Source organism: Nitrosospira sp. Nsp2 (assembly GCF_003050965.1).
Lineage (GTDB): Bacteria > Pseudomonadota > Gammaproteobacteria > Burkholderiales > Nitrosomonadaceae > Nitrosospira.
The window spans coordinates 230,686-288,356 of sequence record NZ_QAOU01000003.1 but is presented as its reverse complement, the minus strand read 5'-3'; the positions used below and the strand labels follow the sequence as shown (position 1 = coordinate 288,356).

Genomic DNA, 57,671 nt, shown 5'->3' with positions numbered 1-57,671 from the left:
CCGATAAATTTATCGAATAGATAGTCGAGATCGTGGGGTCCCGGACTGGCTTCGGGATGACCCTGAAAACAAAAGGCGGATTGACCGATCAGTTCAAACCCCTGCAAGCTACCGTCAAATAACGATAGATGGGTAATACGCGCATTCTTAGGCAAGGAACTGCTATCAACCGCAAAACCGTGATTTTGACTGGTGATGAATATCTTTCCGCTATCAACATCCTGCACAGGGTGATTCGCGCCGTGGTGACCGAATTTCATCTTTACGGTACGCGCACCACTGGCCAATCCCAGCAATTGATGTCCCATGCAAACACCAAAAATCGGCAGGTCTTCTTCGAGCAACTTTCTGGTCGCCGTGATGGCGTAATCGCACGGCTCGGGATCACCCGGGCCGTTGGAAAGGAAGATGCCATCGGGCTTCAATGCGATAATCTCATCGGCTGCTGTCTGCGCGGGGAAAACAGTGACCCTGCAATTACGCTGCACCAACTTCCGAAGCATATTGCGCTTGACACCAAAATCCAATGCAACGACATGAAAGCGAGGGTTCTCCTGAGTCTGGTATCCGTGCCCCAGTTTCCATTCGCCTTCATTCCATTCATAACGCTCGGCACAGCTCACCACTTTGGCGAGGTCCATTCCCACCAGGCCGGGAAATGCTTTTGCCTGTTTCAGCGCTTCCGCTTCGTCGGGCGACCCGGCCATAATACAGCCGGCTTGCGCTCCTTTTTCGCGCACAATACGAGTGAGCTTGCGGGTATCGATATCCGCAATTGCGACTACTCCGTGCTGTTTGAGATATTCCGGTAAGGTCTGGGTCTGGCGCCAGTTACTGGAGGCAGGTGGAAGACTTCGAATAACCAGTCCTGCCGCATGTACTCTATCGACGTTGCCGAATTCCACATCATCATCGTTTGTACCCGTATTTCCGATATGGGGATAGGTAAGGGTTATTATTTGGCGGCAATAAGACGGATCAGTGAGAATTTCCTGGTACCCGGTCATGGAGGTGTTAAAGACCACCTCCCCCGTACTGATGCCGTCGGCGCCAATGGATAAGCCACGAAAGACTGTGCCGTCAGCGAGCGCAAGAACGGCATGCGTGGGTTGTGGCACGGAAAGCTCCTGGGGGAATACAGACACGGATTGAAACGGGACAAGATGCCGTCTGTTCCGTTTTCGAAAACCGAAATTATACGTTCAAAAGCGTCCTACTTCAATAAAACCGGGCGATATAGCGACAAGGATCATGGACAGACCAGTTGACGGGAATCAGCTGAAATGACAAACAGGAAGGGAAAATTGATCCCGGCCTACTGAAGGATAGACCGGTGTGAACTTCTTAGCGCAACCCGAGCACGTCCTGCATATCGAACAGCCCATTCTGTTGGTCCGCCAGAAAACGAGCCGCCCGCAGAGCGCCTTCCGCGAACGTTGCACGGCTGCCAGCCTTGTGCGAGATCTCAATCCGCTCGCCCGTACCCGCAAACATCACAGTGTGCTCACCTACAATGTCACCGCCGCGCACAGTGGCAAAACCGATAGCGCCGGTGGGACGCTCACCCGTATGGCCCGCGCGTTCATAGACCGCGACCTTTCCAAGATCTCTACCAAGCGCCTTTGCCACCACCTCCCCCATCTTAAGTGCAGTACCGGACGGGGCATCCACCTTATGGCGATGGTGAGCTTCGATGATCTCAACATCATAACCCTCACTCAACACCCGGGCCGCCATTTCCAGCAGCTTGAGGGTCACATTCACCCCCACGCTCATGTTGGGAGCAAATACGATGGCGGCATCCTTTGATGCGGCCTCAAGTTCTTCTTTTTGCTCGGGCGAAAAGCCGGTGGTCCCAATGACCATTTTGACCCTGTTCGCTCGACAGGCGGCGAGATGCGCCAGCGTTCCTTCAGGACGGGTAAAATCGATCAGCACATCGCTTACGCGAAGCGCGGCAGCCAAATCATCAGTAATATGCACATTCCCTGGGGCGCCTATTAACTCACCCGCGTTTTTCTTAAGGTAGGGGTTCCCCGCACGCTCCAACGCAGCAGTTAAACGCAGATCCTCCGCTCGCGCAATCGCTTCCAGCAATGCACGCCCCATTCGGCCGGAACTTCCGGCAACGGCGATATTCAATGTCTTCATCTGGGCTTAAATAACATCACTTTCAGGACGACGTCCCTACTCTTTTAGTTGGTCCGCTTCATTGGCGCCCCTGTCCGTCGCCTGTGATGGCGCCTGCCTGGGAACTCGTTTTTCCGGCGCCGGCGAAACTGAAGTATCGCTTCTCGGAGGAACGCCGTTCGAACTTGTAATACTGCCGGGGTCGGGACTTTTCTGAACTGGCGTTTCCGCTAAAACCGGAACCCCGCCTGCGTCCTTGCGCTCTTCTTTAACCAAGGGCGTCTCAGGCTCAATCGGCGCTGCGTGCTCGACTACAGGAGGCCGAATAAAAGCAGCTGAAGTTTTGAAACTGCCATCAATGCGTATCAGGTTGTCTTCGTCAAAAAACACGGTCAGGCGTCGCTGCTCAACCAGTCTACCTTCCTGTTCCAGGCGATACACGTAATCCCAGCGGTTGTTGTGAAATGCGTCGTTAATCATCGGCGAGCCCAGAGCAAAACGCACTTGTGACCTCGTCATTCCCGGCTTCAGTTTGTCGACCATTTCCTGGGTGATAACATTGCCCTGCTGGATTTCTATTTTATAGAGCAGGGATGGAACAGACGAACATCCGGCGAGCAATATCGCAACGACCAGCGTGAGTAGTATTGCGCGCATGCGGCAGCGTAGTGTTTCCAAAGCAAACCCAACGTTATATGATACAGCAAATAACCTATTGGATGACATCGCTATGAGCAAGCCAAACAATCTTAAAACCATGGGCTTGAAGGCCACGTTACCACGGCTCAGAATCCTGAGCTTGTTTGAGAGCAGCCCCGTCCGCCATCTCTCCGCAGAGGATGTTTATCGAACACTGATCAGTGAAGGCGAAGATATTGGTCTTGCCACTGTCTACAGGGTGCTCACCCAGTTCGAGCAGGCCGGATTGCTCGAGCGCCACCATTTTGAAGGCGGCAAAGCCGTGTTTGAGCTTTCCAGCAGCACGCATCATGACCACTTGGTGTGCTTGCAGTGCGGCAGGGTCGAAGAATTTTATGACGCCGAAATCGAGAAACGGCAAATAAAAATCGCCAAGGATCGGGGATTTGCCTTGCACGAGCACTCGCTTTCGCTTTACGCGGACTGCATCAAGCCCGCGTGCCCGTATCGAAAAACGGAAGAAGGCCCGGGTAGTGGGAAAAGTTGATTTTATACGCCGCGCCCGTATTTGACCGTGAGTCGTCAGCAGCAACTGACCCTGTTGAACGGGTAGATAGTCGATGTAGATCGCAGGATGGCGCTACGAAAATGCGCACCATCATTGTACTGAACGTGCTGTTCTCGTCTAGTCGTGCGTCAGTTGATAAATCCCCCGCCCCGACTCTTCACCTGCTACCACACTCTTGTCATGTTCGAGCCAGGGATCTCTCATAAATCCTCCATCTGTCCTGTCGGGGGGACACAGTGGGATTAGGAACCGACGCCGCGACCGGGCAAGGGCCGGATGCGGGACACTTATTCGGCAACTCTCCTGTCAAGGGGTTGACCAATGATTGCCTAACCGCTACTGTTCAGTGTTTCACTTAATATTTTGCTGCACCCTACATTGGAAATGAAGAAAGCATGAGCACGGAATTAACGGGCGCTGAAATCACGGTGCGTTGTTTGCAGAAGGAAGGGGTCGATTATATTTTCGGCTACCCAGGCGGCGCCGTGCTGTTTATTTATGACGAATTGTTCAAGCAGGACAAGGTCAAGCACGTCCTCGTGCGGCATGAGCAAGCGGCAGTGCACGCAGCGGACGGCTACGCCCGATCCAGTAACAAGGTTGGCGTGGCCTTGGTGACCTCGGGCCCTGGCGTCACTAATGCTGTTACTGGTATCGCTACCGCCTACATGGATTCCATCCCGCTCGTCATCATCAGCGGACAGGTGCCAACCCATGCCATCGGCTTGGATGCGTTTCAGGAGGTTGACACGGTGGGTATCACCCGCCCTTGCGTCAAACACAACTTTCTGGTGAAGAACATTGATGAGCTGGCAACCACCATCAAGAAAGCATTCTACATTGCGTCAACTGGACGCCCCGGGCCCGTGCTCGTGGATATCCCCAAGGATGTAAGTCAGCAGAAAGCAGCGTTTCTTTATCCGGACAGCGTCTCCATGCGCTCCTATAATCCCGTCACCCGCGGGCATGCGGGGCAGATAAGAAAAGCCGTACAACTGATACTCGAAGCGAAACGTCCGATGATGTACACGGGCGGGGGCGTCATCCTTAGCGATGCTGCGGGGAGGCTCACCGATCTCGTGCAGATGCTCGGCTTTCCCTGCACAAATACATTAATGGGTTTGGGCGGCTATCCCGCAACTGACAAGCAGTTTGTCGGAATGCTGGGAATGCATGGCACATACGAAGCCAATATGGCGATGCAACACTGCGACGTGCTCGTCGCCATCGGTGCCCGGTTCGATGATCGTGTCATCGGCAATCCGAAGCATTTCTTTAATGAAGATCGCAAGATCATTCACATCGACATCGATCCTTCGTCCATATCCAAGAGGGTCAAAGTCGATGTCCCGATCGTCGGTAACGTCTCGGACGTACTGGATGAATTGATAAAACAGCTCAAGGCGCACAAGGAAAAACCGGACCAGACGGCTCTTGACGCGTGGTGGACTCAGATCAATGCGTGGCGTGCCCGTGATTGCCTCAAATACGACCGTTCAGGTACAGTCACCAAGCCGCAATGGGTGATCGAAAAGCTCTATGAGGTGACAGGGGGCGATGCATTCATCACCTCCGATGTAGGTCAGCATCAGATGTGGGCGGCGCAGTTTTACAAGTTTGACCTGCCCCGCCGCTGGATCAATTCCGGGGGCCTGGGAACGATGGGATTCGGTCTGCCGGCAGCGATGGGCGTTCAGTTTGCGAATCCTGGTAACGTCGTCGCCTGTGTTACAGGTGAGGCCAGCATACAGATGTGCATACAAGAGCTGTCTACGTGCAAGCAGTACAATTTGCCACTCAAGATTATTAATTTGAATAACCGTTATATGGGCATGGTAAGACAGTGGCAGGAATTTTTTCACGGCAATCGTTATGCCGAATCGTATATGGATGCTCTTCCGAATTTCGTCAAGTTGGCCGAGAGTTATGGTCATGTAGGCATGAAAATTGAACACCCGCAAGATGTGGAAGGCGCCCTCAAGGAGGCATTCCAGCTCAAGGACAGATTGGTATTCATGGATTTTATTACCGACCAGACGGAGAACGTGTTCCCCATGGTGCCCGGCGGGAAGGGTCTTTCTGAAATGATCCTGGTATAACAAATGCGCCATATCATTTCTTTGTTAATGGAAAACGAAGCGGGCGCATTGTCTCGTGTCGCGGGGCTCTTCTCTTCCCGCGGATATAATATTGAATCCCTTACCGTCGCGGCCACGGAAGATTCCACTTTGTCCCGCATGACGCTAGTTACCACGGGTTCAGATGATGTGATTGAGCAAATAACCAAGCAACTAAACAAGCTCATCGAGGTCGTCAAAGTGGTGGACTTGAGTGATGGGGATCACATTGAGCGCGAACTGATGCTGATAAAGGTGCGTGCCCTCGACAAGGATCGTGAGGAAATCAAGCGGATGTCGGATATTTTTCGCGGCCGCATCATTGACGTTACCGATAAATCGTACACCATCGAACTGACCGGTACCGGCTCCAAGCTCGACGCATTTCTTCAGGCCCTCGAACGTAGCTCAATTCTGGAGACAGTACGCACCGGCGCCTCCGGCATAGGCCGTGGCGAGCGGATATTGAAGGTCTAGCAGGGGTCGTGCGCGCTGGGAAAAACCCGCTCCCCAGCGCTTCTACTGTCGCTTTCTAATTCTTTTAAGCATAAGGAAACCATGAATATTTATTATGATAAGGACGCCGACTTGTCCCTCATCAGAGACAAGAAAGTCACTATTGTCGGTTATGGCTCGCAGGGACATGCTCACGCCAATAATTTGAACGACTCGGGTGTAACGGTGACTGTTGGGCTGCGCAAGGACGGAGCCTCGTGGAGCAAAGCGCAGGCTGCTGGCCTTAACGTCCAGGAAGTGGCAGAGGCCGTGAAAGGAGCTGACGTAATAATGGTGCTGCTCCCAGATGAGCAAATCGCCGCCGTTTATGCCTCTGAGATCGAGCCCAACCTGAAAAATGGTGCAACGTTGGCGTTCGCTCACGGCTTCAACGTGCATTATGGCCAAGTATCGCCACGGGAGGATCTCGACGTCATCATGATAGCGCCAAAAGGGCCGGGGCATCTGGTGCGCTCAACCTATCTACAAGGGGGTGGCGTACCTTCACTCATTGCCGTGCATCAGAATAAATCGGGCAAGGCGCGCGAGCTTGCACTCTCCTATGCAGCAGCTAACGGCGGAACGCGCGGAGGCGTGATTGAAACTAACTTTCGCGAAGAAACCGAGACCGATCTGTTCGGCGAGCAGGTGGTCCTGTGCGGAGGTTTGACCGCTCTGATTCAGGCTGGCTTTGAAACATTAGTTGAGGCGGGGTATGCGCCCGAAATGGCCTATTTCGAATGTCTTCACGAGGTGAAACTGATTGTTGATCTGATCTATGAAGGCGGGATAGCAAACATGCGCTACTCTATTTCCAACAATGCGGAATATGGCGACATATCGCGCGGTCCGCGCATTGTTACCGAGGCCACCCGGGCAGAAATGCGCAAGATCCTGCACGAAATTCAGATAGGTGAGTATGCGCGCGAATTCATTCTGGAAAATCGGGCAGGTGCGCCGATGCTGAAAGCCAGTCGCCGCCTCGCTTCCGCTCATCAGGTTGAAACAGTCGGCGCCAAGCTGCGAGACATGATGCCCTGGATCAAAAAAAATAAGCTGGTCGATCAGGCGAAAAATTAAAAGAGGCAGGGGCGGCCCGACGCCAACCCGGGCCGCCCGTCCCTGTCCGCTCCTCAAAGCCAGTCTCACCCGTATTACAGTCCCGCCTTCTTTTCTGACGGATTTTTTTGGCTTACTGCAAACGCCGGGCCAGTGCCTTAGTCCGGCGGCCGATTGATTCGCTGGGCGCTTTCTCCGAAGATAACACATACCCGAAGCGTGACCTATTCACTGGGTAACGGGCCCCATGCTCTTGGGCATGGATACAGGGACTGCTGTTTACCATCGACCGATAACCGGTTAACATCAACCGGTCTCCTCCGGGATTGCATGAACGATGCATGATCCTCATCCACGCCTCCTCAAATCCAATCTCCGCCGGCGCGGCATATATCTGCTGCCTAACTTGTTTACCACGGCCGCACTGTTCGCCGGATTCTATGCCATCGTGCAGGCGATGAACGGGCGTTTTGAACATTCCGCGGTTTCCATCTTCATCGCGATGGTGCTGGATGGATTGGACGGGAGGGTGGCTCGTCTGACACACACTCAGAGCGAATTCGGCGCAGAATACGATAGCCTATCCGACATGGTTTCGTTTGGCGCGGCACCCGCGCTGGTGATATACGAATGGGCGTTGAAGGGCATGGGCAAGCTAGGGTGGATCGCGGCTTTCATTTATTGCGTCTGTGCCGCGCTGCGTCTCGCCCGCTTCAATACCAATATCGGCGTCGTGGACAAGCGCTTCTTTCAGGGCCTCCCGAGCCCGGCCGCCGCAGCACTCATTGCGGGCCTGGTGTGGGTGATGCTGGATTTTGAAATAGCCGGTACAGACATCCGCTGGCTTGCGTGGTGCATCACGCTATTCGCGGGTTTGACAATGGTGAGTAACATCCCCTATTACAGCGGCAAGGAAATCAATTTGCGTAAAAGCGTGCCCTTCATCACCGTTCTGCTGCTGGCGCTCTTTTTCTTTGTACTAATTCCAAGTCATCCACCCGTTGTCCTGTTCTGCCTTTTTTTCCTCTATGCGCTCTCCGGCTATTTCTTGCGGATGTGGCGATGGTTCAAGAAGAAAAGAACGACCATCGAGAGCCAATAACCTATGGCGCGACCTTCCACCCAGACCCTGACAGAACGCCCTGAATGGCAAGCCCTCGCAGGCCATTTCCCGTCGGTCAAGAATCTGCATCTGCGTCAGCTCTTCGCCGAGGATCCCCAGCGTGGTGAGCGATTTGTCGCGGAAGCCGCCGGCATCTACCTCGACTACTCCAAGAACCGGATTACCAGCGAAACGCTCCGACTGCTCGTGCACCTTGCCGATGAATGCAGTCTGCGGCAGCGTATAAACGCAATGTTCAGAGGCGAACCGATCAATTCCACTGAGCAGCGTCCCGCTTTGCATATTGCTTTGCGCGCGCCTCAGTCAGAGAGAATTGTTGTTGACGGCGTTAATGTCGTGCCGGAAGTACACAAGGTGCTCGACCGGATGACCGACTTCGCCGTTCGATTACGGGACGGCCAGTGGCGCGGACATACGGGGCAGCGAATTCGCAATATCGTCAATATTGGCATCGGCGGCTCGGACCTCGGTCCGGTGATGGCATACGAAGCACTTCGGCACTACGCGCTCCGCGATATGAACTTCCGCTTTGTGTCCAACGTGGATGGCACCGACTTCGAGGAGGCCACACGGGCGCTCGCTCCGGAAGAAACGCTATTCATCATCTGTTCCAAGACATTCACCACTGCCGAAACATTGGCTAACGCGCATGCAGCTCGTCAATGGATGCTTGATAAGCTTAAAGATGACCAGGCCGTGCGCAAACACTTTGTGGCTGTCTCGACCAATGCGGAGGAAGTATCCAAATTCGGCATCGATACAGCAAATATGTTCGGGTTCTGGGATTGGGTAGGCGGACGCTACTCGCTCGACTCCGCGGTTGGCCTCTCTACCATGATTGCAATCGGGCCCGACAATTTTAGGGCCATGCTGGCAGGTTTTCACGCGATGGACCAGCACTTCCTAACTGCTCCGTTCGACCATAATTTGCCCGTGCTCATGGGATTGCTCGCGATCTGGTACAACAATTTCTTCGGCGCAGCGTCGGTTGCCGTGTTGCCCTATGACCAGTACCTTAAGCGCTTCCCGGCTTATTTGCAGCAACTAACCATGGAAAGTAATGGCAAGCACGTTACGCTCAGTGGCGCTCGTGTTGGCTACGACACCTCACCCGTGATCTGGGGTGAGCCGGGTACGAATGGTCAACACTCTTTTTACCAACTGGTTCATCAGGGTACACGGCTGATTCCGTGCGATTTTATCGGCTTTTGTCGAACTTTGAACCCTCTCGGAAATCATCATGACGTACTGATGGCAAACTTGTTTGCTCAAACCGAAGCGTTGGCTTTCGGAAAGACCGAGGATGAAGTGAAAGCTGAGGGAACGCCCGACTGGTTGTGCCCGCATCGAAGTTTCGAGGGTAACCGCCCAACAAATACAATTCTCGCCGAGCGCCTGACACCCCACAGCCTAGGGGCGATTGTCGCCCTTTACGAGCACAGCGTTTTCACGCAGGGAGCAATCTGGGATATTGACTCGTTTGATCAGTGGGGCGTAGAACTGGGAAAGGCACTGGCTTACCGCATTATCAAAGAGCTCGAGCATCCGGATGTAAATTCGATGAAGCACGACAGTTCTACCAATACGTTACTGCGGCGCTATATCCGGGTTAAGAATACGTGAGCTGAACCAAGCCGTGAGCTTGAACCAGGACGCTCGTGGTTGAAAATCCCGCTGTTATAGCTATAACTACATAAACTACTCAAGTCGTTTGCCGGAAAGCCGAGGAGAATGCGTATCGAGGTTTAGCCTTTCGTAAGATATTTACTGCTTAAATAAGCACTGGGTTTGCTCTACAGGATCACTTCCATGAGAAATCAAACGCAATCTGATCGCATCTGTATCGCTACCCTTCGCAGTCTATCCATAGACGCTGTTGAGAAGGCGCGTTCCGGTCATCCCGGCACACCGATGGGCGCAGCCAGCACCGCATACTGCCTGTGGCAGTACTTTCTTCGCTATGATCCGGATGATCCCGAATGGCCGAACCGTGACCGCTTTGTGCTGTCGGCCGGCCATGCCTCGGCATTGCTCTACAGCCTGCTTTATCTCACAGAGGTAAGGGCCACGGGTCCTCATTACCAAGAGGCTGACAGGCAGGCGGTTACCCTTGATGATCTCAAAAGTTTCCGGCAAGCCGGCAGCCGTTGCACAGGTCATCCGGAATACGGCTGGACGTCTGGCGTGGAAACCACCACGGGACCCCTGGGGCAGGGCGCCGCAGTCAGCGTGGGGATGGCGATAGCCGGATGCTGGCTCGCAGCAACATACAACCGCCCCGGTTTCGACCTGTTTGACCACAACGTTTATTCGCTGTGTAGCGATGGCGACGTAATGGAGGGAATCAGCAGTGAAGCCGCCTCGCTCGCAGGGCACCTCCAGCTGTCCAATTTGTGCTGGGTCTATGACGATAACCGCATCACGATCGAGGGATCGACCGAGCTGACCTTTACCGAGGATGTGGCCGCGCGGTTCACCGGGTATGGATGGAATGTAGCGCGCGTCAGCGATGCCAACGATCTGACGCAACTGACGCGCGCGTACGAGACGTTTCGCGCCACACGTGATCGGCCAACGCTCATTATTGTGCGCAGCCATATCGGCTATGGCTCTCCGCACAAGCAAGATACACGCGAAGCGCATGGCGAACCGTTAGGCCCTGAAGAGGCGCGGCTGGCCAAGGAATTTTACGGTTGCGACCCCGATAAGCAGTTTCACGTTCCGGACGGCGTGAGGGAACATTTCGGAGCGTATTTCGGGAACCGCGGCCGGGCGGCCCATGCCGCCTGGAACCAATTGTTCACGGCCTATGGTTTGCAATACGGGGACCAGGCCGCCGAGATCGAGTGCATGCAAGTGCGTGGTATGCCGCAAGATTGGGATAAGGATTTGCACCCGTTTCCGGCGGATGTAAAGGGACTTGCAACGCGTGAATCATCCGGCAAGGTATTGAACGCCATTGCCCAACACGTAACGTGGCTGCTTGGCGGCGCGGCAGACCTTGCGCCCTCGACCAAAACCGAACTGAAGGGCGCATTTTACGGCGACTTTCAGGCGCCAGTGATCCCTGATAATCCGGAGCGCAGTTATCGCGGCCGCAATCTGCATTTCGGGTTGCGCGAACATGCGATGTGCGCCATTGCTAGCGGGATGAGTTTGTCGAAACTTCGCCCCTACGCCGCCAGTTTTCTTGTGTTTACGGACTACTGCCGCGCCGCGCTCAGACTTAGCGCCATGATGGAAATTCCAATCATCTATATATGGACCCATGATTCGATCAGTCTGGGGGAGGATGGGCCAACGCACCAGCCGGTCGCGCACCTGGCGTCCTTGCGCGCCTCGCCCGGCATGCTTGTATTGCGGCCAGCGGACGCGAACGAGGTGGTTGAAGCATGGCGCATGATCATGCGACAAAAGGAACGCCCGGTCTGCCTGATATTGACACGCCAAGCCGTACCAACGCTCGACCGCAGCAAGTACGCGCCCGCGAGTGGCGTATCCCGGGGCGCATATGTCCTGGCCGATACTCCCCATGGAAAACCGGATGTTCTGCTGCTGGGTACCGGCAGCGAAGTTTCACTTTGTGTCACCGCGTATGAACAGCTACAGTCGGAAGGAATCAATGCGCGGGTAATCAGCATGCCTTCCTGGGAGTTGTTTGAACACCAGAGCCAGGAATACCGCGACAGCGTTCTGCCACCCGATATTCTCGCCCGGGTGGCGGTCGAAGAAGCGTCGATTTTCGGTTGGGAACGCTATGCTGGAAACTCCGGAACGATCCTGGGCATGCGCTGCTTCGGCTTGTCCGCACCCGGGGCAATTGTCGCTGATCATTTCGGATTTACCCCCGAACGCGTCGTTGCGGCGGCGAAGGAACAAATCGCCAGGCACGCCGCGAGATAGTATATGGATATTGCGAGTGCATGCACTCGCAATATCCTTCCGCTGCGCCCACTCAACACATTATGGAAACTGACGATGCCGATCAGCCCTCTTGCGGGAAAACCCGCTCCTGCATCCATGCTGCTGAATGTTCCGCGGGCTGTGACCGCCTATTACACGCTAACCCCCGACGAATCCGAACCAACGCAAAGGGTCAGCTTTGGCACTTCCGGTCACCGTGGCTCCGCAACCGAACACAGCTTTAATGAATGGCACGTCCTCGCTATCACCCAGGCTGTTTGCGAATACCGCGTAAGACAAAACATTGACGGGCCGTTATTTCTAGGGATTGACACGCACGCGCTTTCGGAGCCGGCATATGCCAGCGCCCTTGAAGTGCTGGCCGCCAATGGCGTGGACGTCATGGTCGCAAAAAATGGCGAGTACACCCCCACCCCCGCGGTCTCTCACGCCATAATAAGCTTGAACCGCAGCCAGAAGCACGGGCTAGCCGATGGCATAGTCATTACACCCTCGCATAACCCGCCCGACAGCGGAGGCTACAAATACAATCCGCCGCACGGAGGCCCTGCTGGCACAGATGTGACGGGATGGATCGAATCGCGATCCAACGAGCTTCTCAAGAACAAGCTTGCAGGCGTGAAAAGAATCTCTTTCGAAAATGCGTCGCGTGCGTCAACAACTCACCAGTACGACTTTCTCAACAATTACGTGAATGATCTATCCAACGTAGTCGACATGGATGTGATCCGGGACGTAAACATTCGAGTAGGAGTGGATCCGCTGGGCGGCGCCGGAGTGCATTATTGGGCGGCGATAGCAGAGCGCTACGGACTGAACCTCGTCGTGGAAAACGAAGCGATTGATCCGACGTTCCGCTTCATGACTATTGACTGGGACGGCAAGATTCGCATGGACCCGTCCTCACCCTATGCGATGCAAGGTTTGATTGAGTTGAAGGACCGTTTTGATATTGCCTTTGCCTGCGATACGGATCACGACAGGCATGGCATCGTGACCCCGAGCTCAGGCCTGCTACCGGCTGATCATTATCTTTCTGTAGCTGTACACTACCTCTTTCAGCACCGTCCGGAATGGGATGCACAAGTTGCAGTAGGCAAGACGGTGGTCAGCAGCAGCATGATCGACCGGGTAACCGCCAAGCTCAGACGCAGTCTCTACGAAACACCGGTTGGCTTCAAATGGTTTGTGGCCGGACTGGGCGCGGGTTCGCTCGGTTTTTGCGGAGAAGAAAGCGCTGGAGCCTCGTTTCTTCGCCGTGACGGGAGCGTCTGGACGACTGACAAGGATGGGATCACCGCGGGATTGTTATCGGCCGAAATCACTGCCCGCACGGGTCGCGATCCCGGGGAGATATACCAGGAACTCGAGCGCGAGTTCGGAAAAACCGTTTTTGCGCGCGTGGATGCGGCGGCAACCCCAGCGGAAAAAGAAATTCTGTCCAGATTATCACCGGCGCAAATAAAGGGAACCGAACTGGCGGGTGAAAAGATTGAGAACGTGCTGACGCACGCGCCCGGGAACGGCACTCCCATTGGAGGCGTGAAGGTAATCGCCAAAAAGGGGTGGTTTGCAGCTCGTCCCTCCGGCACTGAGAATATTTATAAGATCTATGCCGAAAGTTCTCTGGGAACGGATCATCTGCACCGGATTCTTCAGGAAGCCCAGGCAATCGTTGGCGATGCGCTCGCCACTTTTGCCGAACGCGAACTCTCCTGACGTACGGGTATTTCCTGCCGATCTGTACTGGTTGAGGTAGCGATCCACCGATATATCGAGTAAAAGGAGGAGGCTGCGATGCACGAGATCAACGACCGCGCTGAACCATCCGACGCGCTGGTGCTGTTTGGCGCGACCGGCGATCTGGCCTACAAGAAAATTTTTCCGGCGCTTTATGCATTGGTGAAAAAGGGTTTCCTCAACGTTCCAGTGGTTGGGGTCGCGTCCTCACCGTGGAGCCTCGAGCAACTTCAGGAGAGGATTACCAAAGCCGTCAACCCATCCGGGCCCGCTGACAACCCGGATGCGCTTAACCACCTTCTTTCCCTGTTACGGTACGTCCGCGGTGATTACAATCACCTCGATACATTCAAGGAGCTCAAGCAGGTTCTTGGAGACGCCAAGCGGCCTGCGCATTACCTTGCCATCCCGCCATCCCTCTTTGAGAACGTAATTAGGGGGCTACACGCCATGGATTTGGCCACCAATGCTCGCGTCATTGTTGAAAAGCCCTTTGGACGAGACTTGGCCTCGGCGGGCGAGCTCAACCGCATCGCGCGATCCGTATTCCCGGAGGAATCGATTTTTCGCATCGATCACTTTCTCGGGAAAGAAGCAATCATGAATATTCTGTATTTCCGATTTGCCAATTCATTCCTTGAGCCGATCTGGAACCGACACTATATTGCCAGCGTCCAGATAACGCTCGCAGAGCATTTCGGAGTAGAGGGACGCGGTTCGTTTTACGAATCTGTCGGCTGTCTCCGGGACGTGATTCAGAACCATTTGTTCCAGATCGTTGCGCTGCTCGCCATGGAACCGCCCCCTTATAGCGGTCTCGGGACCGTGCAGGCGGAAAAAGTTAATATTTTCCGGGTCATGCGTCCGGTAACACCGGACGACTTGGTGCGCGGTCAGTATGAAGGTTATCGTGATGAACCGGGGGTAGCCAAAGATTCGGATGTTGAGACTTTCTGCGCCTTGCGGCTTTTCATCGATTCATGGCGATGGGAGGGCGTGCCGTGGTATTTGCGCTCGGGAAAGTTTCTCGCCGAAACTGCGGCCGAAGTCGTTGTCCAGTTAAAGCCGCCACCGCAAAAACTTTTTGACGACTCGACTTCCGACGTTTGCGAAGCCAATTATTTACGCTTCCGATTGTCTCCCATTTCCGCCGTTGCCATTGCGGCCCGGGTCAAGCTTCCGGGCAAGGAATTTGTCGGCAATCAACGCGAGCTCTGCCTGGTCGAAGAACACTTCGGGCGTGAATCTCCTTACGAGAGGCTCCTTCACGACGCTATGATCGGGGATGGGAGCCTCTTTACACGCGAAGATGCGGTGGATGCAGCCTGGGCTGTAGTCGATCACGTCCTCGCCGAACACCATCCGGTGACACCGTATGAACGAAGCAGTTGGGGGCCGCAGGAGGCGGACGAGCTGATCGCCCCGGATGGCTGCTGGCACAACCCTGATTCGAAAGTCTGATGAAAAACACATCCGTGGTTGCGCGATGCTAAAGCAAAATGATTTCATCGTAAATCCAGCGGCGAAACGCAGGCTTGACGATTTTTTGACGTTTACGCGACGCTTTGCTCACACAGGGCATGCTACCTTAAGCCCAGCAACGTGGTTCGTTTCATCTTTGGCGTCATTTGTTTTTTTCCTTCACGAGGTGCACTTTATGAAAAAATCATTTTTTAGACCGTTGAGCCTAGCGCCCCTTGCTTTGATCATTCCCTTGCTTGCACCGCCTGTGGCTCAGGCGGCGGGGGAGCTTCAGAGTCCCATCGACATTCGCCCGGAAAATTCGGTTTTCAGCGCGTTGCCCCCGTTGCAATTCAATTTCAATTCCGATACCGCGTTGAGCGTGGTCAACACCGGTTCTCCTGATCCGGAAAAATCCCTCAGGGCCAATGTCAGTTCCGGTGCTGGCAAGCTGACGGTTTCCGGCCATGAGTGGGACTTGGCTCAGTTTCACTTTCATACCCCAGCGGAACATACGCTGAAGGGGGTCGCTGCTCCGATGGAAATGCACCTTGTATTCAGCGACCCTTCCAGTAGTAACCTGTTGGTGGTCGGACGCTGGATCAATGAGGGGAGTGCTAACAGTGCGCTCGATCCGATTTTTTCCCATTTGCCCCAAACGACTTCAGACACACTCAATATCGATCACTTCAATCTGAATTCACTCTTGCCGGCCAATCTTGATTCTTTCCGCTACCCAGGCTCACTGACTACCCCCCCATTTTCCGAAAATGTGAGCTGGATAAACTTAGCTCAGCCGCTGGATTTGTCGAAGGCTCAGATTGACGAATTCCGCGCTCTTTTCCCGGAAGGAAATGCGCGCGATGTTCAGGACCTCCATGGACGGTTTGTGCAAACCGATGTGCCTGGGTTCGCCACTGCCGTTCCCGAACCGGAAACGTATGCCATGCTTTTGGCTGGGTTGGGCCTCATAGTCTGGAGCACAAGCAGCCAAACGAGACGACAGTCGAGGCGCATCGCGCAAAATTCCCCGCAGGTCGCCTGAATAAGGTGTAAGCCACCGAAGAGAAGCCCTCTGGATGAGAGGCGCTTCTCTTAAAGAGGTTCTCCCCAACTTGGGGCCGAATGTGCCTGCGCCATGTCAGGCCACGGTTACTATTGCATGAACCTTGGAAAGCCTTTATATTTGTTCCATGGAACATCCCAGCTGTTTTTCTCCTGCCACTTTCCAGTGGTACCGGCAGCAACTTTCAAGGCCGTTGCTGCGCCCCGCGCGCTAACTCTCCTCCCCTGCCCGTCCTAACGTTTTTCCCCCTCGGAATCTGTTTCTGGATTCTGTTTCATAGTTCGAGTATTCTTTCGGAAACGGAGAAAGCCTTTGAAAGAACATTTGATTATTTTTGACACCACGCTTCGCGATGGGGAGCAGAGCCCCGGCGCCTCCATGACAAAAGAGGAGAAGGTGCGGATTGCACGGCAGCTGGAACGCATGCGCGTGGACATAATTGAAGCAGGCTTCCCCGCCGCTTCAAATGGCGACTTCGAGGCGGTTAAGGCTGTGGCTGACTCGATCAGGGACAGCACGGTATGTGGCCTGGCCCGGGCAATAGAAGCGGATATCAAACGCGCCGGCGAGGCTTTGCGGGGGGCCAGTTCAGCACGTATTCATACGTTTATAGCCACCTCGCCAATTCATATGGAGAAGAAACTGCGGATGTCTCCAGACCATGTGGTGGAACAAGCAGTGAAAGCGGTAAAGTGGGCGCGTCAATATACGGATGATGTAGAATTCTCGCCGGAAGATGCCGGCCGCTCCGACATAAGTTTTCTCTGTCGGGTACTCGAGGCGGTCATTAACGCGGGGGCCAGGACCCTGAATATTCCGGATACCGTGGGCTACACGATGCCGGAGCAATTTGGAAAGCTCATCCACACCTTACGCGAGCGTATTCCGGCTTCGGACAAGGTGGTGTTCTCGGTGCATTGTCATAACGACCTCGGCCTGGCAGTGGCCAACTCGTTGTCGGCGGTCTCTCACGGCGCGCGACAAGTGGAATGCACAGTAAATGGCCTCGGGGAGCGGGCTGGCAATGCTTCGCTTGAAGAGATCGTCATGGCGGTGCGAACCCGACAGGATTACTTTGAGTGCGATACCCGAATTGATACGGTGCATATCGTACCGACAAGCAAACTCGTATCGGGCATAACCGGCTTTCCGGTGCAGCCCAACAAGGCGATCGTTGGCGCCAACGCATTCGCTCATGAGTCCGGTATACATCAGGATGGCGTGTTAAAGCACCGCGAAACATATGAAATCATGCGGGCTGAAGATGTTGGCTGGGGCGCGAATAAATTGCTGCTTGGGAAGCACTCCGGGCGCAATGCCTTTCGCAGCCGTTTAGCGGAACTTGGGATCGAGCTTGAGTCGGAGGAAGCGCTTAACACGACCTTCATGCGTTTCAAGGAACTGGCGGACAAAAAGCATGACATCTTTGATGAGGACCTGTATGCGCTGATTTCGGATGACGCCATGACCTTGCATGAACACTACAAGTTATTATCGCTGACGGCTCATAGCGAGACCGGGGAAATGCCTCACGCGAGCATCGTAATCGCCGAAGAAGGCAGGGAATCGCGTGCCGAGTCGGATGGCAGCGGCCCCGTAGACGCCACTTTTCGCGCAATAGAAAAGATACTGGGGAGTGGTGCTGAATTACAGTTATTCTCGGTTAACGCTATCACCAGCGGGACCGATTCACAAGGCGAGGTTACTGTGCGATTGCAGAAATCAGGCCGTATCGTCAATGGTAACGGCGCCGATACCGACATTGTGGTGGCCTCCGCCAAAGCCTATCTCAGCGCCCTCAACAAGCTTCACAGCAAGCTGGAGCGGGCTCACCCGCAAGTGTAAACAAGGATTTGCCCGGCGGAACACAATCCCCATCAACCCGACGGGATCGTGCTGTTCGAGGCAAGGGCGCAATGAGTTCTTTTCGCAATCCTATCAGGCAGCCTGACAACTCATGAAATCCTCCAGGCCTCTGGATTTCGCCAGCTATGTTCTCGCCCGCTTCGTTCAACACAACTGCACGCAGGTGGCCGGAAGCCTCACCTTTACAACTTTGCTTTCACTGGTGCCGCTGATCGCCATCGCATTATCGATCGTAGCAGCATTTCCCGCATTTACCGATTACTCCAGCCAGATAAAAATATTTCTTCTTACAACCATGGTGCCGGAAGCGGCAAACAAGGCGATCGCAGTCTACATGCAGCAATTTGCTGACAATGCGGTACGGTTGACGGCGATTGGAACGGCTTTTCTGGGCGCGACAGCGCTCGCGCTCATGCTCACCATCGATAAGGCACTAAATGCCATCTGGCGTGTGCCGCGGTTGCGCCCGCTCCTGCACCGCCTGTTGATCTACTGGGCCACGCTGAGCATCGGGCCGCTATTGATTGGCGCCAGCCTGTCGCTGACCTCCTGGCTGATCGGCGTTTCGATGGGTCTCGCTCAGGACGTTCCAGCCATCAACGTTGTGCTTCTGCAACTTGCGCCGATCATACTGACGAGTATTGCTTTCTCCATCGCATATCTCATCGTGCCGAACCGACTAGTTTCATGGCGCCATGCCGTCGCAGGGGGAGTGGCCGCAGCTGTGGGATTCGAAATCATGAAACAGGGATTTGCATCCTATGTCACCCACTTCCCCACGTATCAGGCTGTCTATGGCGCATTCGCCGCTATCCCCATTTTCTTGCTATGGGTTTACCTATCGTGGCTCATGGTGTTGCTCGGCGCGGTAATCGCCGCGTCGCTTTCAAGCTGGCGCTTCGGCGAGTGGCGGCGCGGCGCAACAGCTCAGGGTAAGCAGTTCTTCGACGCGCTACGCGTGCTGCAAGTGCTTGCAGAAGGATTTAGCAGCGGTAAAGTGGAAACATACTCCACGCTCCGCGAACGACTTGACCTCAGCTTGGAAGAGATGGAGCCGGTACTCGAGCTCATGGGCGGGGCGGATCTCGTGCGTCAGGTAAAAGGAGGGGGATGGGTTCTGATACTCGATCCCGCGAAAATCACGGTCGCTGATATTTATCGCCTCTTCACGTTTCGTCCCGAAGCCGCGCGCGCAGCCGCGGCCGGCAATGCAAGGCTGGAGCAGTTGCTTGACGAGATCACGGCCGGGATGAACGATAAAATGAATCTACCACTGTCGCGACTTTTTGCTCCGTCTCCCATCAATACTCCCGTGAACTAGAAAACGTCCTCTCTGGAAAAAATGATGCGCTATTTCGTTATCCTGTTTTGCATGTTGCTGTCCCTGTCGACCGGCGTTCACGCCAAAGGTTTTACTTTTACCGATCATACCGGCACAAAGCTTACGCTATCGGATTACAAGGGCAAGTGGGTGGTAATAAATTTCTGGGCGACCTGGTGTCCGCCCTGCCTGAAGGAAATTCCCGATTTGGTGTCACTCTACCAGAGTCGGAATGATGTAATGGTGATCGGTATAGCAATGGATTATAGCGATCCGAAGACCGTGCTGAAGTACGTCAAATCCATGTCCATCCCCTATCCCATTGTATTGGGGGATAGAAAGATCGCCGCGCAGATCGGTCCGTTGTCAATGCTTCCCACCACCTATGTATTCGATCCTTCTGGCAACCCGGCTGTTTATAAAGTTGGCTTGGTATCGCGCGAAAGTCTGGAAGAGTTCATGCGCGAGAGTTCAGCCACCAAACCACAAAGCACGGATAGGGGCCCCGCCGTCAAACGTAAAGAAAACTAACGTGGAAAATAAGCGTAGAGGACAGATCGCCTGTGCAAAAATCCTTCCCGCCCCTATTGCATCGACCCGCCTTAGCTATTACCTATTCTTGCTTTTAACAAGTCGACAATATTTCGGGAAGGGAGAGGAACCGCCTGAGATTTTTCGTCCCCGCGTCCCTGATACTCGACATATTGATCCTTCAGACTTCGTTCGCCGATGACAAGGCGATGCGGAATGCCGATCAGTTCCATGTCGGCGAACATCACGCCAGGTCGATCGTCCCGGTCATCAAGCAGAACCTCGATGCCGGCACTGCGTAGCTCCGCGTATAAATTCTCCGCTTCATCCTTCACCTGGGCGTTCTTTCGCTGGCCAATCGGAATAATGACGACTTGGAATGGCGCCATCGCCGGAGGGAAAATGATACCGCGATGGTCGTGGTTCTGCTCGATTGCCGCCGCCACGATGCGGGACACCCCGATCCCGTAGCATCCCATTTCTAAGAACCGTGGCTGTCCGGACTCGTCAAGGTAGCTGGCATTCATCGCTTCCGAATATTTTGTATGCAGCTTGAAAATATGCCCTACCTCGATACCGCGGCAGATTTCCAGTTGCCCCCGACCATCCGGCGATGGATCCCCGGCAACTACGGCTCGGATGTCGAACACATGATCGGGTTCTTTTGCATCACGGCCAAAATTGACGTTCATGAGATGGTAGTTCTCTTCATTCGCGCCGCAAACGAAGTTATTCATTCCCGCCACCGTACGATCGGCGATAACAGGAAGCCGAAGACCGAGAGGACCGATATATCCCGGAACGCAGCCGATTTCTGCCCGAATCTCTTCTTCCCTGGCCAACCTGAAATCCGAGAGGAAGGGGATTTTGCGAACTTTGGTTTCGTTGAGATGGTGATCGCCCCGTAAAAGCAATAGGTGCATTCCTCCGTTGGCGACAACCGCGATGGTTTTCACGGTTTGCTCGACAGGAAGGTTCAGAACCTCGGCAACCTCTTCACACGTTTTTCTTGCCGTTGTTTCCACCTTCCGCATGATGCCGTTGGCCACGCCCCGAGGCGTTTCCGGGGGTCTTGACTCAGCCATTTCAATATTTGCCGCGTAATCCGAATCTGGGCAGAACGCGATCGCGTCCTCGCCTGAATCCGCCAGAACATGAAACTCATGCGAACTGCTGCCCCCTATTGCTCCGGTATCCGCCGTAACTGCGCGAAACTTCAACCCCAACCGCGCGAAGATGCGGCAGTATGCCTCATGCATGACACGATAGGTACGGTTTAGGCTATCGATACCCGCATGGAAGGAGTAGGCGTCTTTCATAACAAATTCGCGCGCCCGCATGACCCCGAAGCGGGGCCGGATCTCGTCACGAAATTTGGTCTGGATCTGATAGAACGTCACGGGCAATTGGCGATAGCTCTTGATCTCGCGCCGAACAATGTCCGTAACCACTTCCTCATGCGTTGGACCGAAGCAGAAATCGCGTTGATGCCTGTCCTTGATTTTCAACATCTGCGGGCCGAATACGTCCCAGCGACCGGTTTCACGCCATAATTCGGCGGGCTGCACTGCAGGCATCAGAAGTTCTATTGCGCCGGCCGCTTCCATTTCCTCTCTTACGATATTTTCGACCCTGCGTAAAACTTTCAAGCCAAGCGGCATCCATGTGTAAAGGCCGCTACCGAGACGTTTGATAAGACCAGCCCGCAGCATCAGCTTGTGACTGGCCAACTCTGCTTCCGCAGGCGCTTCCTTAAGAGTGGAAACAAAAAAATTAGATACACGCATATGCTTCCCGATGTACGATTACTCGTCATAATTCTACTCGAAAAGCCCATACCCTTCTTGCTATTGCAACCGAATAATCGCCTCAGGTTGCATAAGGGGCCGACCGTTCGAGTGGTATCTGGGACATACCCACGTCTACTTCCTCATTTGAGCGTCCGCCAAAAGCCGCTGATTTGCCCGATAACAGCTTTCAATCTGCGATAAAATGTGGAAAAATCTTTTATTGTGATGGACCAAACGGGTGAATCGCATGATCGACCGTAACGGGTACCGCTCCAATGTCGGTATTATTCTGCTGAATTCGAAAAACGAGGTATTTTGGGGTAAGCGCGTCAAACAGGATTCGTGGCAATTTCCTCAGGGGGGTATTAAACCGGGGGAGAGCCCAGAGCAGGCGATGTATCGTGAGTTGACCGAAGAAGTGGGTTTGCATCCCTGGCATGTCGAGATTATCGGTCGTACTCGCGACTGGTTGCGCTATGAAGTGCCGGATCAGTGGATAAGACGCGACTGGCGGGGTAACTATAAGGGCCAGAAGCAGATCTGGTATCTGCTGCGCCTGCTCGGACGTGACTGTGACGTATCGCTGCGCGCAAGTGTGCGTCCTGAATTCGATGCCTGGCGGTGGAATCAATATTGGGTGGAACTGGACTCCGTAGTCGAATTCAAGCGCCAGGTCTATCGCCAGGCTTTAACCGAGCTCGCGCGCCTGCTGAACCGTCCGCCCGTTCCGCGTTGCAGCAACGACTACGGCTGGTCGGCCTACGGCAACCAGGAACAGCTTTCGCCCCGGCCCGTCAAGCGAGGTGAATGATGAGGCAGGCCTTTTTACTGTATGGCGCTTTTGGCTTTCGAGGCATGAATCGATCGATCTGAAATTCAGATGCGGGTGTTCGCTGCCATGATTGTCAGTTTTTCCATTTGTGGCGCACGTCCCCGCTTTCAGAAGCTTGTGCCACATAATGCGTCCTATGCGGGTTTGAGGAGCTCAGTCCGTGCATCGGCCGGCAAGAGCTATTTGCAAGTTTACAATTACCCAGAGGGTAAAATTTGTGAGGCGTAATCGGCTGCGCCATTACAGCCGCGTTTTTAGGGAGATTACCGATGATAAAGCGCGCATTGATCATATCGCTGCTATCAATTGGAACCATTGCCGCCCCAGGGGCCGCATCTGCTGCTGATGAGCCCATCCAGCCGATTCCGGCCGCCAAACCAAAAAATGAAAACATGGTGGAGCTGGGCAAAATGCTGTTTTTTGACCCCCGCCTGTCTAAATCCGGGTTTATTTCCTGTAATTCCTGCCACAATCTGAGCATGGGAGGAACGGATAACCTGCAGACTTCCATCGGGCACAACTGGCATCAGGGACCAATTAATTCACCGACAGTGTTGAACTCGAGCATGAGTCTTGCGCAATTCTGGGACGGTCGCGCCAAGGATTTGAAAGAACAAGCAGGCGGCCCTATCGCAAATCCGGGGGAGATGGCATTCACTCATGAATTGGCAGTGGATGTGTTACGGTCCATTCCTGAGTATCGGACTCGTTTTAAGCAGGTATTTGGCTCGGATAAGATAACCATCGATCCGGTGACCGATGCCATTGCGGCATTCGAGGAAACGCTGGTAACACCTGACTCTCGCTTCGACAAGTGGCTCAAGGGCGACAAGAGCGCCATTAACCAAACCGAACTGGCAGGTTACAAGATATTCAAGGAAAGCGGGTGCACCAGCTGTCACAACGGACCAGCGGTGGGCGGCGCATCATTCCAGAAGTTCGGCGTCCATGAACCGTATCAAACGAAGAGCAAGGCGGAAGGCCGTTTCGCGGTAACGGGCAAGGATGCGGACCGCTTCATGTTCAAGGTACCCACATTGCGAAATGTTGAGCTGACCTACCCGTATTTTCATGATGGCGCTGCTGCGACTCTGGAAGAAGCAGTGGATACCATGGGACGGTTGCAACTGGGCCGCAAATTCACCAAGGACGAAAATGCCAAGGTTGTAGCGTTCCTGAAGACGCTCACCGGTAAGCAGCCCGAATTCAAACTGCCTATTCTGCCGCCCTCAACCAACGAGACGCCTAGACCTAAACCGTTTGGTTAATACGACGCCTTCCACCACGCATCTTCAATCACGCCCAAGCTGCGCCCAGCTTGGGCGGCCTCAAGATACAGAAATAGTAGTAGCCTGCACACGTTCAGGTAGCATTGACAGTGACAGGCGTTGCGTTGCGTTGCGGCACAATAGCACCTGCAAAGCCATCCGTCGCCCTTACCTGGAGCAAGCCTGTCCGCTTTAATTTCGGCGCCGAAGCAGCAGGTTCCGAACGCCTTGTCTCTCGGATCATGGCCGGAAGATCCGATCGACAGTGGCGGGCTGCCCGGCTCTACCGGTCGGTGGCAGCCATGACAAAAACTTTATCTAATCCTCGCTGCCTTTCTGGGATTTTTCTGCTATTTTTCTTATATGTCCATGAGGTTTCGGTCAGTTCGATTTTCCAGCACATGCCTTGGGCAGCGGCTAATTGTCGAGCTTATTGGATCCACAAGACAGTTCTAAATCCTCCCCTTCAAGGAATATGGATTTACTCTAGAAAATCAAGTAGAGTTATCTCTTGAATAATCAAAACACGGAGTCATCAATGAGCGCTAAGGGGCAATTATTACAAGACCCGTTCCTTAATACGTTACGGAAAGAGCATATACCCGTATCGATTTATCTGGTAAACGGGATCAAGTTGCAAGGGCATATCGACTCCTTTGATCAGTATGTGGTACTGCTGAAAAATACGGTTACGCAGATGGTGTACAAGCACGCCATCTCCACCGTCGTTCCCGCGAGGGCCGTAAATATTCCATTCGAGGCTCCCGCTATACCTGATGCTTGACCAACCCGCTGGGCAAACGCTTAACACTCACACCGCGGTAAATGCCGCCGTACTGGTTAGCCTCGATTTTGGCGGCGGATACAGTGCCGAAAGCCTGGAAGAGTTACGTCTGTTGGCCACGAGCGATCAGCTTGAAATCTCAGCGATCGTCAAAGGCAAGCGGTCCAGGCCCGACCCGGCCACTTTTGCAGGTAGCGGCAAAGTCGACGAAATCACGGCGGCGGTGGAACAGACCGGCGCATCCCTGGTTGTTTTCAACCACGACCTCTCTCCAGCCCAGCAACGTAATCTGGAGCAGCGTCTCGGGCGCCGCGTCGTCGATCGCACCAGCCTGATTCTGGATATTTTTGCCCAGCGCGCAAAAAGTCACGAGGGCAAATTACAAGTAGAGCTGGCTCAACTTGAGCATCTCGCGACCCGTCTGGTGCGCGGGTGGACCCATTTGGAGCGCCAAAAAGGCGGCATAGGCCTGCGTGGTCCGGGAGAGACGCAACTCGAAACCGATCGACGCTTGCTCGGCAAGCGCGTTAAGCTTCTTAAAGAAAAGCTGGCGAAGTTTGAATGTCAACGCGCCCTACAGCGTCGTTCCAGGCAACGCGGGCAGGTGTTATCCGTTTCCATTGTGGGCTATACCAATGCGGGCAAATCCACTCTCTTTAATAGACTTACCCGTGCACATACATATGTTGCGGATCAGTTATTCGCGACCCTGGATGCAACGACACGCAAACTATTCATACCCGAGCAGGGATCTGTCGTAATCTCGGATACGGTCGGTTTTATCCGCGACCTGCCCCATACGCTCGTCGCCGCGTTTCGTGCCACTCTGGAAGAAACGGTTCAGGCGGACTTGTTGCTCCATGTTGTGGATGCAGGCAGCCCCAACCGGACTGAGCAGATCGACGAGGTAAACAAGGTATTGAAGGAAATCGGAGCCGATTCCATTCCACAAATACTGTTGTTGAACAAGATAGATGTCACCGATTTATCGTCGGGTGCGGCGGGATATGGGCGTGATGAGTATGGTAGAATCGCACACGTGCGGCTGAGCGCCAAAACCGGCGAGGGGTTGGAGTGGCTCAAGCTCGCCCTCTCCGAGGCAGTTGCAGGACGCACTTTGCATGGCTATGAGCATCAGCTTTCCCCGGAAGCCTCCTTGGTGGAGAAGCGCGCATAACACGGCAATATACCGAAGGGCGCTACGTAAGATAGCTTGGTTCGGGTTTTCCACCATACCGTTTATAGCTGATCTACATTAAGCAGAATTATAGGAATCATCATGGGATTAAACGATCCTCAGTGGGGAAGAAAAAAAGGCAATTCCGGTCCACCTGATTTGGATCAACTGTGGCGCAACTTCAACAAGAAGCTGAATAACCTCTTCAAACGCAAGGGTAATGGCGGCAGCGGGTCAGGGGGCGGTGAAGGGGGTGGCGGTGGCCCCAGGCGCTATGGCGGAAGTATTGGTTTACTTGTCGGACTGCTTCTGCTGTTGTGGATAGGCAGTGGATTTTATATTGTGAACGAAGGTCAGCGAGGTATCGTTCTCCGGTTCGGTAAATACGTCGAGAGTACCCAGGCTGGCCTGCGCTGGCATCTGCCATATCCCATCGAGATTGTTGAAGCTGTAAATGTGAGCCAGGTGCGTACGGTGGAGATCGGATATCGAAATAACGTGAGGAGCAAAGTACTTAAGGAATCGCTGATGTTGACCGATGACGAAAACATCATTGATATTCAATTTGCCGTGCAATACATTCTCAAGAATCCCGAGGAGTTCCTGTTTACCAACCGTGAACCGGAAAACGCCGTGTTGCAGGCCGCGGAAACCGCAATCAGGGAGATTATCGGCAAAAGCAAAATGGATTTCGTGCTCTATGAAGGACGTGAGCAGGTAGCGGCAAAAGCGACTGAATTGATGCAGTCAATTCTCGACAGGTACAAGATCGGGATTGCGATCAGCAAAGTAACCATGCAAAACGCGCAACCGCCGGAGCAGGTACAGGCCGCGTTCGATGATGCGGTTAAAGCGGGGCAGGACAGGGAGCGGCAGAAAAACGAAGGCCAGGCCTACGCCAACGACGTAATTCCAAAGGCCAAGGGTAACGCGGCCCGCCTGCTGGAAGAGTCGGAGGGATACAAGCAACGCGTTATCGCCAGTTCCGAGGGTGAGGCGAACCGCTTCAAGCAGGTCCTCGTTGAATATAGCAAGGCTCCAGCTGTCACCCGCGATCGGCTTTATATAGATATGATGCAACAGGTGCTTTCCAACACGAGCAAAATCATGGTCGATCAGAAAGGAGGCAACAATTTATTGTATTTGCCCCTTGATAAACTGATACAGATGAGCGGACCATCCACCCCCGCTGGTCCAGTGCCAGAGCTGCCGGCCGCTTCCATGCAGGAAGCTGTGCCTGACAGCGCGGCTCGCACACGAGAAGCATTCCGTGGCCGCGAACGGGAGACAAGATAAGTGAAAAACTATACCTCGACGCTATTGGGCGTTCTCGTTGCGCTGTTGCTCGTGGCCAGTTCCTCATTGTATATCGTGGATCAGCGTCAACAGGCAATCCTGTTTCAGTTGGGTGAGGTGGTAGATGTCAAGACATCACCCGGACTGTATTTCAAGATTCCTCTGGCCCAAAACGTGCGCTACTTTGATTCACGTATTCTGACCATGGATACAGCCGAGCCGGAGCGATTCATTACTTCGGAAAAAAAGAACGTCCTGGTCGACCTGTTCGTGAAATGGCGCATTGTTGACGTAAAGCAGTATTACGTCAGTGTCCGTGGCGATGAAATGCTGGCGCAAACCCGCCTCGCCCAAACGGTGAATTCCAGTCTCCGCGATGAATTCGGGAACCGGACGGTACATGACGTGGTTTCAGGCGAGCGTGATAAAATCATGGAGATCATGCGCCAGAAAGCTGACGCCGACGCCCGCAAAATTGGGGTTGAGGTGGTGGATGTCCGCCTGAAACGAGTGGATCTGCCGCAGGAAGTGAGCGAATCGGTGTTTCGCCGGATGGAAGCGGAGCGGAAACGCGTGGCAAACGAATTACGGTCCACCGGTTCCGCAGAATCAGAAAAGATTCGCGCGGATGCGGATCGGCAACGAGAAGTCATCCTGGCGGAAGCGTACCGGCAGGCTCAGGAGGCAAAAGGTGAAGGCGATGCCAAGGCCTCGGCAATTTATGCTGGCGCCTTCCAGGCTAACCCTGAATTTTATGCCTTTTATCGGAGCATGGAGGCCTACAAACAGAGTTTCAAGAACAAGGGCGACATGCTGGTCCTGGAGCCTAACGCGGAGTTTTTCAAGTACATGAAAAACGCTGGGCGGCCCGTCAAATAGATATTTGTATCCAAAGGCTTGAGGCGAGCGCTTCCTTCAATCGCAGAGGGTGCCGGCGCCAAGCGGGCTATTAGTGGAGCCCAGCTAAGAGGCGGGCCGCGCCATTCGTGGCTTTTCTCTTTCGCCACGCATCTCATAAAAATTGCATTTGTACCCTGAAGGCCTGTAGTCGCATGCTGGACACTTTATTAATGGCATTAGCTCTGATGCTTGTGTTAGAGGGGCTACTGCCATTTTTGGTGCCTGGCTTTTGGCGCGAGACCTTTCAGAAGCTGGCCGAGATCGGTGACAATCAGATTCGTTTTATCGGCCTGACCTCTATGCTGGCAGGGTTGCTTCTGCTTTACCTCGTGAAATAACCCTGCCGGATAGCCTCTTCATACAATCATTAAGTCATCATGCCTGCGTGGATTCTTCCTGAATATATTGAAGACTTGCTCCCTGCCGAGGCGCTTCGTATTGAGATGATGCGGAGACGCGTCATAGACCTGCTGCTGGTGCACGGGTACGAGTTGGTCGGGCCGCCGTTGCTGGAGTATGTGGAATCATTACTCACCGGCAGTGGGGGCGACACAAATTTGCGTATGTTTAAAGTCGTTGATCAACTGAGCGGGCGCATGATGGGACTTCGGGCGGATATGACGCCTCAGGTTGCGCGTATCGACGCCCACCTGTTGAACCGTAAGGGTGTTGCCCGACTTTGTTACGCGGGCAGTGTATTGCATGCTGTGCCGTCGGGTTTGACTCGTACTCGCGAGCCACTTCAGATCGGTGCGGAACTATATGGTCACGTTGGGCTGGAAAGCGATCTGGAAGTTCAGCAACTGATGCTCCGATCGCTGGCGATCGCGGGTATAGTAAAAATACATATTGATTTGGGGCACGTTGCCGTGTTTCGTGGCTTGGTCAGGGGCGCGGGTATTCAAGCTGAACTGGAAAAGGGACTATTTGGCGCACTGCAGGCGAAAGATACCTACGCGTTAACGGAACTGTGCCGGGAATTTGACGCAATTATAGGTCCCCGCGTTCGTCAGGCCCTGTTGCTGTTGCCTGAACTTTACGGTGACGAAAGCGTATTAGCGCTCGCGCGCAAACACCTTCCGGACTATCCCGAAATTATGACGGCATTGGATGAGTTAGAGACGACAGGTGCGGAGTTGCGCCCGCTGGTGGATACCCTGGCGTTCGATCTTGCTGACCTACGTGGCTATCACTATCACAGCGGGATGGTGTTCGCCGCATATACACCCGGCAGCCCGAATGCAATCGCTTTGGGAGGACGATACGATGAGGTTGGCAAAGCCTTCGGCAGGGCGCGTCCCGCCACTGGATTTAGCATGGACCTGCGCGAACTCTCCGGTTTGGTCCAAATGGAGTCTTCCCCGAAGGGGATTCTGGCGCCATACGTGAAGGGAGACATACGACTTGAAGAAAAAATGGAACAGCTTCGTAATGAAGGCCAGGTAGTGATTGTCGATCTTCCCGGGCATGAGTACGGCCCGGAAATTCTCAATTGTGACCGTAAACTAATGCTGAAGCACGGGAGCTGGGCGGTCGTAAGCTTTTAAGCTGACAGCCGTCAAAAATCGCGACGTCCGAACCAATTTGCCAGAGAGATCTTCCTTCGCTCTCCAGGCTCAACGATGCATTAATTATTCTAGACCGGCAGACATGAACAAAAATGTGGTTGTCATTGGCACTCAGTGGGGCGACGAGGGCAAGGGCAAGATAGTAGACTGGCTTACAGATCATGCGCAGGGAGTGGTCCGCTTCCAGGGAGGCCATAATGCCGGGCATACCCTCGTCATAGCAGGCAAGCAAACGGTGTTGCACTTGATCCCGTCAGGAATCTTGCGAGCGGATGTCGCATGTTACATTGGCAATGGCGTAGTGGTCTCTCCGCAGGCATTGCTGGATGAGGTGGACATGCTGGAACAAGCGGGGGTCGATGTGCGCGGCAGGCTTCGCATCAGTGAAGCCTGCCCCCTTATCCTTCCCTGCCACATCGCCCTCGATAACGCCAGGGAAACAGCCAAGGGGCTGGAAAAAATTGGGACGACTGGACGAGGTATCGGGCCGGCATATGAGGATAAAGTAGCGCGTCGGGCGGTCCGGCTGCAAGACTTGTTTCATCGTGACCGTTTCGCCGCCAAACTCGGCGAGATGCTGGACTATCATAACTTTGTGCTTAAAAATTATTTCCAGGCACCTGTGGTGGATTTTCAGCAAACGATGGATGACACGCTTTCCCTGGCAGACCGGATTAAACCTATGATGTCGGACGTGCCACGGCTCTTGTTTGAAGCCAATCGATCCGGGCATAACCTGTTATTTGAAGGGGCGCAGGGAACGTTACTTGATATCGATCACGGGACTTATCCCTTCGTTACGTCTAGCAACTGTATTGCGGGCGCAGCAACTACCGGAAGCGGTGTTGGTCCGCAAATGCTGCATTACGTATTGGGCATCACCAAAGCTTACTCCACCCGAGTTGGCTCCGGCCCCTTTCCTACCGAGCTGGACAACGACGTCGGCAGACACCTGGCGAAGCGTGGTAACGAATTTGGCGCCACCACGGGCCGGCCTCGCCGGTGCGGCTGGTTTGACGCCGCTGCCTTAAAACGGTCCATTCAGATCAATGGCGTTTCGGGACTGTGCGTTACCAAACTTGACGTGATGGACGGCGTAGAGACGTTGCGCCTGGGCGTGGGTTACAAGTTGACCGGTCTTAACGGGGAGGAACACAGGAGTATCCTGCCCGTGGGTGCGGACGAACTCGCGTGTTGCGAGCCTATTTACGAAGAAATGCCGGGATGGAGTGAAAGCACTGTCGGAATCAGAGATTTCGGGGAGTTACCCGCCGCAGCGCAGGCATATTTGAAACGAGTGGAAGAGGTTTGCGAAGTGCCCATAGACATGATATCGACCGGCCCGGACCGAAAGGAGACGATCGTACTGCGTCATCCCTTCAAGTAATTGTCGACATAGGGGTTGTCCGGTACATTCCACTTATGCGGTCCACACCTGCCACGGCGACTTGACTTTCTGTCGATAAATTATGGCAGCGTACACGGTGCGTCTGGCAAGTTGGCATAATGATAGCGCGGCACTGAAACTGGTACGCGAAGCCGTGTTTATCCGCGAACAGGGCATTTCGGTGGAACTGGAATGGGATAGGCTCGATGCGGAGTGTATCCATGTACTAGCGGCAGACGCCATGCTCCATCCTATTGGCACGGCGCGCTTGCTGCCCGACGGCACTATCGGACGCATGGCTGTGCTTAAAGAATGGCGGCGGCAGGGCGTGGGCAGCGCACTGATGGAAAAATTGCTGGACGAAGCCAAGGATCGGCAAGTCCGCCAGGTCACCTTGAATGCGCAGGTATACGTGACTGCTTTCTATCGCAAACTAGGCTTCCAAGCGGTAGGGGAAGAATTCATGGAAGCCGGAATTTCTCATGTGAGAATGGCTTACCGGCCGTATGACAGGCAGATTAAGTAACTATGCCAAGAACTGGCATGTACAAACAGTTATCCCCTTTTTGCGGTTCTCCCCTGTTTTGCTCCCTGCCTGGCTAAGCTCGAATCACCTCAGAACGGCAGCATGAAGTCGAGGGACATCACGACCTGGTCTTTATGTCCGCCAAAAGGGCGGTAGTCCACGCCATGCAATCCGTCCGCCGCATCGTAGCGGACGTTCGGTCGCACGTTGAACTGCTGCATCGCCTTCCAGTCAAGCTTCAGCGTCTTTGCCGCTTTCCAGTTCATCCCTACGGTGACAGCATAATAATCGGCTGGACTCGCGGTGCTATTGCCAAACTGGTTGCGGCCGAGAGCGTAGCTTAATCCCCGGTTGTTCGTCGCGGCAGCCACACGGCCAGGGGAAAAGACACGAAACCCATCTCGATCCCGGAACCATTCCGCCCGCACGCCCACCGATAGTTCGGGCATCAGGTCGTAATAAAAGTGCGTGTTGATGCCGTACCACTCTGCATCCTGCGTCACGCCGTTCAATAAAACTCCACCCGCGAAACCATGGTCGTGTTGAAAGACAAAATGGGTCTTGGGAGTAAATTTATGCTTCAATACCAAGCTGTATAGCATCCACGGTTCGGTGCTGCGCGTGGATGTCTCGCTATAGGAACCGCTGAGGTTGGCAGAACTTCCCATATCATCGCTGGTCCACGTGATGCCGGCTAAACCGCCCCAGTTGCCCAGCTGTTTATCGAAACCGCCGTCCCAGCCGCCAGTAGCGCTGCCGGTCGTGACCCCGCCCATAAACATCCAGTTCTTGTGTAGTTTGTAATTCCCCAGCGCACCGGTATGCGTGAAAGGCTCCCCATATTGCATGGTGTACGCATGCGAATAAAAGAAGTTGTCCGGCGCAGGCACGGATTCATAACCAATGGGTGTATAAAAATGACCGACCTTCACGTTAAGCCCGTTGCCGACCGGCACATACACCTCTGCAAAAGCTTGGGGAAAGGCGATACCGTAGTAGCGGGTTGAAGCGCAGCATAAGTCGAGATCCCAATTGCTTCTGGACAGGGGTTGACCCGTATTTACATCAAATGATGGAACGCCATAAGCCTGGGTAAAAATGGCGTCGGAGCCGAACATGAAGTCGGCGCGAAACCCGAAATCCCAGCTGCTACCTTCTGCCACGACCGCACGCTGTACGTAAACGTAAAATTGATTCAGTTGCGCTCGATTCGAGCGGTCGGTAAAGGTGACCGGGCCGTTAAACCCAGTCAGCTGACTCGGGTTGAAAGTCGCACCACCGTTGACCCAGCCCCCGACTTTGATACCGCTCTCCTTGAACCAGTCCAGTGCAGTGTCTCGGACGCCAGCTACGGTGCCGCGCTTATCGCCATTTATATTGTTGGCATTTGCATTGGCATAGGTTTCAGCATTGGCATTGGTCGCATTAACCACGGTGGCCAACATGCCAACTGCGGAGGCGAATATGATTCGGCTTCTTATTCTTGGTATGCGCGACATATCTTGGTCCCCCCCCAAAACACTATTGATAAAGTTGTTATTTTCACCCGAAAGTAACATGATATATGTAAAATATTTGTGATGGATATGTGAAGATTTTGTGATGTTTGCTGTTATGATTCTGGATCAACATGAGGCATTGCCTCAAAGGATCAAACCGTTGTATTAGTATGCAGGAACCGCGCCAGTGATTGAACCTGTCTGCGGGCGTTGCTAATTCGAGGGGTGCAGTTACAGTTTTTGCGGAAGAATAGGAAGCGTGACGTTCGCTGTGATGCTCGTACGCGGTTACTCTGTGATGCTCGTACGCGGTTACTTCACCGCGCGGGAATCGATATGGGGCGTTCTCAGCCTTTGGAATCGACAAGAAGCTGATCCGATACATCTATTCTTCTTTCGATTTGAGCTTGAAGCGGCAGACGTTTCCCCCTTGTGCCATGCATTCATGATGCTCAACATCGCTGTCGGTAAAGGTTCCCATCAATCCCCTATCCAAATGACAGATTGCAAGATCCTTTTTCGCCATAGAATGAAAGACGCAGTTGTCGGCCTCAATGATCGACTCACCGCCGGACACGGTTGCATTTCTTGCGCTGTAACCTAGCTGATCCATCACTTCAGTAAGCTTCTCGACTTTCTCCTTATGGGTGCTGAGACCGGGGTATTGGCTGCGTATCTGATGCGCAACATTCGCGCCGATTTCGGTCATGCGCTTGCCCATATCGATGCCCGCCTCGCGCCGAACGGAGGCCAGGACCAGTTGCGCAAGCCAGGAATATTGACGGGGAGCCATTTCCTTGCCAAGCTCGGTGAGGACATAAAGTTGCTGCGGGCGGCCTCCCCCAGAGGGGCGTGACGCACCAGTCCCCACCAACCCCGCCACCTCGAGAGCTGCGAGATGCTGTCGCACCGCATTGCGGGTAATCTCAAGCCCTTTGGAAAGCTCATCCACGCTTAGGCCAGGCTTACTCCCGCGCAGCAGTTTGAGCAATTGTTTCTGCCGCTCACCCATATATGCATCTGGGCCATCCGGGCCCTAAAGTCCATTTATTATCACTCATTAATACACGATTACGACATAAATAACAAGAGAGTAGGACATTAAAGCACTGCTAACCCAATAAACCTGTAAAAGTTTTTTGAGAATTATATTAGGCTAAGTTTCGCTCGCCTCCGGGTAGGCTACTTTTTTGGCCTTTCCATAGAAGCTGTCATGATGAAAAGGATAATGTTTGTTGCGCTAAATCTCTTATCCCATTGGCATGATGCGCTCCAATAAATTGGGAAACTGTGCACAGCGATCCGCAAAGCTGCCCAGCATCTTGTGATCAAGATGCCTTGACAAGATCCTATAGGAATTCGGCCGGAGAAATGCGGACCAAGGCTGAGGAGCAGAGGCTACTGGAGCATTGGGAGGGAAAAAGCTGTCTCTATGGTAGACAAGCTCGCCATTGAACTCTCATCCCGCGGCCCCAGTGCGGCAAAAAACTAGGAGAGGCTGCCGCCACCGCGGGTTGGGGTTGGAAAATGCCCGGCAAAACAAATGACATTGCGCGTGACGAACGAATCCTTGGTTCCAGAGGGACCAGGATACCGAGCGTAAACGCAATTGAAGCATTCGAGAAATCTTTAATATAGGAGTACCTTGAATATGGAACCGCCTCGCAAGGCAGGGTTTGCGCGAGGAGATCGGATACATCGTCGCCGGTCTGCGATGGTCTGAAAAACGCCTCAGCTGCGTATGACTCCCGGTGGGAACTGATGCACAGGTGAAATCAGAAGGGAATCGTTGCGTCGAGGGAAAACAGGAACTGATCTTTTCTGTTATCGAAGGGCCTGTACGCTTGATCGATACCATCCGCCCTGTCATACCGGATATTGGGCCGGATATTGAGTTTTTGCACCAGCTTCGATTCCATCCTCAGTCGTTTTGCCGGCTTCCAGTTCACACCCAACGTGACCGCATAATAATCAGCGGGTGCGCTGGTAAAAGAACTCCCCGCGAAGCTGAATCCGGTGTTATCGGTCGCCGCCATCACGCGGAACGGCGAAAAAACCCGAAAACCGTCCCTGTCCCGGAACCATTCGCCGCGAATGCCAATGGTCAAATCATTCAGCAGGTCATAATACAAATGCGTATTAATGCCATACCACTCGGCATTTTTGGATTCGCCGTTCAGCAAAACTCCGCCGGCGTAACCATGAGCGTGATGAAGCACCATATGGGTTTTAGGGGTAATTCGATGCTGCAACACGATGCTGTACATGCCCCAAGGCTTATTGCTGCGCGTTGATGTCTCACTATACGTACCCGTAATGTTCGCCGAGGTCCGCATATCGTCGCTGGTCCAGGTAAGTCCGCTCAGCCCGCCCCAGTTCCCAACCTGTTTATCAATTGTGCCATCCCACCCGCCTGTCGCGCTGCCTGTTGTGGCGCCGCCCATAACCGACCAGTTTGAATTCAGTGAGTAGTTACCCACCAGCCCAGTATGCGTAAACGGCTCACCGTTCGTAAAAGTGTACGCATGGGTATAGAAAAAATTGTCCGGCGCGGGAACCGTTTCGTACCCGGTCGGTGAATAAAATCGGCCCACCTTGATGTTTAGCCCGTTGCCGACAGGCAGATAAGCTTCCACATATGCCTGAGGGAGCGCAATGCCGTAAGTACGGGTAGAGGAACAGCACAAGTTGAGATCCCAATTTCCTCGATCCAGGGGCTGGCCGGAATTCACATCAAAAGGGGGTACGCCAAAAGCCTGGGTGTAAATCGCGTCGGTTCCAAACATGAAATCAACGCGGCCGCCAATGTCGAACGCATTGCCTTCGGTGACCACTGTTCGTTGCAAAAACACATTGAACTGGTTCAACTGGAACCGGTTGGCCCGGTCTGCAAAGGTCACGGAGCCGTTGTATCCATTCTCCGGGTAATTGGGGTTATATGTCGCCCCGCCATTGACCCAACCACCAATCTTGATGCCGGTGTCCTGGAACAGATTACCCAGGTTGCCTGCATGAACGCTGCCGCTATTTATGACGAGGGATAATAATCCGCCTATGATGCCTAATAAAAATCGACCCTTGCACTTAGGCAGGCAATTCATTTCTGCATTTCCCTCAATCCTCTGAACGAGCCTTGTATGCGTTGCCTTCGAACGGAAAAATGAATGAACCTCCCAGAGCCGACAAGAGAAACCCGGTGGCAACGTACCGCTAAAATTTCAGCACCATGCGCGGCTTGGGGATTTTACCGCAACCTGAGCGGGGCCGGTTTTTCAGATAGCGAATCTGGTGAGGAAAGTGGCATATTCGAGTGAATAAACCGCATCCTTCGGTATCAGGCATAGGTCAAAGCACCCGTCGTAGCCGCAGATAGCGCTGCGGGTCACGGCCGCCCCGATGACCGGCAAATTGGCGTTGACGGTAACAGATTTCCCGGGGCTGCACCGGCAGCAGCCCCTGTCTGCCATCTAACCAAAAACCGTAGAGGTAGGGAACGTCCGCCTTTCTACTCGTGCTCGCTTGTTCGCGGTCTCCTCAGCGCGCCCGATGATTTAACCCAGGAACAACTTATAAGCCGGGTTCTGGCTTTCATCCCAGTAGTGGTTGTCGAGTTGGTTGAGAAACATTTTGAACTCGGCTTTCTCTTCGGGCGGAACTTGTATTCCTACCAGCACGCGTCCATAGTCCGCACCGTGGTTACGATAGTGGAATAAGCTGATATTCCAATGATGGCTCATGCTGTTAAGAAACTTCATCAGCGCACCAGGGCGATCTGGAAATTCAAACCGATATATCAGCTCATTTTTTATTTCACGGGCCCGTCCGCCAACCAGGTGACGCACATGCAGTTTTGCCATTTCGTTATCGGTGAGATCCACGGTATGCAAACCGCTTTTCTCAAGGCTTTCGATCAGTTTGGCCGCTTCCGCACGGTCGCGCACAGATACGGCTACAAACACATGTGCTTCTTTTGGATCGGCATAACGATAGTTGAATTCAGTAATGCTTTTCGTTCCCAGCAGGGCGCAAAATTTTTTGAAACTCCCGGGTTCCTCTGGAATGGTCACCGCCATGACTGCCTCGCGCTGCTCCCCCAGCTCTGCCCGCTCGGAGACGTGACGCAGTCGATCGAAATTCATGTTGGCGCCGGAGCAGATGGCAACAAGGTGTTTATTCCGCAGTCCTTCACGCTTGATATAAGCTTTTGCCCCGGCGATGGAGAGTGCCCCGGATGGCTCCAGGATGGCTCGGGTATCCTCAAATACATCCTTGATGGCAGCACAGATAGAGTCGGTGTCCACCAGAACGATTTCGTCGACCAGTTCCTGGCACAAGCGCAGGGTTTCAGCCCCCACCTGCTTTACTGCGACTCCATCCGCGAATAAGCCTACTTGAGGAAGTCTAACCACACGCTGCTGCTTCAGGGATTGATACATGGAGTCGGCATCGAGGGGTTCAACTCCGATCATCTTGATTTCCGGATACAGCCGTTTCACGTATGAGGCGATACCGGAAATAAGCCCGCCGCCCCCTATGGGCACGAAAATAGCGTGGATAGGGCCAGTGTGCTGACGTAGGATTTCCATCCCGATGGTACCCTGGCCGGCAATGACATCAGGATCATCGTACGGGTGCACGAAGGTCATTCGCTCACGCTTGCCCAATTTCACCGCGTACGCATAAGCCTCGTCATAGGAATCGCCATGCGTCACTACAGTCGCGCCACGCGCCTCAACCGCCTGCATTTTTATCTGGGGTGTAGTGAAGGGCATCACAATCGTTGCACGGCAATTCAGGCGCTGCGCCGCTAGCGCGACACCCTGCCCGTGATTGCCCGCTGAAGCGGCGACTACGCCACGCTTCAACGCCGCCGGAGAAAGCTTGACCATTTTATTGTAGGCCCCTCGCACCTTGAAGGAAAATACCTCCTGCATATCCTCGCGCTTCAGGAACAATTGATTGTTGATTCGGGCGGATAAATTGGGCGCAAGCTCCAGGGGAGTCTCCAGGGCCACATCGTAAACGCGGGCGGTGAGGATTCTTTCGAGATAATTATTTTGCATGGAATTGGCTTTTCTGCGGTGTGTGGAGACAGGAATTTTAACATGACGGAAAGGTCCGCACGCCCAGCTTAATTGTTAAAATCGACGGATAGGATTATCCTGCTAAATAATTTTTAATTTTTTTCTTCCTACAACAGACATGACGCAAGATGAACAAAAACGTGCGGCTGCCAAAGCCGCCATTCAGTATGTTCCCGCCGGCTGCATAATTGGCGTGGGCACCGGCTCCACTGCAAACTACTTCATAGACGAGCTGGCGAGCATCAAGCGAAACCTTGACGGCGCAGTCGCAAGCTCAGAAGCGACCGCACGCAGGCTGAGAGACCGCGGTATCGAAGTCCTTGATTTGAACAGTGTTGATGAACTTCCGGTGTACGTGGATGGTACCGACGAAATCACCGAGCACCTGCACATGATAAAAGGCGGGGGCGGGGCTTTGACGCGCGAAAAAATTGTGGCCGCGGTGGCCAAAAAATTCGTGTGCATCGCCGACGAAAGCAAGCTCGTGCCGATACTGGGCAAGTTCCCGTTGCCGATCGAAGTGATTCCAATGGCGCGCGGGTATGTCGCGCGGGAAATAACGCGACTCGGCGGACAGCCTATGCTTCGGCAGGGATTCACCACCGATAATGGCAATGTGATTCTCGACATACACAACCTGCAAATTCTGGACCCGGTCGAATTCGAGACGACCCTTAATCAGATTACAGGCGTGGTGACGAACGGCCTATTCGCTCGGCGTGGGGCCGATGTATTGCTGCTGAGCAGCGCCGCAGGTGTACGAACAATTAGTATCTGATTGGCGGGCCGCAACAAAGTAGTCATAACCGGGCAGTATCATTTTCATTTTTTTAATTCTTTGCTGATCTACGAGGTAAGCGATGGCGAGCAGCGAACATATCTCCAAGCAATTCGACGCCGATCTTGAGGCCGTACGTACCCGCGTGTTACATATGGGCGGATTTGTGGAAGAACAGATCGAGAAAGCCATTGACGCCCTTACCAGCGGAAATGAATCCTTGATCGAAAACATCATCGCAGATGATCACCGAGTTAATGCAATGGAAGTGTCGATAGACGAAATCTGCAGCCAGATCATTGCCCGTCGACAGCCGGCTGCTGGCGATTTACGCATGATCATGACGGTCATAAAAACCATAACCGATCTGGAGCGTATTGGCGACGAAGCCGAAAAAATTGCGCGCATGGCCAAACTCATCTATGAGAACGACCGTATGCATATGCCCCGCTTCGTGGAGATCAGGCATGTCGCTCACATTGCGATGGAAATGTTGCGCAAATCGCTGGATGCATTTGCACGTCTGGATTTGGCAGCGGCAGCTCAAGTGGTCCGGCAGGATGAACTGGTTGACGAAGAATTTCGTTCCATCATGCGGCAGCTCATCACTTTTATGATGGAAGACCCGCGAAAAATTTCTACTGCGCTTGAGATTCTGTTTATCGCGAAAGCGATCGAGCGCATTGGGGACCACGCCAAGAACATGGCGGAGTATGTTATATACATGGTCAAGGGGAGAGATGTGCGCCATGTTACTGTTGAAGAAATCGAACGCGAAGTAAGCGAATAGGCCCCTTGGCAACGTCGGGGCGAAATATGGGCGAATATTCCACGCTCGCGGCGGTCGACCTCGGCTCTAACAGCTTCCGCTTGCAAGTCGCGCGAGTCGTCGGAAAACAGCTTTATCCGCTCGACAGTTTGGGTGAAATGGTTCGGCTTGCCGCCGGGCTTACTGCCGATAAACGCCTGAATGAGGATGCTCAGGCACGCGCCCTCGATTGTCTCAAACGTTTTGGGGAGAGGCTGCGCGGTTTCCCTTCGCATTCGGTCCGTGCAGTGGCTACGAACACACTGAGAGTAGCGAAAAACGCATCCGCGTTCCTTAGAAAAGCTGAGGCCGCTGTCGGTTTTCCGATCGAGGTAATCTCCGGGCATGAGGAAGCGCGGCTTATCTATTTGGGAGTGGCTCACAGCCTGCCCATCTCAGCCGACCCCCGTCTGGTCATGGACATTGGCGGCGGCTCTACGGAATTTATTATTGGGAGGCGTCTAAAACCCGTCAGGATGGAAAGCCTGTACATGGGTTGCGTCAGCTATAGTCTGCGGTGCTTTCCCGACGGGAAGATCACAAAGAGCGCCATGAAACGCGCCGAACTGTTGGCGCGTAGCGAAATCCAGGAGATCGCTGCGGGGTTTACAAGTTCTCACTGGGAGGAGGCATTTGGCTCATCCGGAACTGCGCGGGCACTCGGGGACATCATCCATTTGAACAGCTTCGATAGCGCCGGCCGCGAGGGGGACATCACATTCGAGGGGCTGGAAAATTTTCGCGAGTACTTGCTTAAGGTTGGAGACGTAAAGAAACTGGAATTAGCCGGGCTACGTCCCGACCGCGCGCCCGTTATTCCCGGGGGCTTCGCAATCATGTCCGCTGCATTCTCCGAGCTGGGGATCCGCCGCATGTCTCAGGCCATGGGCGCGTTACGGCAAGGCGTGCTCTACGATCTGCTGGGACGCTTTCATAACCAGGACATGCGAGAAACGACGGTAAAGCAGTTTATGCAACGCTACCGTGTGGATGCCGCCCAGGCGGCACGGGTTGAATCGCTGGCGCTATTGCTGGGGAAGCAATTGTTGAGGGATTTTCCAGACGATTTGGAAGAGTCGCTTCAGGTCCTTTCGTGGGCGGCCAGACTGCACGAAGTCGGCATTTCAGTAGCGCATTCCGGCTACCACAAGCACTCTGCATATATTCTCGGCAACGCCGATATGCCGGGTTTTTCAAGGAGAGAGCAAGATCGACTGAGCGTGCTTGCTCTCGCTCATCGGGGTGCGGCTGTAAAAGTGCGGGATTCCGTTACCGAACGGTTGGACTTCGCCCTGATTTTTTCGCTTCGCCTAGCAGTGATTTTCCATCGCAGCCGCGGTGACATCAAATTAGCCCGGCTGGAAGTGAGCCTGGGCGATAAAGCATTCGAGTTGCGGATCGAACCGGCATGGTTGGATCGCAATCCGTTGACCGTTACGGCCCTCTCCGCCGAAGTTGAACAATGGACCCCCCTCGGGTTCAATTTTAAAATCGATACACGGTGGGAAAACGCCGACCGTGAGGCAGACAAAGCAAGCAAAAACTCATCCAGTGCATAACCGCACACCATCGAATGTCATCACCCGCTAAAAAACGATCTACAAAAGCGGGGCTGCCGCCGGGCACCCTGGTGCACATCGGCACCCAGAAAAGCGCGGCTGCTCACATGACCCTGGTGGATTACGACGCGAATGGCGTACGCGAATCCCATGTAACCGCTGCCGAACTGAGCGATAAACTCAAGCACGCGCATGGGATTAAATGGGTCAACCTTCACGGCTTAGGCGACATCGGTACCATAAAGCAAATCGGCGTCTGTTTTAACCTTCATCCGCTGGTGCTGGAGGATATCGTCAATACCGACCAACGCGCCAAGCTGGAGGATTACGGGGACTATCTCTATGTGGTACTGAAAACCTTCGACTACGAACAGAAAGCCCAGGGAGAGAGAATAAGCTCCAACCAAGTCAGTCTGGTGCTGGGAAAAAATTTCGTGCTGTCCTTCCTGGAAGGGGATGGGGATCCGTTCGCAGTGGTACGCGAACGCTTACATTCGGGAAAAGGCCAAATAAGAAAATTGGGCGCAGATTTTTTGATGTATAGCTTGATCGACGCTATCGTAGACAGCTACTTCCTGTTTCTCGAAACATTTGACGAAAAAACCGAAGCACTGGAAGCCGAACTGGTCGCCCGCCCTCAACCTGGCACGCTGCATTCAATTTACTCTCTAAAGCGCGAGAATGTTTTCCTGCGCAGATCGTTGTGGCCCCTGCGCGAGGTAATCACTTCATTGCAAAGGGGAGACTCCCCGCTCTTCACCCGCAATACGCTGCTTTATTTGCGGGACGTATACGACCACACCATTCATATCATCGAGTCGGTTGACTCCCTGCGCGACCTGACCGCTAGCATGCTGGATATCTATGTGTCCAGCGTGAGCTATCGCCTCGGTATAATAATGAAAGTGCTCACTGTCATCACGACCATATTCATGCCGCTAACCTTGATTACCGGAATCTATGGCATGAACTTCGAGTACCTCCCTGGCCTAGACTGGCACTGGGGATTCTTCGGGGTTCTCGGCACGATGGCGGCAACCTCCGGAGTCATGCTCCTTTTATTCCGCTGGAAAAAGTGGTTGTAGCAAAAAAACCTGGTGGTAGTAAAAATTCGGTAAAAACGGGGGTCTTTGGACGCGCTTTTCCAATCGGCCTAATAGTTGCCGCGCGCTTCGCTGCGGCATGAGTCGATTGGTGCCTTGAACCTCCCGCCGTGACATGTCAAGGTCCACCCCTCTTAAGCCAGAAGCGTATTCAAACTCAGAGCAGTTTTGGAGTACAGTCGCGCGTTGTCTCGGCCCTTTCCCAGGAAAGCACCTTTAGCCCCCAGATACGCGCCCAAAAAATAAGCGACGCACGGAGCAGCCGTGAAACACGTGGCAGTATCCACACTTCAGAGATACGCTTGTCCGCCCGCCAACTGCGCATCAGGAGGCTTACCGCGGCGCCAAAACCCGCGGAATTACTGCGCATCTGCAGGCAGAGAAGCGGTTGCGAGGGGTCAGGCGTCAGCCAGTGTACGTACCCACCTTCTTTAAGCACGTTCCCAAGTGTATCGAGGAGACTTGAGGGAAACTGCGCCAAGGTCAAGTTGCCAGAAAGAAGCAATACGTTACGGCATGCGTTAGGGTAGCGCGAAAAATAAAGACTGCGGTTGCGCCGCACTAGTTCTCTAAAGGAGCGTCCGCGGCCGAAGGAGCCGCCCCCCTTGTGTTGAATGCTTGCATCGGGATGAACACCAATCCGCCAGCCGCGCTGATTCAGTCGGCGACCAAGATCCACATCCTCATAATAGCCGCGCCCAAACGCGGGGTCAAACCCGCCAACTTCCTCGAAAACACTGCGCAGGATGAGGAAAGCATGGCCTTGCAGACGGTAGGTTTCGATGTACCCGCCCGGACGACGCAAATATTGATCCAGATCGTGCCTGGCATAGTCGTTTCCGCCGGGAATGATGACCGCTAGCTGCGGGTCAGCCGCCAAAGCCGCATTCAACGTCGGTAGGAAGTTTTCGCTTACCTCCGTATCTGAATTGAGTACCAGCACATAGGATGCGTCAGAGCGACGGACCGCCTCATTTACTGAAGCCCCGAAGCCCTGATTTTCCTCAGCATGATAAACATGTATGTCCGGATACGGCAGTTGATCCAGCATCTGGCGCGTCTCATCACCCGAGGCGTCATCCTGGATGTAGATATGCCTTACGGAACTGCCGAGGCAGGTAACGACGGAATCAATGCAGCGCCGAGTCAGCTCTGGCGCATTGTAGACGGGAATGACCACATCTATTGACGGCAAGCCCGGCATTCGGCTCAGTGTTCTCCCTGAAATATCTGTCCAGGCAGCTGGCCACTCACGCGACCGCAAGATCTGCGTGACTTTCGTGTGGATGGGTCTGATTCTGGCGGGATTTCGCCCGCGCCTGCCCCTCGAGCAGCGCCACGTATCGGGATAATACGTCGGGGTCGCCCACATTAATCATTTCGTTCAAGAAGCGTTGACGATGTTCTTCTATATAAAACGCATCACATCCGTGTGAGATAAATTTTTCCATGTGCTTATATACGTCGTCCCGGCAGCGCAGTTCTGCCTCGGGCATGTACTCAGCTAATGCTGAACGGCCCGCATGCAGGTAATCGGCAGCCAACACCGGCTTGTTGGCCTTCACCGCTTCAAATACGACTGAAGTAGCCAGATCAATGATGACATCGGCCCAATTCATGAGATAAATGGAATGAATATCGCCTGCGACACTCACATTCGACAGTCGTCGAAGGGAAATGTCCTTCGTCAGGGATTGCTGCCACCCCCCCCGGGTGTGTGGCTTGATGACCAACTCCACTCCAGGAAAACTTGCCACGACACGAACCACTTCACCCACTTCTTCCCAAAAGGTCGAGAAGTTGCTCTTCCTCAGAAACATCACGACTTTTAACCGGCTGTCCGAGCGGGTAAGCGGCGAGGGCGGCATCAGGGTCGCTAATTTCGCCAGCCACTCATCGCAGTAACGGGGCGAGCCCAGTACGGCAAGCTTCTGATTGTCCATAAACGGACGAAAGCGCACGGAGCATAACTCGTTTGGTACCACAACCTTATCAAAAATGCCTGCATTTGCAAATGTAGTGTCGGGCTCGAGGCGCAGCTCACGGCGCCGAATCAGCTGGCTGGCATGAGGACTATCCCCATGCGGGAGCGATACCGTGCCGAGGCCCATTGAACGCGCGGTGGATAGCACAACCTTAACCCATTCCACGCAAATAGATGAATTTCTCTCAATCCAGTCAAATACAACCACGCCCTCATCATTTTCGTTGAAACTTCTGGACAGCAAGCGTTTGGCAGTGCTCTGCCAAACCGGCTGACGCCGCTTCGCATCATAAACGTCTTCTAGCGCCTTCATGATCGGGCCGATAAAAGGCCGCCGCAAACTGCGGATCAATATCAGCGTTTGAAAAAACCACATGAAAAACTCGAGCGGCGGCAACACATCGGCAATGTAGGCCATGCGTGCGCCTTTGAGTCCCTTCAGGAAGTTGATGCGATAATCGTTCTTGAATCGGGAGTTGCCTATCAGAACGATGTCACATGTATGACCGGAATCGATCCACTTCGAAATGACCGGCGTAATATGATCGATGTCGTTATAATGGCGGAGGAAAAAAAGGGCCTTCATACCGCAATATTCATCCCTTGCACGTGAACAACAAGCAGTAGATTTGTCATTGTTTTACAGCACATTCAGATCGGTTTTGTGCGAAAAATTTTATGATTGTACACTTGCGGATATCGGTTTACTAGCACAGCCGTGGTTTAAACTTTACAGCGTTCTGCTAAAATATCGAAGCAGGTCTAGCCCACCAAGAGTAAAAATCCCGGCAGTTGCAAACAAAACACGTCATAACCCCCTACTCCCGTTGTCCTAACACTGGTTCGCGATACTGGCATAAAACCCGGTACGTGGCGGTCAGTAACTGAACACATCGCTCTAATTAAAAACGCCAAGGAAATATCAAATACTGATGAAAACGATTGCTGTAATACCGGCACGCATGGGTGCAACGCGCTTCCCTGGGAAACCGCTTGCAAAGCTATTGGGCCGCTCCATGTTGGAGCATGTTTATAAGCGCGTAGCCCTGAGCCAATCGCTCGACGCCACGTATATCGCCACTTGCGATGAAGAAATTCGACGTGTGGCGGAGGATTTTGGCGCGCCGGTTATCATGACGGCTGATACCCATGAAAGGGCCAGTGATCGAGTTGCAGAGGCGGCAGCCGGAACCGACGCTGAACTTATTGTCATGGTGCAAGGCGATGAACCCATGACGCGCCCGGAGATGATCGATTCAGCGATTGAGCCGTTTCAGCACGATCCGGAGCTCGGCTGCGTGAACCTGGTGCGTCCAATTGACAACCAGGCCGACTTTTCTGATTTTAACACAATCAAGGTAGTCATGGATCAACGCGGCAATGCCATATACATGTCGCGGCAACCTATCCCGACCATGAGGCCCTCATCTCTGGAAAATTTTTCGCAGACTTCCGCCTTCAAACAGGTGTGCGTCATCCCTTTTCGGCGTCAGACGTTGCTCGATTTTGCGCGATTGCCATCCACGCCGTTGGAAAAGCTGGAATCAGTCGATATGCTTCGGTTGCTCGAGCATGGATATCAGGTAAAGATGGTGAGAACCGAGTTCAACACGCAGGCAGTCGATACTCAAGCCGATCTGGAGCGAGTGGCTATACTGATGATGGCTGACCCATTGGTTGGCTCGTATTGAGTAGGCTTGGTGAAAGCAGCGCAGTTATTCGAAGGAAAAATTCATGCAACTTAAAGCAAAACTGGCACGAAATGCTTTGACCATTGGCTCGTGGATCACGCTGGGCCATCCCTCAATTGCCGAGATCATGGCTGCAGCAGGGTTTGATTGGCTCGTGCTGGACACCGAGCATAGCGTCCTGGAACTAAGCGAGGTCCAGAGGCTGATCCAGGTGCTGGATGGACAGCGGTGTCCGGCCATTGTAAGGCTTACCTCGAATCATCCTGACCAGATCAAACGTGTAATGGACGCGGGCGCAACGGGCGTAATGGTCCCCATGGTCAGAACCGCAGCAGACGCCGAGGCTGCTGTTCAGGCCGTATACTATCCTCCCCGCGGCCAGCGAGGGGTCGGTTTGGCCCGCGCTCAAGGCTATGGGGCGCGATTTCAGCAATACCGGCGTTGGCTTGAGGATAACGCCGTAGTAGTAGCGATGATTGAGCATATCGATGCGGTCGACGCAATCGACTCAATTCTTTCAGTGGAGGGAATTGATGCTTACATTATTGGACCTTATGATCTGTCCGGCTCCATGGGACGCCCCGGGGAACTGGATTATCCCGAGGTCCAATCTGCGATAGAACGGGTACAAGAGGCCGGGCAGCGTATTGGAAAACCTGGGGGCATTCATGTAGTTGAACCCGATCCGGACCAGTTGCTGCGAAATATTAAAGCCGGCTTTAACTTTCTTGGCTATGGGCTGGACATTCGTATCCTCGATACACTTTGTCGGGGCCATATGCATCAAATAAGGGAAGCGCTATGAGCAAAGTCGTCATTTCCACCTCTTCGTTTGATACCGATAACAATCCCCATATTCGGTATTTGATGAAAAAGGGCGTGGGCATTGCCAGCAACAGTTACGGACGCAAACTTACGGAAGACGAAGTCATTGCATTGCTGGGCGGCGATACGGTCGGAATGGTTGCTGGGATAGAGCCCCTGACAGAGCGCGTATTTGCGTCCGCGAGAAGCTTGAAAGTAGTTTCCCGCTGTGGGAGCGGGCTGGATAGTGTCGACCTCGCTGCTGCAAAACGGTACGGCGTTACCGTCCTGAACACGCCGGAGGCCCCGGCCCAGGCGGTTGCGGAACTCACCTTAGCCCTGATACTCGCCGCTCTGAGACAGGTATGCCATACTGACCAACTGGTTCGCATGGGCCAATGGCCACGAACTCAAGGACGTTTACTGGCTGCGCAAAGGGTGGGAATCATCGGCCTGGGACGGGTAGGCCGGCGTGTGGCTCGCTTGTGCCAGGCGTTCGAAGCCTCAGTGGTCGCGCATGACACATATGTACATGAGTCGCCGGAGGGGGTCGAACTGGTGCCCCTGGAGAAGCTGCTGGCAGAATCGGATATCATCAGCCTTCACGTCACATACGATGCCGATACACACCATCTGCTGAACAAGGAAAACTTGGCGCGGGTAAAACGTGGGGCCATCGTCGTAAATACAGCCCGCGGGGGCCTGATTGATGAAACAGCGCTGGCGGAAGCATTGGCTTCAGGACAACTGGATGCGGCTGCACTTGACGTTTTCGAGCAGGAACCGTACCACGGCCCGCTGCTTAAATGCGAAAATGCGATCCTTACCTCACATATCGGCTCACTTGCCAGGGAGTCGCGCCAACGCATGGAGCTCGAAGCCGCGGACAACCTGCTTCATGGCCTGAAGGAAGCGGGCGTCATCGGGAACGAGTAAACAGGAATGTCCAACGAAATTGCTATTGTGTATGGCGCCAGTGGTTTTCTTGGCAGCCATGTCGCCGACGCGTTATCGGCTGCCGGCTACCGGGTGCGTTTGTTCGACCGCGCTCAATCGCCCTACAAGACTCATGATCAGGAGATGATCATTGGCGATATCATGAATCTGGACCAGGTGACGGAAGCAGCCAAAGGTGCCGATGTGGTCTATAATTTTGCCGCCATCGCCGATATCGATGAAGCCACCGATAAGCCACTGGCGACAGCTACAATTAACGTATTGGGCAATATGCACGCGCTGGAAGCGGCGCGTGTAGTGGGCGCACGCCGATTCGTCTTTGCCAGCACCATTTATGTCTATTCGGAGTCGGGCTCTTTTTACCGCGCAAGCAAGCAGGCGGCAGAGCGCTTTATCGAAACATACTATGAACGCTACGGCCTGGACTATAGTATTTTACGCTACGGATCGCTGTACGGCAGGCGCGCTGACGCGCGTAACGGTATCTACCGTATGTTGCACGAAGCACTGGAACGACATTCGATAACATATCACGGTAGTGGCGAGGCAATCCGCGAGTATATCCACGTGGAGGACGCGGCGCGCATGAGCGTGCAGGTACTGGCGCCGGAATTTGCCAACCGCCATCTTATTCTGACTGGACAGGAGCGATTACGCATTAAGGATGTCATGACGATGATCTCGGAAATCATGCCGTGGAAAATTGACCTGCATTTTGACCAGGCCCGAGCGGGGCATCATTACGAGGTTACACCGTATGCCTTCCAGCCCCGCATCGGCCACAAACTGGTGCTCAACGAGCATGTCGATCTAGGCCAGGGTATTCTCGATTGCTTGCAGGATATTCACCAAAGCATGCATCACTCAGATGAAAATGATGAGGCGACGCCATCCGCGTCGGACAACAGAGCATGAAGACCGCAATCTGGCAAGCCATCATTTTCGACTTTGACGGCGTGGTGGTTGAATCGGGAGAAATCAAAACGCAAGCCTTCGCCAATCTCTATCGCGACCATGGCGAGACGGTAATGAGCGCGGTAGCGCGATATCATGTTCTGCACGGGGGCATGTCGCGCTATCAGAAATTTCGTTATTTCCAGGAAACCCTTCTGGAGAAGCCCCCGCTTACCGCAGAGGAAGAGCAACACCTCGACCGGCGTTTTTCCCAACTCGTGCTCGAAGCCGTGATAGCCAGCGATCCCGTGCCGGGAGCGGCAGAGCTGATTCGTAAGGAGGCTGAGAGAATACCTTTGTTTGTCGCCTCCGGGACACCTGAAGCCGAACTGAATACAATCGTAAGTCGCCGCGGACTGGCATCCTATTTTACCGCTGTGCGCGGTTCCCCGACACCAAAGCAGAAGCTGATCGCGGATATTTTGTCGGCCCACGCCCTCCTTCCCGAGCGCGTATTGATGATCGGTGATGCGCTGATCGATTATCAGAGTGCATACGTTAACAATATCGCATTCCTTGGGCGTGTGCGTCCCGGCGATGAGAACCCGTTTCCCCCGCATGTAGACGTCATACCCGATCTGAGTCAATTATTAACCTGAGCAGTGTCAGCGCCGGATTATTGAGTAGCCACAGCTCAAGCAGGCAAGCTGACAATCAACGCATTACACCGCGCCGCAACAATCGCCATGAAACCTTGAAACCCCACAGTAAGGGATGCCGCCGCAACATCGGCGTGACCTCTACACGCACGCCAGTATGACGCTCGATCTTCCAGGCCGCGTAGCTGATACTGTCTTGAAAAGTAAATGCTGCCTTCGACAGCCGCAGCACAGACAACACTTTTCCCTGCCAGCGGCGCAAGCGCCAGCGCTTTAGCGAGTGCTGCCGCGCAACTGCGTCAGCCACACATCGATAGTGCCCGTCCGGAAGCACTTCCAGGCTATCCTTCAGTGCAGGCGTTGCATGAGCGGTCAGTCGGGCAAACTCATCTAGGTTGAATTGCGCAAGCTGGCGCGCCCTCGCGGCGCGCTCGGGCCGCAGTTCAGCCGCATAGGTTTGACTCAATCCATTGGTCCAAACGGCTTCGGCATTAGCTGGGGAAGAGTCCAGCGTTGGAAGGCTTGATCTCAGGAATGTTATGACCGCATGAGCCAGCGCGCGGTGGATACGCCTGCGTATAACCTCATCACGCGCGTATAGCAATCGCGAAGGTTGGGCGAATCGCGCCCACAAATATGGGTGAAACCATTGCCGTGTTCCGCTTTCAAAGTCAGCCATGGAGACGACCGCGTACTTGGCGCGGAACTTCTGTTCCCCCTTGGATACCTCAAGATAAAATACATTGGGTGGCAACCACGCGTTAAGGTAGCGCAAATAGCGCTCGGGGTAGGCATTAACGTAACTGTCCACTACCACATAGAAATCCGCCACGCCCTCCCCAATTTCATGTGCGCGCAAGCAGGACCCGTAGAGAAGTACGGCATCGAGCGATGAGCCGAACCGCGCCTTCAACTCTTCAACCAGGACAATAAAATCGGCGGCTACCGCCTTTGAACTCAACAAGGCCATCTCCGCGACTAGTTCATCCGGGAGTTGCTGATCTACTGTGGGAGGGCACTTTGCCATTTTTATTGCGCTCGTCTTTATTTATCCGCAACCAGAAAGCAGACCGGACCGGCTGGCGTTATCCGCAATGGACCATCTTTTCCTGCTGCCCGGTAGGATTCGCCGTCGACGATGTAATCGTCATCCATCACCAGTTCAAGCACCCCGGTATTGCAACTGTAATAACCGTTATTTTCCGGAAGGACATTCCCACGACCAGTGAGGAGCGGCCATATCATGCGTACCGATTTCTTGCGCTGCTGTTTCACAAACGTAACATGCACCGGTTGCTCCTCCCGGCCCCAGTAAGGGCGCATGCCAAACAGCAAACGGTCTAGCGTACTTGCGAAAAGAAATGAATAAGTTCCATGATGGGATTTGCCGCTATCGCGCGTAACGGAAATTTTAGCCGGTGCCCAGGCACCGTGGCATCGACCAAGAAGCACGCCAGCGAGATATCCCAGCATGATGAATCCTGAATAGATCTCGCCTGTGACACCCAGCTTCTTGATCTTGCCTTGGGAAAAAATTACCGCTCGGGCAATCAGTCCAACACCGAAGAACATGCCATAGACCTTAGGCACCCCTGTCTGTTCAATGGACAGGACATGCCGCTGCACAAATGCAGGTGAGTTGGTATCCAGCAAACACCCGCACAACTTCTGCAAGAGATATTCCGGGCGGCCTTGAATCCCCAAGTCCAGCGCTGTCATATTGGTCGTACCACCTGGAATGATGGTTAAGACCGGCCATTTCGAGCCCGGCTGTAACGCGAACAGGTGGTTCAAGACTCCTTGCACCGTACCGTCCCCGCCTACGATAACAAGCAGATCAATATCAGCCTCAAGAAAAGCCTCAACAGAAGCATGAATCTCTGGTGCGTTCGTCACTTCTCGACAGGTAGCGTTGGGAACTCTGCCGATTTCTCGCCTTATGGCGGCTACGCGCTTGCGTATCCGGCCGCTCAACGGGTTGAACAGGAATCCGACCGTTGCCGCCCCTGCTGTGATCCGATCAACCCGCGATTGTTCTATCATTCAATCCATGCGCTATAAACAAAAAGTGCAAAACCATTTCTCCCGTCAACGTCTTTGATTACCTCTGAGTGAATTCGATTCCGGCTGTTACTGAACCTCACCCTTAACTTGCGACTGCATCGCCACGAGCCAGAAAAAATTACGGCTCCTGAATTGTTGAATTTGCCGATGGAAGTTTGTGTATGAATGAGACAAGCCGCGCAGGTTACAACATATATGGCATTATCGCCACAGGAACAGCTCATCGAAAACGATGAAGGTCCTGCCGCGGGAGCCGGTGGTATCTCACTAGAAAATTCGTCGCAACCACAGTACTGCCACCGCTGTTAACACCAGCCCAGGGGAAAGCGCGGTGAGTGCCGGGTTTATATGAAGCAATAGGCCGGCATTCGCGATAATCTGGTCGAACAAGTATACGCCGATGCCCAGCATGGCGGCCAACACCAGCCTGCTGCCTAAACCCGCCCTTACCGATCCGAAAACAAAGGGTATTGAAAACAACAGCATTGCGATGGTCGTTAGTCCTCCGCCCGCCTTCCGCCACAAAGCCAACGCATAGGCATCCGCCTCTTGACCGGTGGCGCGCAAGAAACGAACATGTAGAAATAACTCGACCGGGGAAAGGCTTTCCGGTGATTTGGTCAACGTGGAGATATCGTCCGGATTCAGGAATGATCTCCATTTGATCGATTTTGCGTTCTCGGATTCTATCCGATTTCCGGTAAATGTCTTGGTGGTGGCATCCTGCAGATCCCACAAATCGCCACCGTTGAAGTCGGCGTATTTAGCGTGCGTGTAAGTCAGCAGAAATCCGTTGTCGTCAAAATGCATGATCTCGATATCTGCCGCTCTTCCAGAGTGCAACATCTCACCTATACGCAATATGTTGCGCTCGTCCCGGGTCCATATACCGAGATTTTTACCTAGCGCAGCACTCTTCTCAAGCGCCACGGCCCTGGATGAGATAGCCTTTTGTTGGAGCTGCGGCGCGACAAACTGATCCAGCACTGCGATAAATAATAGAAGGATCAATCCCACCGTGAGCGGCGCCAGACTGATACCAATGGGGGATACCCCGGCCACCCGTAAAGCTGTCAATTCCGACCCGACAGCGAGCCGCCCTAACGCGATGACATTGCCTAACAAAGCAATAAACGGGGCTAGCTGAATAAACCTTCGTGGCAGAAGCAAGGCTGTGTGCAGGAACGCATCCTGAACCCGATAAGTCCCTTTTCCGACATCGTCAAGCTGATCCAGCAAATCGAGAAAACCGAAGAGCGGCAATAGTACCACTACGGCAATTCCCAGACCAATGAGGACTTGGACGGCCAGGTACCGGTTAATTACGCTCATCTGCGTGCAAAGATTTTCTGCCGGAAATCCGGCGCGAGCATGGCAAAAGCGGCCAGGGCCATTAGAACGTAGAGCCACCAAACACCCGGCATCTTCCCGATTGTGCCTTGCTCGACCCATGTTTGGGCCAATCCGTTCAGGATATAGTAGATCGCAAAAACGATAGCTGCGGCATAGTAATTTTTTTCGCCTTTTTCCTGGCGAGGCGGGACGCGACTGAATGGTACGGCAATAAGCGCCAGCAGGATCGTAGCGATGGGGCGCGACAGTCGCCATTGGAATTCGGCAATATCGCGCGGCTGATCGGATTTCATTAACGCCGCCGTAGGAGCCGCCTTGCGCTTATAGTCCAGCACATTCCCGCTGTCGGTGTAATAAACCAATTTTTCAAATTGGACCACCGTATCCTTTGCCCCTGAATGCATGAGCTTGTAAATAAACCCTTCGCCTAAATGTATTTGCGGGCGCTCGCCAGGTCTGAGCTCCTGCTGGTGGGCTTCTTTTGCAAGAATGATCTCGCTGCTATCCGGCTTGTGGATGTAATGAAATACGTTTTGCATCTGTTTCCCGGAATCGTCCTTGGATTGCACAAAAACGACTCTACCCTTGCCCTCGCTGCCATAAAAGCGCCCAGCCTGAAATCGATCTATGTTTAACTCCGCCTCTGCCTGCGCATTCAGCATGTAGCTTTCTTCATATGCCCAGGGGCGGACGAAAATGGAAAGCACTCCGCTTGCGATCCCAACCGGAATGGCAACAATGAGGACCGCAAAAAGCGCGCGGTTCTCGCTGACCCCGGCCGAACGCAGCACACTAATCTCCTGGTCTCTATATAACCTACCCAGCCCCATGACTACCGCGACGTATAGCGAGATCGGCATCAGTACTTCGAGAGCAATCACTGTTTTCAACAGTATGAACTTGAGCATGGCGGCGAGGCCAAGCGATTCGGACGCCGCGCTTGCCAAAAAACGGGCGCTGCTGAAACTTGAAAACAGTGCCGCGAGAATAACCGCCACCACGGTGAAGGGTATTAGCAATTCGCGGGTGATATATCGGTCTATTATTTTCACGGATTATCCCCCATCAAGGCTTGATGGGATGGCCTTAGGGATGCGGTAATGGAGTGGTGAATCTGTTTACCCCCGCGTAGCGGAGCGTGCTTCCACCAACGCGGATTCCACGAGCAGCAGATCCTCAATCTTATCGACGTCCACACCGGCTTGTGGATAAGGCAAAAACACCGGCTGCACTTTGATGCCGGTTCTGGCTGTTACTGTGGCAAGCCCCTTATTGATCGACAAAAGTCCCAGCAAATACAAGAGGACAGCCACGGGGCCAAACGTCTGTGCGATCAGTTGCCAAGGGCGTTTTCGGAGAGCTTCCGCTCGCTGCCAGAACGAGACTAGCCCGCGGCCACGAGGATTAAGAAATGCGTAAAGGTTGCAACCGCAAAGGCCTCCGTCCCTCAACTTGATTACCGTTCGCTTCGAGCCAGGAAATGCCGCGGCCACATCTTCGTACCTGACTACGCCCACAGCCGCGTCACTGCCCGCCGCCCGAGATTTGGTCAGGAAATACTGCACAATGGCAGGCGTCAATAATGCATGGTCGGCTGTCGTCAGCAATACAGGAGCCTGCTGATCAATCTGTGAGAGAGCGCTATTGGCGCTGCGACTGGGCGAATCCAGATTCGGCAGCCATATGGCTCGTCCGGAGCGGATGCGGTCCTCCAGTTCCGGACATTTAGGAATTATCTCCGCCGGCGGACCGCAAACAACAATAGTCTTCACCATTCCACTCGCTTCCAATGCATCTAATACCCGAATGATCATGGGCGTCCCGCCCACGGGCGCAATTGCTTTGCAGGCCGCACCCGTCTTACGTGCGATTGGGTCGTCGGCTGTGCGGTCAGCCGCCAGCACCACAGCAATAAACTCACTCCTTGTGTTCATTGGCTAACGTTAACTCCTTGCATTGAACCGCTCAGTCGATCACAGCGTTTTTCCGTAAATCCGGTAACGCTTATATTGCCTGCAGCCTAAGCTAGCCAGAATTGCACGCATGGGTTTGTTATCCTCAAGTATCCAGGACAATTCTACCGCCTCAACTGCCATGGCACGTCCCAACTCCTTGGGAGCGTCGATTACCATAAAGGCCAGTGCCATGCCCAGCGGAGTATTGTGAAACTGCTTGCGTACCCCCATCAGGGGTATTCGGCCAGTACGAACTCCTCCTCTGGATTTTATCCGGAGCAGCCTGACCCAGCCAAAAGGAAACAGACTTCCGTTAAGCTCGGCGAAAATTTCGTTAAGGTTTGGCAATGCCACCATAAATGCCGATGGAACGCCGTCCACCTCGGCAATTTGGATACAATCGTCGGGAACCAGCAAACGCAGACTGGCGCCAAGCTCGGCAAACTCTTCTTTGGTAAAAGGGACAAAGCCCCAGTTCTCCGACCACGCGTCGTTGAATATATCACGCAGCACTTCCATTTCTTCGCTAAACTTGTCGCGCCGCAGAGGCCTCAAGCGCGCATGATCCTTAAATTTCTCGACCAGCGAAGTCATCAATCGGGGGACCTTGAAATCTACCGCAACCCAATAGGCAAGCATATCCTTCAATGGGCGATACTCGAGTCCTTCCAGTAACGCTGCATACCACCTGCGTGAATGAGGCATCATTACCATTGGGGGGGTATCGAAACCCTCTACCAGAACGCCGCACTCCTGATTGATGGACAAATTGAACGGGCCGCTAATATGGCGGGTGCCCCGGGCAACTAGCCAGGCCTCGGCGGTATGCATCAGCGCGGCGAATACATTTACGTCGTTTATGCATTCCAGCAAACCGAAATGGCCGGTATCCCCTCCATAGCGTTGCCGGTGCAGTTGATCAATTTGGGCACTGATTCGCCCCACTGGCTCCTTGTTCTGATATGCGACCCAAGCCTGCCATTCTCCATGCTTGAAAAACGGGTTGAATTTCGAAAAATGCAGACGCCGCTCCAGGCGTAAGGGCGGCACCCACATTGGGTCATCAGCATAGATACGCCAGGGTATATCTATAAAAACGCCCATCTCGCGGCGGTTTGCAACTGGACGTACCGTAATGTCGAGTGGGGCAGGGCGGACAGATTTTTCATTCATAACGAAACGGGCCGTCCCCAATCAGATCGATCTTAAAAGTGTTTGGTTCAACAGCAAACATACTTAACTTTCAGGAAAACATCGAACAGTCGGAAGACGCTACAGTCTCGCTACGGTCTCCAGTGCGAAACCTTGCTCGTACGCGTCGATTCAATGAAAATGGTAATCGTCCCGCAAAGACAGCTACGGCTATGCTGCTCGTCCTCCAGAACTGCACAACTTGGATGAGGTCCAGGATGGGTGAAGGCGCGTTAACTCGATGACATGTCGGCGGCGTGTGATATTATAATCGCCGCTTTCCACTCCCGAGCAAGATTTCACCAATTTGTCGCTCCATGAGTAAAACATCAACGCTGCCGTAGTTTCCCGATTTCATGAATAGCCAACTTACCTGTGTCACTTCCGGCTGAAAGCGGTCTCACTGTCGAGCAGCGATCGTCATCACGCAAAGGTTGATTAATCAATGGATACTTCCGAATACAATCTTCTAATTTCTCTCGCCCTCATTCCGGCCGTCGTCGGGCTGCAGATCTGGGTGAGAAACCGCCGCAAACGGCGGCGTAACGATGAAGGACACCAGGAATTCGATAGTCTCGGCTCAACGCTTTTCTCGGCGATTTTGGAAGGAGTAGCCGTGGTATCCAGCTTAATACTGATTATCTGGATCATGGGCGGCGTCCTGAGGTATCTTTTCCCGATGATTTTTAATGCAAAGTGAAAGCGTTAAGATAGGTTGAATTATCGGGTACGAGATATAAAAAACGGAACCGCAGCCGTTGCCATTGCCGTTGCGAGACCGGTCGATACGGGATCAGAACGCAACGTTGGAGAAATAATTGGGGGACAGAGATATCTCGCCACGCACCTTTCACCGCTGGACGTGAGACATGGATGTTCTTTTTTCAACCCCATTTCCCATCAACAAACGGCGTGGAAGTGCGCATCAGGATCTGCCGCATACTGTAAAATTTTAAACTTATTTTCTTTGCCCATAGAGAGGCTTTGTCTATCTATATGATTGACTACAGTTGTATATGCGAATAGTCGTGACGGGAATGGGGATTGTTTCCCCAATTGGCATTGGCACTGACCAGTTTTGGACAGCTGCGATCAACGGTGTCAGTGGGATCCGCCCGGTCACCAGCTTCGATGCGTCCAGTCTGCGGTCGCAAGTGGCGGGAGAAGTGCAAGGATTCGACCCTAAAACCTTCCTGTCGGCTAAGTATATAGAGCAAACGGATAGATTCACCCATCTTGCCTTGCTGGCCGCCAAACTCGCGTTCGAAGATGCGGGTGGGCTTGACGCCTATTCGCCGCCACGTCTGGCCGTTAGCATCGGCTCGGGGATGGGCGGTTTTGCCACGTTTGAGTCTTCCGCGCTCCGCAAGTTTCGAAACCAACCCGTACCCCCGTTTACGGTGCCTCGAACCATGGCGAACTCAGCCGCGGCGTGGATCGCAATCAAACATGGGCTGAAAGGGGTAAATCTGACTTGCAGCACGGCGTGCTCTTCCGGGGCCAATGCAATCGGCATGGCGCTCGATCTCTTGCGGGCGGGGCGAGCGGATGCGGTGATTGCCGGTGGTGCGGAAGCGTGTGTATTGCCGCTAACAATGAATGGCTTCGAAATATTGCATGCGTTAACAACCGGCTTCAATACGGATCCGGCGCGAGCATCACGGCCATTCGCTAAAGGCCGTGATGGGTTCGTCATGTCGGAAGGCGCGGGCATACTCAT

General features: G+C 53.7%; 50 protein-coding genes (2 of these 50 only partly in view). 34 read left to right on the top strand and 16 right to left on the bottom strand.

Annotated features, from left to right (window positions below; all coding sequences use genetic code 11):
• The 3 genes from carA to C8R31_RS08930 form a co-directional block, all read right to left on the bottom strand.
• Positions 1-1,118 carry the 5' portion of a glutamine-hydrolyzing carbamoyl-phosphate synthase small subunit gene (gene carA / locus C8R31_RS08940; RefSeq protein WP_107693729.1) on the bottom strand. It extends 64 nt beyond the left edge of the window, so the window shows 1,118 of its 1,182 coding nt (coding positions 1-1,118); it begins with the start codon at positions 1,116-1,118; the stop codon falls past the left edge of the window.
• A 226-nt stretch (positions 1,119-1,344) separates the two neighbouring features.
• A complete protein-coding gene (gene dapB / locus C8R31_RS08935; RefSeq protein WP_107693728.1) occupies positions 1,345-2,151 on the bottom strand; it encodes a 4-hydroxy-tetrahydrodipicolinate reductase in 807 nt (268 codons plus the stop codon).
• Between the two features lie 36 nt (positions 2,152-2,187).
• Complete coding sequence (locus C8R31_RS08930) at positions 2,188-2,787, bottom strand: outer membrane protein assembly factor BamE (protein ID WP_107693727.1); 600 nt, start codon at positions 2,785-2,787, stop codon at positions 2,188-2,190.
• Between the two features lie 73 nt (positions 2,788-2,860).
• Between C8R31_RS08930 and fur the strand changes: the two genes are divergently transcribed.
• The 13 genes from fur to C8R31_RS08865 all read left to right on the top strand — a co-directional run bounded on the left by fur (position 2,861) and on the right by C8R31_RS08865 (position 20,040).
• Positions 2,861-3,316, top strand: a complete 456-nt coding sequence (fur, locus tag C8R31_RS08925) for a ferric iron uptake transcriptional regulator (protein WP_107693884.1) — start codon at positions 2,861-2,863, stop codon at positions 3,314-3,316.
• 416 nt (positions 3,317-3,732) lie between these two features.
• A complete protein-coding gene (locus C8R31_RS08920; protein WP_107693726.1) occupies positions 3,733-5,436 on the top strand; it encodes an acetolactate synthase 3 catalytic subunit in 1,704 nt (567 codons plus the stop codon).
• A gap of 3 nt (positions 5,437-5,439) precedes the next feature.
• Entirely contained in the window at positions 5,440-5,931 is a 492-nt protein-coding gene (gene ilvN / locus C8R31_RS08915; protein ID WP_107693725.1) for an acetolactate synthase small subunit, read from the top strand.
• Between the two features lie 81 nt (positions 5,932-6,012).
• Positions 6,013-7,029, top strand: coding sequence for a ketol-acid reductoisomerase (gene ilvC, locus C8R31_RS08910; RefSeq protein WP_107693724.1), 1,017 nt, complete (start codon positions 6,013-6,015; stop codon positions 7,027-7,029).
• A gap of 316 nt (positions 7,030-7,345) precedes the next feature.
• A complete protein-coding gene (pssA, locus tag C8R31_RS08905) occupies positions 7,346-8,110 on the top strand; it encodes a CDP-diacylglycerol--serine O-phosphatidyltransferase (protein ID WP_107693723.1) in 765 nt (254 codons plus the stop codon).
• Between the two features lie 3 nt (positions 8,111-8,113).
• Positions 8,114-9,754: a glucose-6-phosphate isomerase gene (gene pgi, locus C8R31_RS08900; protein WP_107693722.1), complete on the top strand. Its 1,641-nt coding sequence runs from the start codon at positions 8,114-8,116 to the stop codon at positions 9,752-9,754.
• A gap of 186 nt (positions 9,755-9,940) precedes the next feature.
• Complete coding sequence (tkt, locus tag C8R31_RS08895; RefSeq protein WP_107693721.1) at positions 9,941-12,034, top strand: transketolase; 2,094 nt, start codon at positions 9,941-9,943, stop codon at positions 12,032-12,034.
• A 75-nt stretch (positions 12,035-12,109) separates the two neighbouring features.
• Positions 12,110-13,774: a phosphoglucomutase (alpha-D-glucose-1,6-bisphosphate-dependent) gene (gene pgm / locus C8R31_RS08890; RefSeq protein ID WP_107693883.1), complete on the top strand. Its 1,665-nt coding sequence runs from the start codon at positions 12,110-12,112 to the stop codon at positions 13,772-13,774.
• Between the two features lie 78 nt (positions 13,775-13,852).
• Positions 13,853-15,256 (top strand): glucose-6-phosphate dehydrogenase, encoded by a 1,404-nt coding sequence (gene zwf, locus C8R31_RS08885; RefSeq protein ID WP_107693720.1) that lies wholly within the window; start codon positions 13,853-13,855, stop codon positions 15,254-15,256.
• A 196-nt stretch (positions 15,257-15,452) separates the two neighbouring features.
• Positions 15,453-16,301, top strand: coding sequence for a carbonic anhydrase (locus tag C8R31_RS08880; RefSeq protein WP_107693882.1), 849 nt, complete (start codon positions 15,453-15,455; stop codon positions 16,299-16,301).
• A gap of 333 nt (positions 16,302-16,634) precedes the next feature.
• Positions 16,635-18,167, top strand: a complete 1,533-nt coding sequence (locus C8R31_RS08875; protein ID WP_107693719.1) for a 2-isopropylmalate synthase — start codon at positions 16,635-16,637, stop codon at positions 18,165-18,167.
• A 112-nt stretch (positions 18,168-18,279) separates the two neighbouring features.
• Positions 18,280-19,509, top strand: coding sequence for a YihY family inner membrane protein (locus C8R31_RS08870; RefSeq protein ID WP_107693718.1), 1,230 nt, complete (start codon positions 18,280-18,282; stop codon positions 19,507-19,509).
• 21 nt (positions 19,510-19,530) lie between these two features.
• Entirely contained in the window at positions 19,531-20,040 is a 510-nt protein-coding gene (locus C8R31_RS08865; protein ID WP_107693717.1) for a TlpA disulfide reductase family protein, read from the top strand.
• A 71-nt stretch (positions 20,041-20,111) separates the two neighbouring features.
• Here the strand turns inward: C8R31_RS08865 and C8R31_RS08860 are convergent, their stop codons facing one another.
• Positions 20,112-21,827: a proline--tRNA ligase gene (locus C8R31_RS08860; protein WP_107693716.1), complete on the bottom strand. Its 1,716-nt coding sequence runs from the start codon at positions 21,825-21,827 to the stop codon at positions 20,112-20,114.
• A 250-nt stretch (positions 21,828-22,077) separates the two neighbouring features.
• Between C8R31_RS08860 and C8R31_RS08855 the strand changes: the two genes are divergently transcribed.
• From C8R31_RS08855 to C8R31_RS08810, 10 genes are all read left to right on the top strand, one after another.
• On the top strand, positions 22,078-22,641 hold the full coding sequence (locus tag C8R31_RS08855) for an RNA pyrophosphohydrolase (RefSeq protein ID WP_107693881.1): 564 nt from the start codon (positions 22,078-22,080) through the stop codon (positions 22,639-22,641).
• A gap of 290 nt (positions 22,642-22,931) precedes the next feature.
• Positions 22,932-23,930, top strand: coding sequence for a cytochrome-c peroxidase (locus C8R31_RS08850; RefSeq protein ID WP_107693715.1), 999 nt, complete (start codon positions 22,932-22,934; stop codon positions 23,928-23,930).
• 538 nt (positions 23,931-24,468) lie between these two features.
• Positions 24,469-24,714 carry an RNA chaperone Hfq gene (hfq, locus tag C8R31_RS08845; RefSeq protein ID WP_025040529.1) on the top strand — a complete coding sequence of 82 codons (246 nt, stop codon included), beginning with the start codon at positions 24,469-24,471 and terminating at the stop codon, positions 24,712-24,714.
• Entirely contained in the window at positions 24,707-25,891 is a 1,185-nt protein-coding gene (hflX, locus tag C8R31_RS08840; RefSeq protein WP_107693714.1) for a GTPase HflX, read from the top strand. The genes hfq and hflX overlap by 8 nt, the downstream gene beginning before the upstream one ends.
• A gap of 102 nt (positions 25,892-25,993) precedes the next feature.
• Positions 25,994-27,187 carry an FtsH protease activity modulator HflK gene (hflK, locus tag C8R31_RS08835; RefSeq protein WP_107693713.1) on the top strand — a complete coding sequence of 398 codons (1,194 nt, stop codon included), beginning with the start codon at positions 25,994-25,996 and terminating at the stop codon, positions 27,185-27,187.
• Positions 27,188-28,066 carry a protease modulator HflC gene (gene hflC / locus C8R31_RS08830; RefSeq protein WP_107693712.1) on the top strand — a complete coding sequence of 293 codons (879 nt, stop codon included), beginning with the start codon at positions 27,188-27,190 and terminating at the stop codon, positions 28,064-28,066.
• Between the two features lie 173 nt (positions 28,067-28,239).
• Entirely contained in the window at positions 28,240-28,425 is a 186-nt protein-coding gene (locus tag C8R31_RS08825; RefSeq protein ID WP_107693711.1) for a DUF2065 domain-containing protein, read from the top strand.
• Between the two features lie 39 nt (positions 28,426-28,464).
• On the top strand, positions 28,465-29,634 hold the full coding sequence (locus C8R31_RS08820) for an ATP phosphoribosyltransferase regulatory subunit (RefSeq protein ID WP_107693710.1): 1,170 nt from the start codon (positions 28,465-28,467) through the stop codon (positions 29,632-29,634).
• Between the two features lie 103 nt (positions 29,635-29,737).
• On the top strand, positions 29,738-31,042 hold the full coding sequence (locus C8R31_RS08815; protein WP_107693709.1) for an adenylosuccinate synthase: 1,305 nt from the start codon (positions 29,738-29,740) through the stop codon (positions 31,040-31,042).
• An 82-nt stretch (positions 31,043-31,124) separates the two neighbouring features.
• On the top strand, positions 31,125-31,568 hold the full coding sequence (locus tag C8R31_RS08810; protein WP_107693708.1) for a GNAT family N-acetyltransferase: 444 nt from the start codon (positions 31,125-31,127) through the stop codon (positions 31,566-31,568).
• Positions 31,569-31,657: 89 nt separating this feature from the next.
• Here C8R31_RS08810 and C8R31_RS08805 read toward each other — a convergent pair whose 3' ends face one another.
• The 4 genes from C8R31_RS08805 to ilvA all read right to left on the bottom strand — a co-directional run bounded on the left by C8R31_RS08805 (position 31,658) and on the right by ilvA (position 38,166).
• Positions 31,658-33,013, bottom strand: coding sequence for a porin (locus tag C8R31_RS08805; RefSeq protein WP_258192644.1), 1,356 nt, complete (start codon positions 33,011-33,013; stop codon positions 31,658-31,660).
• A gap of 439 nt (positions 33,014-33,452) precedes the next feature.
• A complete protein-coding gene (locus C8R31_RS08800; protein ID WP_107693706.1) occupies positions 33,453-34,079 on the bottom strand; it encodes a metalloregulator ArsR/SmtB family transcription factor in 627 nt (208 codons plus the stop codon).
• A 763-nt stretch (positions 34,080-34,842) separates the two neighbouring features.
• Positions 34,843-36,168 carry a porin gene (locus tag C8R31_RS08795; protein ID WP_107693705.1) on the bottom strand — a complete coding sequence of 442 codons (1,326 nt, stop codon included), beginning with the start codon at positions 36,166-36,168 and terminating at the stop codon, positions 34,843-34,845.
• Positions 36,169-36,618: 450 nt separating this feature from the next.
• A complete protein-coding gene (gene ilvA / locus C8R31_RS08790; RefSeq protein ID WP_258192659.1) occupies positions 36,619-38,166 on the bottom strand; it encodes a threonine ammonia-lyase, biosynthetic in 1,548 nt (515 codons plus the stop codon).
• Positions 38,167-38,269: 103 nt separating this feature from the next.
• On the opposite strand from ilvA, the gene rpiA reads away from it, so the two are divergent.
• From rpiA to corA, 4 genes are all read left to right on the top strand, one after another.
• Positions 38,270-38,929: a ribose-5-phosphate isomerase RpiA gene (rpiA, locus tag C8R31_RS08785; RefSeq protein WP_107693703.1), complete on the top strand. Its 660-nt coding sequence runs from the start codon at positions 38,270-38,272 to the stop codon at positions 38,927-38,929.
• Between the two features lie 82 nt (positions 38,930-39,011).
• The gene (gene phoU, locus C8R31_RS08780) at positions 39,012-39,719 is read left to right on the top strand and encodes a phosphate signaling complex protein PhoU (RefSeq protein WP_107693702.1); all 708 of its coding nucleotides are present in this window, start codon (positions 39,012-39,014) and stop codon (positions 39,717-39,719) included.
• A gap of 26 nt (positions 39,720-39,745) precedes the next feature.
• Positions 39,746-41,296, top strand: a complete 1,551-nt coding sequence (ppx, locus tag C8R31_RS08775; protein ID WP_107693701.1) for an exopolyphosphatase — start codon at positions 39,746-39,748, stop codon at positions 41,294-41,296.
• A 14-nt stretch (positions 41,297-41,310) separates the two neighbouring features.
• Positions 41,311-42,381 carry a magnesium/cobalt transporter CorA gene (corA, locus tag C8R31_RS08770; RefSeq protein ID WP_107693700.1) on the top strand — a complete coding sequence of 357 codons (1,071 nt, stop codon included), beginning with the start codon at positions 41,311-41,313 and terminating at the stop codon, positions 42,379-42,381.
• A 175-nt stretch (positions 42,382-42,556) separates the two neighbouring features.
• Here corA and C8R31_RS08765 read toward each other — a convergent pair whose 3' ends face one another.
• On the bottom strand, positions 42,557-43,603 hold the full coding sequence (locus C8R31_RS08765; RefSeq protein WP_107693699.1) for a glycosyltransferase family 2 protein: 1,047 nt from the start codon (positions 43,601-43,603) through the stop codon (positions 42,557-42,559).
• A gap of 46 nt (positions 43,604-43,649) precedes the next feature.
• The gene (locus C8R31_RS08760; protein ID WP_107693698.1) at positions 43,650-44,969 is read right to left on the bottom strand and encodes a hypothetical protein; all 1,320 of its coding nucleotides are present in this window, start codon (positions 44,967-44,969) and stop codon (positions 43,650-43,652) included.
• Positions 44,970-45,315: 346 nt separating this feature from the next.
• Here C8R31_RS08760 and C8R31_RS08755 point away from each other — a divergent pair, with 346 nt between their 5' ends.
• Genes C8R31_RS08755 through C8R31_RS08735 form a run of 5 tightly spaced genes read left to right on the top strand, consistent with a single transcriptional unit; the run spans position 45,316 to position 49,388 of the window.
• Positions 45,316-46,074 carry a 3-deoxy-manno-octulosonate cytidylyltransferase gene (locus C8R31_RS08755; protein WP_107693697.1) on the top strand — a complete coding sequence of 253 codons (759 nt, stop codon included), beginning with the start codon at positions 45,316-45,318 and terminating at the stop codon, positions 46,072-46,074.
• A gap of 43 nt (positions 46,075-46,117) precedes the next feature.
• Positions 46,118-46,879: an HpcH/HpaI aldolase/citrate lyase family protein gene (locus C8R31_RS08750; RefSeq protein WP_107693696.1), complete on the top strand. Its 762-nt coding sequence runs from the start codon at positions 46,118-46,120 to the stop codon at positions 46,877-46,879.
• Complete coding sequence (locus tag C8R31_RS08745) at positions 46,876-47,814, top strand: phosphoglycerate dehydrogenase (RefSeq protein ID WP_107693695.1); 939 nt, start codon at positions 46,876-46,878, stop codon at positions 47,812-47,814. Before C8R31_RS08750 ends, C8R31_RS08745 begins: the two co-directional genes overlap by 4 nt.
• Before the next feature lie 6 nt (positions 47,815-47,820).
• Entirely contained in the window at positions 47,821-48,750 is a 930-nt protein-coding gene (locus C8R31_RS08740) for an NAD(P)-dependent oxidoreductase (RefSeq protein ID WP_107693694.1), read from the top strand.
• The gene (locus tag C8R31_RS08735; protein WP_107693693.1) at positions 48,747-49,388 is read left to right on the top strand and encodes an HAD family hydrolase; all 642 of its coding nucleotides are present in this window, start codon (positions 48,747-48,749) and stop codon (positions 49,386-49,388) included. Before C8R31_RS08740 ends, C8R31_RS08735 begins: the two co-directional genes overlap by 4 nt.
• Positions 49,389-49,443: 55 nt before the next feature.
• Here C8R31_RS08735 and C8R31_RS16570 read toward each other — a convergent pair whose 3' ends face one another.
• From C8R31_RS16570 to C8R31_RS08710, 6 genes are all read right to left on the bottom strand, one after another.
• A complete protein-coding gene (locus tag C8R31_RS16570; RefSeq protein ID WP_258192643.1) occupies positions 49,444-50,415 on the bottom strand; it encodes a hypothetical protein in 972 nt (323 codons plus the stop codon).
• Positions 50,416-50,432: 17 nt separating this feature from the next.
• Complete coding sequence (locus C8R31_RS16565) at positions 50,433-51,431, bottom strand: diacylglycerol kinase family protein (protein WP_258192642.1); 999 nt, start codon at positions 51,429-51,431, stop codon at positions 50,433-50,435.
• A 288-nt stretch (positions 51,432-51,719) separates the two neighbouring features.
• Positions 51,720-52,784 (bottom strand): LPS export ABC transporter permease LptG, encoded by a 1,065-nt coding sequence (gene lptG / locus C8R31_RS08725; protein ID WP_107693692.1) that lies wholly within the window; start codon positions 52,782-52,784, stop codon positions 51,720-51,722.
• Positions 52,781-53,857 (bottom strand): LPS export ABC transporter permease LptF, encoded by a 1,077-nt coding sequence (lptF, locus tag C8R31_RS08720; RefSeq protein WP_107693691.1) that lies wholly within the window; start codon positions 53,855-53,857, stop codon positions 52,781-52,783. The genes lptG and lptF overlap by 4 nt, the downstream gene beginning before the upstream one ends.
• A gap of 66 nt (positions 53,858-53,923) precedes the next feature.
• Entirely contained in the window at positions 53,924-54,739 is an 816-nt protein-coding gene (locus tag C8R31_RS08715; protein ID WP_107693690.1) for a nucleotidyltransferase family protein, read from the bottom strand.
• 39 nt (positions 54,740-54,778) lie between these two features.
• Positions 54,779-55,933: an N-acetyltransferase gene (locus C8R31_RS08710; RefSeq protein ID WP_107693689.1), complete on the bottom strand. Its 1,155-nt coding sequence runs from the start codon at positions 55,931-55,933 to the stop codon at positions 54,779-54,781.
• Between the two features lie 463 nt (positions 55,934-56,396).
• Between C8R31_RS08710 and C8R31_RS08705 the strand changes: the two genes are divergently transcribed.
• Together C8R31_RS08705 and fabF are read left to right on the top strand one after the other, a co-directional pair.
• The gene (locus C8R31_RS08705; protein WP_107693688.1) at positions 56,397-56,651 is read left to right on the top strand and encodes a hypothetical protein; all 255 of its coding nucleotides are present in this window, start codon (positions 56,397-56,399) and stop codon (positions 56,649-56,651) included.
• Positions 56,652-56,967: 316 nt separating this feature from the next.
• A protein-coding gene (gene fabF / locus C8R31_RS08700; protein WP_107693687.1) for a beta-ketoacyl-ACP synthase II crosses the window boundary here: on the top strand, positions 56,968-57,671 show its 5' portion. The gene runs 517 nt beyond the window's last position; 704 of the gene's 1,221 nt are visible here — the first part of the coding sequence; the start codon lies at positions 56,968-56,970; the stop codon falls past the right edge of the window.

Coding starts and splice junctions, on each gene's coding strand:
- C8R31_RS08880 (WP_107693882.1), top strand. CDS start 15,453: ATGAAAAAATCATTTTTTAGACCGTTGAGCCTAGCGCCCCTTGCTTTG.
- zwf (WP_107693720.1), top strand. CDS start 13,853: ATGCACGAGATCAACGACCGCGCTGAACCATCCGACGCGCTGGTGCTG.
- C8R31_RS16565 (WP_258192642.1), bottom strand. CDS start 51,431: ATGATAGAACAATCGCGGGTTGATCGGATCACAGCAGGGGCGGCAACG.
- C8R31_RS08815 (WP_107693709.1), top strand. CDS start 29,738: ATGAACAAAAATGTGGTTGTCATTGGCACTCAGTGGGGCGACGAGGGC.
- C8R31_RS08795 (WP_107693705.1), bottom strand. CDS start 36,168: ATGAATTGCCTGCCTAAGTGCAAGGGTCGATTTTTATTAGGCATCATA.
- C8R31_RS08825 (WP_107693711.1), top strand. CDS start 28,240: ATGCTGGACACTTTATTAATGGCATTAGCTCTGATGCTTGTGTTAGAG.
- C8R31_RS08820 (WP_107693710.1), top strand. CDS start 28,465: ATGCCTGCGTGGATTCTTCCTGAATATATTGAAGACTTGCTCCCTGCC.
- hflX (WP_107693714.1), top strand. CDS start 24,707: ATGCTTGACCAACCCGCTGGGCAAACGCTTAACACTCACACCGCGGTA.
- C8R31_RS08850 (WP_107693715.1), top strand. CDS start 22,932: ATGATAAAGCGCGCATTGATCATATCGCTGCTATCAATTGGAACCATT.
- fur (WP_107693884.1), top strand. CDS start 2,861: ATGAGCAAGCCAAACAATCTTAAAACCATGGGCTTGAAGGCCACGTTA.
- C8R31_RS08755 (WP_107693697.1), top strand. CDS start 45,316: ATGAAAACGATTGCTGTAATACCGGCACGCATGGGTGCAACGCGCTTC.
- C8R31_RS08715 (WP_107693690.1), bottom strand. CDS start 54,739: ATGAACACAAGGAGTGAGTTTATTGCTGTGGTGCTGGCGGCTGACCGC.
- C8R31_RS16570 (WP_258192643.1), bottom strand. CDS start 50,415: ATGGCAAAGTGCCCTCCCACAGTAGATCAGCAACTCCCGGATGAACTA.
- C8R31_RS08805 (WP_258192644.1), bottom strand. CDS start 33,013: ATGTTGGCCACCGTGGTTAATGCGACCAATGCCAATGCTGAAACCTAT.
- C8R31_RS08810 (WP_107693708.1), top strand. CDS start 31,125: ATGGCAGCGTACACGGTGCGTCTGGCAAGTTGGCATAATGATAGCGCG.
- C8R31_RS08760 (WP_107693698.1), bottom strand. CDS start 44,969: ATGAAGGCCCTTTTTTTCCTCCGCCATTATAACGACATCGATCATATT.
- C8R31_RS08745 (WP_107693695.1), top strand. CDS start 46,876: ATGAGCAAAGTCGTCATTTCCACCTCTTCGTTTGATACCGATAACAAT.
- C8R31_RS08800 (WP_107693706.1), bottom strand. CDS start 34,079: ATGGGTGAGCGGCAGAAACAATTGCTCAAACTGCTGCGCGGGAGTAAG.
- C8R31_RS08870 (WP_107693718.1), top strand. CDS start 18,280: ATGAAATCCTCCAGGCCTCTGGATTTCGCCAGCTATGTTCTCGCCCGC.
- pgm (WP_107693883.1), top strand. CDS start 12,110: ATGCCGATCAGCCCTCTTGCGGGAAAACCCGCTCCTGCATCCATGCTG.
- C8R31_RS08735 (WP_107693693.1), top strand. CDS start 48,747: ATGAAGACCGCAATCTGGCAAGCCATCATTTTCGACTTTGACGGCGTG.
- lptG (WP_107693692.1), bottom strand. CDS start 52,784: ATGAGCGTAATTAACCGGTACCTGGCCGTCCAAGTCCTCATTGGTCTG.
- rpiA (WP_107693703.1), top strand. CDS start 38,270: ATGACGCAAGATGAACAAAAACGTGCGGCTGCCAAAGCCGCCATTCAG.
- phoU (WP_107693702.1), top strand. CDS start 39,012: ATGGCGAGCAGCGAACATATCTCCAAGCAATTCGACGCCGATCTTGAG.
- C8R31_RS08855 (WP_107693881.1), top strand. CDS start 22,078: ATGATCGACCGTAACGGGTACCGCTCCAATGTCGGTATTATTCTGCTG.
- tkt (WP_107693721.1), top strand. CDS start 9,941: ATGAGAAATCAAACGCAATCTGATCGCATCTGTATCGCTACCCTTCGC.
- hflK (WP_107693713.1), top strand. CDS start 25,994: ATGGGATTAAACGATCCTCAGTGGGGAAGAAAAAAAGGCAATTCCGGT.
- C8R31_RS08765 (WP_107693699.1), bottom strand. CDS start 43,603: ATGCCGGGCTTGCCGTCAATAGATGTGGTCATTCCCGTCTACAATGCG.
- C8R31_RS08750 (WP_107693696.1), top strand. CDS start 46,118: ATGCAACTTAAAGCAAAACTGGCACGAAATGCTTTGACCATTGGCTCG.
- ilvN (WP_107693725.1), top strand. CDS start 5,440: ATGCGCCATATCATTTCTTTGTTAATGGAAAACGAAGCGGGCGCATTG.
- corA (WP_107693700.1), top strand. CDS start 41,311: ATGTCATCACCCGCTAAAAAACGATCTACAAAAGCGGGGCTGCCGCCG.
- C8R31_RS08865 (WP_107693717.1), top strand. CDS start 19,531: ATGATGCGCTATTTCGTTATCCTGTTTTGCATGTTGCTGTCCCTGTCG.
- pgi (WP_107693722.1), top strand. CDS start 8,114: ATGGCGCGACCTTCCACCCAGACCCTGACAGAACGCCCTGAATGGCAA.
- C8R31_RS08740 (WP_107693694.1), top strand. CDS start 47,821: ATGTCCAACGAAATTGCTATTGTGTATGGCGCCAGTGGTTTTCTTGGC.
- C8R31_RS08860 (WP_107693716.1), bottom strand. CDS start 21,827: ATGCGTGTATCTAATTTTTTTGTTTCCACTCTTAAGGAAGCGCCTGCG.
- hfq (WP_025040529.1), top strand. CDS start 24,469: ATGAGCGCTAAGGGGCAATTATTACAAGACCCGTTCCTTAATACGTTA.
- pssA (WP_107693723.1), top strand. CDS start 7,346: ATGCATGATCCTCATCCACGCCTCCTCAAATCCAATCTCCGCCGGCGC.
- C8R31_RS08920 (WP_107693726.1), top strand. CDS start 3,733: ATGAGCACGGAATTAACGGGCGCTGAAATCACGGTGCGTTGTTTGCAG.
- C8R31_RS08710 (WP_107693689.1), bottom strand. CDS start 55,933: ATGAATGAAAAATCTGTCCGCCCTGCCCCACTCGACATTACGGTACGT.
- dapB (WP_107693728.1), bottom strand. CDS start 2,151: ATGAAGACATTGAATATCGCCGTTGCCGGAAGTTCCGGCCGAATGGGG.
- C8R31_RS08705 (WP_107693688.1), top strand. CDS start 56,397: ATGGATACTTCCGAATACAATCTTCTAATTTCTCTCGCCCTCATTCCG.
- C8R31_RS08930 (WP_107693727.1), bottom strand. CDS start 2,787: ATGCGCGCAATACTACTCACGCTGGTCGTTGCGATATTGCTCGCCGGA.
- ppx (WP_107693701.1), top strand. CDS start 39,746: ATGGGCGAATATTCCACGCTCGCGGCGGTCGACCTCGGCTCTAACAGC.
- ilvC (WP_107693724.1), top strand. CDS start 6,013: ATGAATATTTATTATGATAAGGACGCCGACTTGTCCCTCATCAGAGAC.